Source organism: Caulobacter sp. 17J80-11, from assembly GCF_014349105.1.
Lineage (GTDB): Bacteria > Pseudomonadota > Alphaproteobacteria > Caulobacterales > Caulobacteraceae > 17J80-11.
In genome coordinates this window covers 54,735-112,405 of the sequence record NZ_JACSJI010000010.1, presented here as the reverse complement: position 1 = coordinate 112,405, position 57,671 = coordinate 54,735, and the positions used below count along the sequence as shown (strand labels likewise).

Genomic DNA, 57,671 nt, shown 5'->3' with positions numbered 1-57,671 from the left:
CGCCGCCCTGGGCGGCGTTGGCCAGCAGCGACCCGGCCATGGCGTAGGTGTCGGCCGGCGTCATCACCGCGTTGCGGTCCTCTACCGGCACGGCCATCTCGTCCAGCCGCTCGGGCGCCTTGAAGAAGTCGGCCGGGCTGTCGACCAGCAGGCCGGGCGTACCGACCCAGTTCGGGAATTCCAGCACCCGCGCCATCAGGTCGGCGTCGATCTGCGAGGCCAGCTGCCCCATCGCCGACTTCATCACCTTGGACTTGAGCAAGGCGTCGACCGACAGGGTGTCCTCCAGGGAGGTGAACTGCACGTCCACCCCCTTCTGCTTGTCGATGCTGACGGCGACCTCGCCCTCCAGCACGTCCTGCGGCGCGGCCGTGCGCCCGTCGCGGACGATGAACTCCGGCGGCCGCTTCACATAGACCGTGCCGCCCGGCTTGCCGCCGCCCGGGTCGGCGGCGAAGAACTTCTCGATCCCCTCGCTGTCGCACAGCTTGGCCACCACCAGGCTGTTCTTCAGGAAGTGCAGGCCCGCATTGGCGAACACCTTCGGCGCCGCAAAGGCGTGAGGCATGGGTAGGTCCTTTCAGGATTTCGCGCCCCCGCCCCGGGGGCGCACATGAATCCCTCTCCCCTTGCGGGGTGAGGAACGCCGGCCTGCTGCGCAGGCCGGTTGCGATCGACAACGATTTGTCGATCGCCGCGACGAACGAGGGGCCCGCCGGCCGAAGGCCGGTGGGAGGGTGAGGGGTTTCGCAACAGCGGCCGCCCCACCACCCGTCACCCTCGGGCTTGTCCCGAGGGCCCAGTCATCCGGTACGCGATCGTGTCAGGCTGAAGTGCGAGCTGAACGCTGGGCCCTCGGGACAAGCCCGAGGGTGACGACGTGGATAGGTCGCGTTCCGCTGGAGCCCCCCACGCCGCTTTCAGCGGCGCCTCCCCCCAGCGGGGGGAGATCTGGGGACGCCGCTCACCGCCCCCGCGCCGCCGCCAACCGCTCGAACGCCAGGAAGTCGTCCGTGTCCGGCGCCGTCTCGATCCGGCCCGCCGCGCCGCTCACTGTCGGCACCGGCGCGTACCTCTGCGCGGTGGCCAGCTGCTCGGCCGCCTGCGCCTGCCGCGCCCGCTCCGCCCCCGACCAGGCGGCGTGCAGCACCTTGATCTGCCGCGGGTCGGTGATCGCCCCCAGCTCCTCGTCCGAAAAGCCCATCGACCGCCCGAACGCGCTCAGCTTGCCGGCCAGCTCCGGCGACCAGTCCTTGATGTCCCGCGACACCGCCGCGTGCGCCTGCTGCAGGCGCTGCGCGTGCCCCCGCGCCAGTTCGCCGGCCATCCGGTCGCGCTGGTCGCGGGCGCGCATGTACGCCACCCACTCGGCCTGCGCCCGGCCCGGGTCCTCGGCGATCAGCTTGTCCCAGTCCCGCCCCTCGAACGCCGCCACCTGCGCGTCCAGCGCCCCGACCTCGCCGTGCTGGCGCGCCCGCGCCACCTCGTCCTGGGCCTGTCGAAGCCGCGCCCGCTCTCGTTCCACCTCGTCCTGAGCCTGTCGAAGGACCGCTCGTTCCGCCGCCAGCGGATCCTCCGCCTCCGCCGGTGGCGGGGGAGGGGCCTCCTCCACGCGCACGTCCTCGCCCGCGGCCAGCGCCGCGTCGTCCTCGTCCATCATCGTCTCCTGTCGAAAAGCGCGGGGTCCGCCCCCGCGAACCCTCTCCCCTTGCGGGAGAGGGAGGGGCCCGTCGCGAAGCGACGGGAGGGTGAGGGGTCGCGCTGCGCTCGACCGTCTCCTTCCCCCCTTGCGGGAGAAGGTGGCGCGCGGTGCGCGCCGGATGAGGGGTGCCGGGGCGAGGCGTCAGGACAGGGGGGCTTAGTTCAGCGCGCGGATAGCGCAGCGCGACCCCTCACCCTCCCACGCGAGCCTCGCTTCGCTCCGGCCCGCGCGGGCCCCTCCCTCTCCCGCAAGGGGAGAGGGATTTGAAGGCAGTTGCAGGTGGGCGCCCTCCGGCCGCGTTGGATCGCGGGTCCGTCGCGCATGGTTGTCCGGCGACATTCCTGGAAAGGGCGTTCGCCATGCCGAACATCAAGACAAAGGACGGAACTCGGATCTGGTACAAGGACTGGGGGGAAGGGCAGCCGATCGTCTTCAGCCATGGCTGGCCGCTGTGCTCAGACGCCTGGGCGTCGCAAATGATGTTCCTGGCCGACCAGGGCTATCGCTGCATCGCCCACGACCGGCGCGGTCACGGCCGCTCCGATCAGCCGTGGAACGGCAACGACATGACCACCTACGCCGCGGATCTGGCCGAGCTGACCGAGCAGCTCGACCTGAAGGACGCCATCCACGTCGGCCACTCGACGGGCGGCGGCGAAGTCGCCCGATACGTCGCCCGCGCGGGCCGCGGGCGCGTCGCCCGCGCCGTGTTGATCAGCGCCGTCCCGCCCCTCATGCTGAAGACGCCGGCCAATCCGGAAGGCACGCCGATGGAGGTGTTCGACGCCATCCGCGCCGGCGTCGCCGCCGACCAGTCGCAGTACTTCAAGGACCTGAGCGCGCCCTTCTTCGGGGCCAACCGGCCGGGCTCCAAAGTCAGCCAGGGCGTGCGCGACGACTTCTGGCGCCAAAGCATGCTGGCCAGCATCAGGGCGGCCTACGCCTGCGTCGAGGCGTTTTCGGAAACCGATCAGACCGAGGACCTGAAGAAGATCGACGTTCCGACCCTGCTCCTGCAGGGCGACGACGACCAGATCGTGCCGATCCAGGCGGCGGCGAAGAAGCAGGTCAAGCTGATCCGTAATTCGATCCTGAAGGTCTACCCCGGCGCCCCGCACGGCATGCCGGTCACCCACGCGGATCAGGTCAACCGCGACCTGCTCGACTTCATCGAGGCCTCGACCGCGGACCTGACCCGGCGGGCCGGCGCCGAAACCGGGGCGGCCGGGAGAGAGGCGCGCTAGCAGAAGCCGTCCTTGGGCCTCTCGGACCGGCGATCGGTCCGAGAGGCCGGCGCCTCAGACCTGGCCGAAGCCGCCGTCGACGTAGAGTTCTGAGCCGTGCACGAAACTGCTGTCGTCGGAGGCCAGGAACAGGGCGGCGGCGGCGACTTCTTCGGGCCGGCCCATCCGGCCCAGCGGCACGTCCGCGGCCAGCGCCGCTTCCAGCGCGACCTTGTCTTCGGCCAACCCGTGCAGGCCGGGCGTGGAAATGGGGCCGGGCGCCAGGACGTTGACGCGGACGCCGCGCCCGCGCAGGTCGTTGGTCCAGTGGCGGGCCAGGCTGCGGATCGCCGCCTTGGTGGCGCCGTAGACGCTGAACGCCGGCGTGCCGTCGTTCGCCGCGGTGGAGCCGGTCAGAATGATCGAGCCCCCTTCGCCCATCAGCGGCAGCGCCTTCTGAACGGTGAACAGCGTGCCCTTCACGTTGGTCGCGAAGGTCCTGTCGAAGTGCTCTTCGGTGATCTCCCCCAAGGGGGCGAACTCGCCGCCGCCGGCGTTGGCGAACAGCACGTCGATGCGGCCCGCTTCGGCCTTCACCGTCGCGAAAAGCCGGTCGAGATCGGCGAGGTTTGACACGTCGGCGCGCACGGCCGTCACGTTGCGGCCGATGCGGGCGGCCGCGGCGTCCAGCTCCGCCTGGCGCCGTCCGGTGACGAACACGCGGGCGCCTTCCGCGACGAACCGCTCGGCTGTCGCCAGACCGATGCCGCTGTTGCCGCCGGTGACCACGGCCACCTTGCCTTCGAGTCTGCCCATGTCGGTACTCCTCACGCATTTCCGATCTTGAACTCGTGCGCGGCTCGAACCGGGTGGGCCGAGCCGCGTCAGGCAGATGGGGGGTGGTTTCGGCCCGACCAGTACCTACCTTTTGGTAAGTGCCTGGAAATCGATGGGACGCCGGAATGGACCGTTCGTTCGGCTGCGGCCTGGAGGCCGCCCTCGCGGTGATCGGGGGCAAATGGAAGTTGCTGATCCTGTACCACCTGGGACCGGGGCCGCGCCGGTTTGGCGAGCTCCGCCGTCTGGTCGGCGGCGTCAGCGAAAAGGTGCTGATCCAGCAATTGCGCGAGATGGAGCGCGACGGTCTTGTCGAGCGTCGCGACTACCAGACGGTGCCCCCGAAGGTGGAATACGCCCTCACGGAATTTGGGCGCACCCTGGCGGTCGCGGCTGCGCCCCTGTGTGAGTGGGGAAGCGCCCATATGGCCCGCATCGAGGCGGCGACGTCGCTGGCCGAGGCGTGAGACCGAGGTGTGACGATGAGGCGGTGAGGTCCCTGGCGCCGGAACAGGCCCGGTTCCGACCCCGTTGAGCCGCCCAACGGACAACGACCGGGAGACGGCTATGACCTCAAAGCTCCGCGCGCTGCTGCTGGCCGCCGCTCTGGGCTGCGCCGGCGCCGGTCAGGCGTCAGCGCAGGCCGACAGCCCCGTCACGAAAATCAACGCCGAAGCCGCTAGGGCCGAGATTACGACGACGCCGCTGCGCGGAGGTCTGAGCATGCTCGAAGGCTCGGGCGGCAACATCACGGTGCTGGCCCGACCTGACGGCAAGTTCATGGTCGACGCCGGAATCGCCGTCTCACGTCCGCGCGTCGAGGCGGCGCTCAACCAATTGGGCGGCGGGCCAGTCAAATACCTGGCCAATACGCACTGGCACTGGGATCACACCGACGGCAATCCGTGGGTGCACGACCTTGGCGCAGTGATCGTCGCGACCCCGAACACGCTCAAATACGTCTCTCGAAGCGAGCGGGTCGAAGATTGGAATTTTACTTTCCAGCCACTGCCCCCGGCCGGGCGACCCACCGAAATTCTCGCGCGCGACCGGACGATGAAGTTCGGCGGGACCACGATCCTGATCAGGCCGTACGAGCCGTCCCACACCGACGGCGACCTCTCGGTGTACTTCGTCGAGCCGGACGTGCTGGCGACCGGCGACACTTTCTGGAACGGGGTCTATCCCTTCATCGACAACGCCCACGGCGGAGGCATCGACGGCATGATCCGAGCGGTGAACGTCGACCTCGGCCGCGTCACCGACAAGACGCTGATCGTGCCTGGCCACGGCCCCGTAGGAAACCGGGCTCAGCTCGCCGCTTTCCGCGACATGCTGGTCGGCGTTCGCGACAACGTGGCGGCCTTGAAAGCGCAAGGAAAATCGCTCGACGAGGTCCTCGCGGCGAAGCCGACGGCGGCGTACGACGCCAAGTGGGGGAATTTCGTCATCGATCCCGCCTTCTTCACCCGGCTCGTCTACCAGGGCCTCTGAACGCGAGATCCGCCGCCCGCCGGTGCGTGGTCCTCGTCCATCGTCTCTCTCCTGCTATTTCAAAGATCTCCCCCCGGCGGGGGGAGCAGGCGGCTGAAAGCCGCCGTGGGGGCCTCCAGCGGAGCGCCCGGTGTCAGCTTCCGAGACAGAAAAGATCTCCCCCCTTGGGGGGAGATCTACGCGCTCATCACCCCATCCACCCGCCCGGCCGGCGCACGCCCGCGCGCCCCTCCGGCCGCAGCCGCACCTGCGGCTCCTCGTACGCCACGCACATCAGCCCGAACGCGTCGGCCGCATGGCTCGCCCAGTCGTGCGCCGGCCCCAGCCCCACGCGCCGGGCCTCGTCGCGCCGCTCGTGATAGGCGCCCAGCGCCTCCACCCCGGCCTCGGTCTTCTCGGCGTCGAACCAGATGCGCGCAAACAGCCGCCGCGCCGCCTCGATCCGCTGCATGGCCGCGCCGCGGCCCTGGTTTCTGACCGTCGTCACCTCGAAGCCGGCCTGGCGCAGGTGGTCCTCGAACCGCACGGCGCTGACCGCGTCCCGCTCCGCCCCGTCGTGGGGCAGCACGCACAGCGCCTCGCCCCAGCCGCGCCGCCGCAGCCAGTCCACGTAGTAGGCCAGCGGCTGGCCCTGGCCCTCGCCATAGTCCAGCACCCGGATCTCGCGCCCGACGAACTGCGCCACCCAGATCGCCGTGGCGTCGCTGACGCCCAGATCCCAGAACGCCCGCACCCGCACCAGCGGGTCGGCCGCCACCGCGCCCACCCGCCCGGTCTTGCGCGCGTCGTTGAGCTGGGCGGCGAAATAGGCCCCCTCGGTCACCGCCAGGTAGTCGCCCTCCCACACGTGGGCGTAGCGCTCCGGCGCGCGCTCCTGGTCGAACTGCCGCTCGGCCTCCAGCTCGGCCGGAAACCACGGATTGTCCGACCACAGCGCCCGCACCACGGCGGCCCCCGGCGGCGGGACCTCGCCCCTCAGCAGCCGGTCGACCGGATCGGTCCGCCGTCGCGGGTTCCACGAGAACCACAGCTCCGAACCCGGCTTGCGCAGGGTCGGCCGCAGCAGGGTCAGGCTCCGCTCCGACAGGGTCTGGGCTTCCTCGACCCAGGCGATGTCGAAGCCCTCGAACGACTTCACCGACTCGGCGGTGTGGTCCTGCATGCCCTGGAACACGATCAGCCCGCCGCCCGGCGTACCGATCCGGTCGCGCCGCACCTCGAACGTCCCGGCCACCCCGTGCGCCGCGATCTTGTCCTCGATCAGCCGCTTCACCGACTGGGCCAGGCTGACCTGCACCTCGCGCACGCACAGCGCCCGCGTCGGCCCCTCCAGGCAGCGCTGGATCAGCAGCTCGGCGAAAAAGTGCGACTTCCCCGACCCCCGCCCGCCCCACGCCCCCTTGTACCGGGCCGGCCCCACCAGCGGCCGAAACACGCTCGGCCGTTCGAACCGAAGGGTCGACGTCATGCTCTCCTCCCCTGCGAAGCGGGGGAGGGGCGAACCGCCCCGCCGCCCTCGCCCTGATCATCGTCACCCGCGGGACAAGCCCGAGCGTCTGAGCGCGATCCCTCTCCCCTTGCGGGAGAGGGTGGGACCCACGCACCGGACCCCGGCGAACGCCGGGGGAAGGTCAGCGTGGGCGGGTGAGGGGTCTCGCGACCTGTCCGCTCGCCGACCGCCGCGCGCGAGGTCTGAAAGCGCAGTGCGACCCCTCACCCTCCCGTCGCTTCGCGCCGGGCCCCTCCCTCTCCCGCAAGGGGAGAGGGGAGCGCGGGCTTCGGCTCCACGAACACCGTCTCGATCCGCGTGGCCCTCTCCTCCCCCTTTGGGGGTGGGGGACCGCCGAAGGCGGTGGAAGGGGCCCGCTCCGCATCCCAGCGCTCCGGATCCAGCCGCTTCAGCGCGAAGATGACGGCCTGCACGCTGCCGGCCGCGGCCACCGCCTCCAGCCGGCTCTCCCACAGTCGCGCGCCCTTGATCCGCCCGCGCTCCACCGCCTCCGCGAACGCCCCGTGCCGCTCGATCCAGCTCGCCAGCGTCCTGCGGCTGACCCCCAGCTCGTCGGCCAGCACCGTCTGCGACCAGCCCTTGGCCAGGCACGCCGTCGCGATCTCGCAGAACTCCGGCCGATACCGAGTCCCGCCCGAAATGCCGCGCCGCCGGGCCTGCGCCGTCCCGCGCGCCCAGGCCTGGGCGAAGTCGGCGTGCGCCGCGCGCCAGTCCGCCAGGGTCGCCGGCGACACGCCCAGCTCCGCCGCCACCTCCCGCCCCGACAGGCCCTCCGCCAGCAGAGCCTCGACCCGCCCGGCGCACCCGTCCCGGTACTGCGCCCGCCGGCGCGCGCCCTCGGCCAGCCCCCGCGCCAGCGCCGCGCCGAAGGCCGGAAACGCCGCCGCCCACCGCCGCAGGGTGCGCGCCCCCACGCACAACCCCGCCGCCGCCTCGCTCAGGCTCGCCCCCTCCGCCAGCGCCGCCTCCGCCACCGCCCCGTAGTGCTCGCGGTAATCCGAAGGTCGCGGCATGGGGGAGCTCCAAGCTTTCAGAACCCTTCTCCCCTTGAGGGAGAAGGACGGAGCCCGCGCACCGGAGGCCCTTTCGGGCCGGAGGTCCGCGCGGGAGGATGAGGGGTCGCGCTGCGCTCTCCGAGCTCGCGCCAAGCCGCCGCTGGGCCGAGAGGTCGCGAAACCCCTCATTCTCCCGCGCAGGCCTGCGCTTCGCTCCGGCGCGCGGGTCCCTCCTTCTCCCTCAAGGGGAGAAGGTTCACGCGGTCGCAATGTCAGGAGAAATCCGGTCAGCCCGCGCCTCAGGCGCAGCCGTCCACCGTGTCGGGGGGATAGCCGACCGCCCCGGGCCGGTCAAGCAAAAAGAGAACATTAAGTGAACATTTTTCCCGCCGCCCCGGGAAATCCTGTTCGGACAAAACGCCAAAACCCCCGGAACCGCGCCCCCCGCGCGCCCGTTGCCGGCGCACTTCCCACACCGCCAGTCCCGGAGCGTCCCCCATGCACGTCCAGCAGATGATGACCCTGCATCCCCAGGCCCGCGGCGGGCCGGGGCAGGAGATCCTGACCCGCTGCGTGGAGGCGGCTTACGACTGCGCCCAGATCTGCATCGCCTGCGCCGACGCGTGCCTGGGCGAGGACGACGTGGTGCGCCTGCGCCAGTGCATCCGGCTGGACCTCGACTGCGCCGACATCTGCCTGGCGACCGGCTCGACCGCCACGCGCCGCACCGGGGCCAACACGCCGACCCTGATCCGCCTGCTGGAGACCTGCGCCACCGCCTGCGCCACCTGCGCCCAGGAGTGTTCGATGCACGCCGCCGACCACCCGCACTGCCGCCTGTGCGCCGACGCCTGCCACCGGTGCGAAGACCTCTGCCGCCAGGCCCTGACCATGCTGCAGGCGACGGTGCAGTAGGGGGCGAATAGATCTCCCTCCGCCGGGGGGAGGGAGCCGCGTAAGCGGCGATGGGGGGCTCCAGCGGAGCGCGCGAGCTCCGCTCCACCACCCGTCACCCTCGGGCTTGTCCGAGGGCCCAGTCATCCGGTGCGCGAACGTGTCGGGCCGTATTGCGCGCTGAACGCTGGGCCCTCGGGACAAGCCCGAGGGTGACGACGTGGATAGCTCGCACTCCGCTGGAGGCCCCACGCCCGCTGCGCGGGCGGCTCCCCCAAGGGGGGAGATCTGCCGCCGCGCTCAAACGATCGGCTGCGCCCGGTCGCGGATCCACTGCGACAGCAGCCACTTCTCGCCCCGCGTCGGCGGCGTCCCGGCGTGCAGGCTGGCCCGGTCCGGGCGCCCCTCGGCGTCGACGTTGCGGAAGATCAGCGCGTCGCCCTTGGCCCCGCGGAAGCTGCGGCCGGCGTCGGGGAAGGCGGTCTCGCCGCCCTCGAAGTCGTCGTTCAGATAGACCAGCAGGGTCGTGGTGCGCTGGCCGCGCAGGCGCAGGTCGTCGGCGAAGTGCGCCACCTCCGGATCGACGAAGTCGAAGTGCGGCTCGAAGGTCTGGCCGACCTCGTAGTGCAGCACGTTGGTCGGCTCCAGCACCGCGGCCGGCACGCCGGCGGCGGCGGCGGCGCGGGCGCGCACCAGGGCCAGGATCAGGTCGGTGTCCAGCAGGCCGAAGCCGGCTCCGGTGTTGGAGCGCATCTCGTGCTCGCGCCGCCCGCCGGCCTCGGCGTCATAGACCCGGGCCGGGGCCAGGCGCGGGCGCACCCGCTCGATCAGCCAGTCGCAGATGGCCGGATGCAGGAAGCCCGGCAGGCGGGCCACGTGCGGGGTCTCGCACAGCACTTCGGCCGGCGGCGGGGTCAGCCAGGCGTCCAGGCTGATCTGCGCGCGCGCCGTCGCCCACGGGTCGACCGCGCCCGGGATGGCCGGGCGGGACGACAGGGCGGCCAGCAGGGCCAGCTGGGTGCGCGCGCCGGCGTCGCCGCCCTGGGCGGCGCGGGCCAGCCAGTCCAGCGCCGCCGTCCAGTCCTGCGGCCGGCCGGCGCCGGTGGCGGCCAGCACCGAAAGCCGCACTTGCGCCTCGGCCGAGCCTCCCTGCGCCGCGCGCTCGACCAGGGCCGCGCCGGCGTCGGGCGCGAACGGGGCGGCCCGCCCGACCAAGAGGCGCGCGCCCAGCCAGCCGGCCGCGGCCGCATCGCCCGCGTCGGCCGCCCGCTGCAGCCAGGCCACCGCCTGGTCGTGGCGGCCCTCGCGGTCCAGTACGCGGGCCAGGGCGAACTGGGCGGCGGTGTCGCCGGCCAGGGCCCGCTGATACAGGGCCTCGACGGTGATGGGAGCGGAAGCGTTCATGCGCCGGAACAGACCAGAGCCGAGGCGGGGCGCCAAGGGCAACCTAAGATCTCCCCCCTCGGAGGAGCAGCCGCCGAAGGCGGCGTGGGGGCCTCCAGCGGAGCGCGACGATCCCACATCGTCACCCTCGGGCTTGTCCCGAGGGTGACGGGATGTGAGGCGGCTCACGCCGCGCTCCGCTGGAGCCCCCACGCCCGCTGCGCGGGCGGCTCCCCCCAGAGGGGGGAGATCTGGCGTTCCCGGAACATACCCCCCGCACCCGCTGTTCCGCTCCATCACCGCTCAGCTCGGGGCCTGGCGGACGGGGAGCTGACATGGCGTTCAAGGTCGAGACCCTGAGCTTTTCGCAGTGGGCCGCGGCCTGGGCCGAGCCGGCCGGCGGCGACCCCGGCGCGGCCTGCCTGTTCCAGTCGCCGGCCTATCTGTCGCTGTGGCTGGACACCATGGGCCAGGCCCGGCGCACCGAGCCGGTGTTCGTGCGGGTCGGCGCCGACGACGGCCGCCGCGTCATGCTGCTGCCGCTGGGGCTGGAGCGCCGCTACGGCCTCAAGACCCTCACCTTCCTGGACGGCGGCGTGGTCGACTACGCCGGCCCGGTGCGGCTCGGCCCGGCCGCGGGAGAGATCGACTGGGAGGGCGCCCAGGCGCTGTGGGCCGCCCTGCGCGCGGCCCTGCCGGCCTTCGACATCGCCGACCTCGACAAGATGCCGGCCGAGATCGAGGGCAAGCCGAACCCGCTGCGCTGGCTGTCTGGCTCGAGCTCGGAGTCCGGCTGGGCCCTGCCGCTCGACGGCGCCTACGACGACTACCAGCGCGGCCTGAACCCCTACGCCGTCGACAGCCGCCGCAAGCGCCGCCGCCTGCAGGACCTGGGGCCGGTGTCGTTCGAGATCGCCCGGGAGCCGCTGGTCGCGCGCCAGTTCTTCGACGCCATGGTCGAGCAGAAGACCCGGCGCTACCTGGAGACCGCCGGCAAGGACTACTTCCAGACGCCCGGCTGGAGCGCCTACTTCTCCCAGGTCGCCGCCCGCGAGGACTTCGGTCAGCAGGCCCACCTCTCGGCCCTGAAGGTCGGCGACCGGATCGTGGCGACGCACCTGGGCATGGTCTCCAGCGACACCTTCTACTGGCTGATGCCGACCTATGAGGCCGGGCCGGTGGCCAGGCTCTCCCCGGGGCGGCTTCTGATGGAGGAGCTGATCGGCTGGTGCTACGGCGCGGGCATCCGCAGCTTCGACTTCGGCCACGGCGACGAGGAGTACAAGGCCAGGATGGGCGGCCGCCAGCGCGCCCTGCTGCGCCTGGTCCGGGGGAACTCCCTGGCCGGCCGCGCCGCCCTGAAGGCGGTGCGCTCCAGGGCCTCGCGGATGGTGCAGGACTTCTACTGGAGCAAGCTCTACCGCCCACCCAAGCCGGCGAACGCGTGAAGATCCCGCGGCCTATCGCATTTAACGACCGTCATCCCGGAAAGCGCGCAGCGCTTATCCGGGACCCAGCAACTCGACCTGAACGCTGCGAGACGCGGGCTGCAACACGCGTCGCGCTTGCTGGGTCCCGGCTCTCCGCTGCGCTTCGCTCCGCTACGGCCGGGATGACGGATTAACGCGAACCCTCTCCCGCAAGGGGAGAGGGAGCAAACAAAAAAGGGGCGGCCGAAGCCGCCCCTCTCAGTCCTTCAGCGCTCGAACCCCTACGCCCCGGCCTTGGTCAGGTTGTCGTCCGAGTTGCGGTCGATGCGCTTGTTGTACGGGTCCACGCCCGCCCAGGTCGGCGCCTTGTCCACCGTGAAGGTGAAGGTCTGGCGGCCCGACTTCACCGGCCGGCGCTCGAACAGGATCACGTCGGACTTGTCGAAGTCCTTCTTGCCCGGCTCGGCGGTGAACAGGCCCAGGTCGAAGCTCTCGCCCAGGATCGGGGCGGCGGTCTCCGCCCCCTTGGCGTCGGCGTAGAGCTTTCGCGCCTCCACCGTCACCGTCACGTCCCACTTGCCGTCGGCCCGCTTCTTCGACTTCAGGTCCTTGGCCTTCAGGTCGTAGAGCGTGATCTTCTCGAACAGGTCGGTGATCAGCTGCTGGTGCTCGGGCCCGGCCTCGGCGCGCAGCGCCGCCACCAGGTCCTTCGAGGTCGGGTAGGGCGCGCCCTTGAAGGCGTGCTTCTGGAGCAGGTTGCGGAGCGCGCGGTTGACCGCCTCCTCGCCGATCTCGTCCTTCAGCAGGTACATGACCAGCGAGCCCTTGCGGTAGTGGACGTAGCCCTGGTTCTCCACCCGCATCAGCGGCATCTCGCCGATCACGTCGCCGCCGCGCGAGCGCAGATAGTTGTCCAGCTCGTACTTCAGGAACTTGCGGATCTTGTCCGGCCCGTAGGTCTTCTCCATCACCATCAGGGCCGAGTACTGGGCCAGGGTCTCCGACAGCGAGGTCGAGCCCTGCACGTCGGCGCCGATGATCTGGTGCGCCCACCACTGGTGGCCCAGCTCGTGGGCGGTCACGTAGGTGACGTAGTCGATCTTCTCCGGATCGCGGAAGTCGGCGACGAAGCCGATGCCCTCGGAGTACGGCATGGTGTTGGCGAAGGCCTGGGCGAAGTCGGCGTAGCCCGGGAACTCGATGATCCGCGCCTGGCGGAACTGATAGGGGCCGAACTCAGCCTGGTAGTAGTCCAGCCCCGACTTCAGCGACGAGATCATCCGGTCGACGTTCCAGGGATGCTGGCGGTCGTAGTAGACCGCGAGCTCGACGCCCTTGTAGGTCTCGCTCTTCACCTCGTACCGGGCGGACTGCACCGAGAAGAAGTGCAGGATCGGCGCCTCGGTGCGGAAGCGCGCGGTGCGCCGCTCGCCCTTGGTCACGTCGCTGATCTTGTAGCCCGGCGCGATCGGGGTCTGGTCGGCGTCGGTGGTCACGGTGATGTCGGCGTTGACCCAGTCGGCGCCGATGTAGTTGCGGCCGTAGGCGCTGGCGTCCTCCAGCTTGGCCGGACGCAGTTCGGGCGGCAGGCCGTACTTCCGGCGCTTGGCCCGGTCCTGCAGCATGCCGTTGCGGTTCATCCCGACCTGCGGCGCGAACTCGGCGTTGCTCACGAAGGTGCCGTTGTCGACCAGCCGGGTGGTGTTGCCGCGGTTCTTGAAGCCGCGCTGGGACAGCTCGGTCTCGAACACCAGGGTGCGGAACTCGCCCGGCTGCAGCGGCCGGTCGAACTTGAGGATCCGGTAGTTGAAGCGCTCGTACTTGGTCTTCTCTTCCCGCGCGCCGGCCATGGCCAGGCGCTTGATCTTCACGTCGCGGTCGAAGCGCAGGTGCACGGCGTCGAGCGGCTTGTCGGTGCGGTTCTCCAGCACGTAGCCGCCCAGCGCGTGCAGCCGCGGCTCGTGCGGGTGCAGGTCGAGGTCGAGCTTGACGCTGACCACGTTCGGCTGCGGCGTCTTCTCGAACGGCAGCAGGGCCTTCTCGTAGTCGGCGAGGTAGCGGTCCTCGTCCTTGTTGTTGCGGTACTCGTTCCAGACGTTGGTGTTGACGAAGATGTAGGCCCCGGTCCCGACGAAGACGAGCACCGCCAGGACGGCCAGCGCGCCGGCCGGGCCGCTGAGCCGCCGCGGCAGGCGGCGCAGTCGCGGCCACATGCGCGTCTCGGTCCCGCGCCGCCACAGGCCGTAGCTGATCACCAGCAACAGCAGGGCGAAGGCCGACCAGTAGGCCCGGAACCAGGCCGCGCCCTTCCAGAAGTCGCCCTGGCCGTTCATGTCGGACAGCGGCACGCGCGGCCCGCCGGCGTAGTTGTACAGGTTGTGGTCGAGGCCGAGGCTGCCCGAGGCGAAGCCCCAGATGATGAACAGGAGCATCAGGCCCCAGCCGACGAACTTGTGCGGCGCGACGGTCTGCATGAACACCGCCAGCACGGCCAGCAGGGTGAAGTCGATCGCCTGAGGCAGCACGTACCACAGCAGGTACTTGCCGAGTTCGAAGTTGGCGTAGCCCTTCATGGCCTGGACCAGCACGCCGGCCACGACGCTGATCAGAAGGGTCGAGGCCAGCACGAGCGCGATGGCCAGCGTCTTGGGGGCGACGAAGGCCCAGTCCGGCAAGGCGGTGGCGTCGATGATCTCATGGGTGCGCCGGTCGCGCTCCCGCCAGACCAGTTCCCCGGCGTAGTAGATCGCGATGATCATCGGGATCAGGCTGAAGGTGCCGTTCAGGGTCTGGATGACGGTCGAGGTCACCGGACGGATCTGCGAGCCGTACATCTCGTCGGCGAACCACAGGCCGCCGATCGAATTGAACAGGCCCAGCGCCAGCAGCACGAAGAAGGCCGGGCTCTTGAACACCTGGCCCATCTCCAGCTTCGTGCGAGTCCGCAGCTGCGCGAGGCCGGTCGCGGCGCCGAAGCGGGGCTTGGGCAGCGGGCCGGCCGCGGCGGGGGCCTCGGCCTTGGCCTCGGTCATCCGCTTCAGCTTCTCGGCCTTCTTGGCCTTGGCGCCCTTGGTCTCGAACCGGAACAGGACGTAGGCCAGGGCCAGCATGCTGAAGCCGATCCCGGTCCACAGCAGGCGGTTCCAGAGCAGGAATCCTTCCAGCGCGGGCGCGGCGGCGTTCTGCTCGGCGGCGGTCCAGTAGCGCGTCGCCTGTGCGAACGCCGCCTGGCCGAAGGGTTCGACGACCGCCATCGTGTCGCGGAACTCGGGCCGGTCCAGCGAGATCGCCGCCGTCGTCCAGGCGATGAGGAAGCCGACGACGCCGACATAGGTCCACATCATCGAGCGGGTGACGGTGGCCAGCGCGAAGAAGATGGCCGAGGTCAGGAACACGCCCGGCAGGCCCATGACGAAGTAGCCGTAGGCGTAGTCGGCCAGGTGATTGGCCCCCAGCGTCTCGGGATCGACCCAGGGCGCCAGGGAGCCGACGAAGGTCCCCAGCGGCACGCTCAGGAAGCAGACCGACGCCGCGAGGAAGGCCCCCAGGAACCGGCCGTACAGGTAGTCGAACTTGGTGATGCGGGTGGACTGGACGATCGGCCCGAAGCCCGTGTCGCTGTCGCGCGCCACCACGTTGGCCACGAAGGCGGTGGTGACGAACATGAAGAACATGGCGCCGACCATGTGCATCATGGCGACGGCGGTGGGCGCGTTCTTGTGGATGTTGCCGCCCGAGCTGAGATGGAACTGCTCGGCCGCCATCAGGGCGAAGAACAGCAGGAAGAACAGGATGCCCACCACCCAGAAGACGGGCTGGCGCAGCTGGTAGCGGAACTCGAAGCCCGCGATCTTTCCGAACATGGCGACAGGCCTCAGGCGGCCGCGCGGCGCGAGGCCGACAGCGTCGAGAAGTAGACGTCCTCAAGCCCGCCCTGGACCGGCTCGAAGCCGTCGCCCGGATCGGTGTCGGCCAGCACGTGGATCATCGTGCGCCCGGCGAACAGGCGGGTGGAGATCACCTCGTAGCGGGCCCGGCAGGCCTCCAGCTCGCTCTTGTCGATGCTCTTCTTCCAGACCCGGCCGGCCAGTCGCTGGGTCAGCTCCAGCGGCGCGCCCTCCAGTTGGATCTTGCCGCCGGCCAGCACCGCCATGCGCGGGCACAGGTCGGCCACGTCCTCGACGATGTGGGTCGACAGGATGATCACCACGTTCTCGCCGATCTCGGCCAGCAGGTTGAGGAAGCGGTTGCGCTCCTCCGGGTCGAGGCCGGCGGTCGGCTCGTCGACGATGATCAGCGACGGGCCGCCGATCAGGGCCTGGGCGATGCCGAAGCGCTGGCGCATGCCGCCGGAGAAGCCGGCCAGCGCCTTCTTGCGCACGCTCCACAGGTTGACCTGGTTCAGCAGCGCCTCGACCGTCTCCTTGCGCTCGCGGCCGCCCGCCACCCCCTTCAGGATCGCCATGTGGTCGAGCATGTCGTAGGCCGACACTCGCGGATAGACGCCGAAGTCTTGCGGCAGGTAGCCCAGCGTCCGGCGCAGCGCCTCCGGATCCGCGATCACGTCGATGTCGCCGAAGCGGATCGCGCCCGAGGTCGGGGTCTGCAGGGTGGCGATCGAACGCATGAGCGTCGACTTGCCGGCGCCGTTCGGCCCCAGCAGGCCGAACATGCCCTTGGCGATGCTCAGGTTCACCCCGTCCAGCGCGCGCGTGCCGTTGCTGTAGACGTGGGTGAGGTTCTCGACGGTCAGCATGAAAGTCCCCCGACTTTAATCGCGGCGACGCTGGCTCATCCTGAGATTGTGGGCAAGTGAACGATAGTTCACAGGTGCGGCACAGATCTCCCGCGCGTGAGCGCGAACCCTCTCCCGCAAGGGGGGCACATGGAAAAGGGGCGGCCGAAGCCGCCCCTCTCAGTCCTCGCCGCTACGGTCAGGCGAACAGCAGGTAGTCGCCGCCTCGGCCGCCCATCGGGTCGCCGAGCGGGTCGAAGCCGCCGGGACCGCCCAGCGGATCGCCCAGCACGTCGACGCCCGGCTCGCCGAACACGACGTCGTCGGCGGTGATCGAGCTCACGCCCGTCAGGGTGACCGGATCGAAGCCCGCCGCGCTGATCACCACGTCGCCGGCGGCGTTGTGGGTGATCACCAGGTCGGAGAAGTCGTCCACGCCGCCGACGCCTTCGAAGGACAGGTGGTCGACCCCGGTCTCGAAGTCGGTGACGGTGTCGCCGCCCGCGCCCAGGCCGAAGAACACGAAGGTGTCCGCGCCCTCGCCGCCGGTCAGCACGTCGAGCCCGTCCCCGCCTTCCAGCCGGTCGTCGCCGGCCCCGCCCAGCAGGAAGTCGTCGCCGCCGCGGCCGTTCAGCTCGTCGTTGCCGTCGAAGCCCCACAGGGTGTTCGCGTTCTCGTCGCCGGTCAGCCGGTCGTCGAGGTAGGAGCCGCCGACGTTCTCGACGTTCCAGACCGTGCCGGTGTCGCCGAAGCCGTCGTTCACGATCGAGCTGATCGACAGGTCGACCTCGACGCCGCTGGCGGCGTACTGGACCTCGCCGACGCCGTCGCCGTCGGCGTCGACCATGCGCGACTGGGTGAAGGAGGTGATGGTGTCGACGCCGGCCCCGCCGTCGATCAGGACGGCCGCGCCGTCGACCTGGAAGGTGTCGTTCCCGCCGAAGCCGTAGGCGGTGTCCTCGGTGCTGACCAGGATCATGTTGTCGTGGTCGTTTCCGTAGAAGGTGTCGGCGAAGCGGGTGCCCGCGCCCAGGCCCTCGATCGAGCTCATGGTTTCGGTGTTGCCGAAGCCGTCGTTGAGGATGGTCTGGGTGCGCAGGTCGGCGACCACCCCTTGCGTCGCGTTCGCCTCATAGAAGCTGACCCGGTCGAAGCCGTCGCCGCCGACGAAGGTGTCCACGCCCTCGCCGCCGCGCAGCAGGTCGTCGCCGGCGCCGCCGTCCAGCACGTCGTTCCCGGCGCCGCCGCGCAGGCTGTCGTTCCCGTCCAGGCCTCGCAGGACGTTGTCCCCGGCGTCGCCGACCAGAATGTCGCCGCCGGCGGACCCGCCGACGTTCTCGATGCCGGTGATCACGCCCGAGCCGCCGAAGCCGTCGTTGCGGATGCGCCCGGCCGCCAGGTCGACCCACACGCCGTCGGTGGTGGTCTCCACCTCGGCGATCCCGTCGCCATTCAGATCGACGAAGCGGGACTGGGTGAACATGCTGATGGTGTCGACGCCCGCGCCGCCGTCGATCAGGGCCGGCGCGTCGTCGACCTGGAAGGTGTCGTTCCCGCCGAAGCCGTAGGCGGTGTCGCCTCCGCCGACCAGGATCAGGTTGTGGGCCTCGTTTCCGTAGAACGTGTCGGCGAAGCGGGTGCCGGCGCCGAGGCCCTCGATCGAGCTCATGGTCTCGGTGTTGCCGAAGCCGTCGTTGAGGATGGCCTGGGTGCGCAGGTCGGCGACCACCCCTTGCGTCGCGTTCGCCTCGTAGAAGCTGACCCGGTCGAAGCCGTCGCCGCCGACGAAGGTGTCCACGCCCTCGCCGCCGCGCAGCAGGTCGTCGCCCGCCCCGCCGTCCAGCACGTCGTCGCCCGCTTCACCACGCAGGGCGTCGTCGCCCGCGCCGCCTTCGAGGAGGTCGTCGCCTGCACGCCCGAGCAGCAGGTCGGCGTCGCCGCCGCCGGTCAGATGGTCGTTGTCCGAGGTGCCGATAATCGTCGCCACTTTACGCTCCAGTCATTGTGCAAATTGTTCCAGAACAGCGCCTTAGCTGGGCGAAGCGGGGCGGCGCTTCCCCCGAACGGAGGAGGTCGACGAACTCGGCTGACGGCGCGACGAAACGATTGCTCGGGGACGCCGGCCTTGCCGGATCGGGTCCCGCGGCTCCATCCTGCGACCGACGCGCGGGGGCGCGACGAAGGGAAGGCCTGCAGAGGTGCACGCTCACCACCACCACGGTCACCACCACGACGATGGTCACGGTCACGGTCACGGCCACGGCCACCACCACCATCATCCCGCGCCGTCGCTCGAGGACCGCCGCTGGGTGATCGGCGTCGGGTTGAACCTGGCCTTCGTGGCGGCGGAGGGTGTCGCCGGATTCTGGGCCAACTCGACGGCCCTGCTGGCCGACGCGGGCCATAACCTGTCGGACGTGGCTGGCCTGCTGCTGGCCGGGACGGCGGTGTGGCTGTCCAAGCGCGCCGCCAGCCCGCGGCGCACCTACGGCTGGGGCAAGGCGACGGTTCTGGCCGCCCTGGTCAACGCGCTGGCCCTGGTGTTCGCCTGCGGGATGATCGCGCTGGAAGCCGTGCAGAGGCTGGGCCGGCCGGTCGAGACGATGCCGGGCGTGGTGATGGCGGTCGCCGCCGTGGGCGTGCTGGTCAACGGGGCCACGGCGCTGCTGTTCATGCGCGGGCGCAAGACCGACGCAAACGTGCGCGGGGCCTTCCTGCACATGGCCGCCGACGCGGGCATCTCGGCCGGCGTGATCGTGGCCGCGGCCCTGATCGCGGTGACCGGCGCGGCCTGGATCGATCCGCTGGTCGCCCTGCTTGTCGTGGTGCTGATTCTGGCCGGGACCTGGGGCCTGCTGAAAGAGGCTTTCGACCTGATCGTCGACGCCGCGCCGCGCAATGTCGACCTCGACGCCGTGCGCGCCTTCCTGCTGGCCCGGCCGGGCGTTTGCGAACTGCACGACCTGCACGTCTGGCCGATCAGCACCAGCGAGACGGCCCTGACCGTCCACCTGGTCCGTCCGGAAGGCGGCGACGCCGCGTTCCTGCGCGAGACGGCCGAAGGCCTGCGGCGGAAGTTCGGGGTCGGGCACGCCACCGTCCAGCTCGAGACCGAGAGCCTGGCCGATTGCAGTCGCCTGCACTGAACGGCGGTTTTCGGAAGCGTTGCCGTTAGAATCTACCCCGTGTTATCCGAGGGCTGAAGGTCGGAGCCGCGTCGGGCGGGATTGATCCTCCGGGCCTTCGCCGGGGGGCGGGTCATGGCCGAGCGTCGGTCGTCGCACATCCGCGGGCGGCGTGCGCCGGGCCGGACCCCGAATCACGCCTGGCGGGAGCGCGTCCTCGGCTGTTCGCTGGCCCTGACGACTGTGGTGGCGGCGACCGAAGCGGTTGCGGCGGACGCCTGTCCGCACGCGGAGTTCGCCCCTAATCCCTGGTTCACCTGCCTCGGGGACAGCCGGCCCGCAGCCCCCGTCGTCGCCCCGGAGGACGAGGGCGTCGCCGTCGCCGACGACGGGACCGTCACCATCGACGCCGCCGGCCACGTCGTGGGCGTGTTCTCGGAAAGTCCCGGCGGCCGGGTGACGACGGACGGCGCGGGCGACGTCGAAATCCGGACCGGCGGCGAAGGCGCGGTCGGCGTCGCCATGGTCGGCGGACCCAGCGTGGCCGGGCTGGGCGCCCACACAGTGGTCGCCGGGCCGGTCGCAGGTCCCGCTTCCGTCTGGTTCGAAACGCCTGAAGCCGCCGACGACCGGGGGCGGCTGTTCGTCTTCGGCGCCGACGGGGCCCTGAGGCTGTCGCCGAAGCCGCCGGCATCCGGCGGCGCGGCCGTTCTGGGCCTGGGCGCGGTGTCGACCGCCGAGGGCCTCACGACGGAGAGCGTCTACTTCGGTCCGGACGCTGACCCGGACGACGACGCCGGCCGGTCAATATCGGTGCATGGCGCGCAGGGGGTGGGCGTCGAGCTGTCGACGCCGGGCGCCGCCGATCCGACTTCCGGCGGCTGGAGCCGCGGCGCCGGCTCGTACGGCTTTGAAGACTTCGCCCGGTCGTGGGACGCGGGCTCGAACCGCCACGTGACCGGCGCGACGCCGCCGCGTGGCCGCGACGCGCCCCCGCCGGCGGCCGAGCCGCCGCCGAAAATCCTGATCGGCGGCCCGAGCGCGGACGCCGCCGATTCCCCCGGGGCGCCGTCGTCCGCTGGCGCGGACTTCGTCGCGGCTCCGAGCGCGGCCGTCGCGCCCGAGGCGTACGCCGCGCTCTCCGTCGCCGGCGCGGCGCAGACCTTCTGGGCTCAGTCCGCCGACGCCTGGTCGGCGCGCGCCCGGACCTTGCGCGACCGGCCGGGCGGCGAGGGCGTGCAGGCGTGGGTTCAGGCGCACGGCGGGGCCGAGACCCTGGACCGCGCGGCGGTGAAGCTGGAGGCCAGCTGGCGCGGGGTTCAGGCCGGCATCGATCGGCGCTCGACGCAAGGGGCGCGAACGCTCTGGTGGGGGGCGACCGTCGGCTTCACCGACTATGACGCGGACGCCGGTCCCGACGCCTTCGAACTGCGCGGAGCGAACCTGGGCGCCTACGCCGGCGGTCAGTGGGGCGGCTTCTACGCGGGGGCCCTGGTCAAGGCGGACGCGGTCGACGCCGAGGCCGTGTTCGCCGCGCCGTCGCGCCGGACGTTCGAGGGCGTGAGCTGGGGCGCGCGGGGCGAGGTCGGGTACCGCTTCGGCTCGGCGCGCCTGTTCCTGGAGCCGAGCGCAGCCCTGGCCTGGGTCGAGACCGACCTGGACGGCTTCTCGGACGGCGGGACCGGCTTCGACTACGACGACGCGACCAGCCTGCGCGGCCGGACCGGCGTGCGGGTGGGCGGCGAGGCGACGATCGGGAACGCGGTCTTCGTCCCCTACGTGGGCGTGCATGCGGCCGCCGAGCTCGACGGCGAGAACCGGATGCGGGTCACCGACGGCGGGACCTACCAGCTCGTCGACGAGGGCCGTGGAAGCTGGGGCGAGGCGGAGGTCGGCGTGTCCGGGGCGACCTGGTTCGGCCTCGAAGCCTTCGCTGAGGCGAAGGCGCTGTCGGGCGGCGACGTACGAGGCTGGAGCGCGCGGCTGGGCGCACGCTGGCGCTGGTGACGCGCTCGGCGCGTGGTGTTACTTGGCGCTCGCGTCGCGGGAACGCCGCGCCTGAGACCTGACGCCGCGCTCGGTTCCGGGCGCGGGCGGCCTGCGCTAAGCTCGCAGTTCGCGCCGCGGGGGGCGGCGACTAGTGACGACGGTTATGACAGTCCGGCCTGAAAAGCCGCTCCTTTCGGGGCACCTGAAGCGCCTCGAAGCGGAGTCGATCGAGATCCTCCGCGAGGTGGCGGCCGAGTTCGCCAACCCGGTCATGCTGTACTCGATCGGCAAGGACTCGGGCGTGATGCTGCACCTCGCGGCCAAGGCCTTCTATCCGTCCAAGCCGCCGTTCCCGCTGCTGCACGTCGACACCCGCTGGAAGTTCGCCGACATGATCCGTCACCGCGACGCGGTGGTGGAGCGCTACGGCGTGCGCCTGATCGTGCACGTGAACCCGGACGGCGTCGCGCGCGGCATCGACCCGATCCGCTCGGGCTCCTCGCTGCACACCCAGGTGATGAAGACCGAGGCGCTGAAGCAGGCCCTGGATCTGCACGGTTTCGACGCGGCCTTCGGCGGCGCGCGCCGCGACGAGGAGAAGAGCCGCGCCAAGGAGCGGGTGTTCTCCTTCCGCTCGGCCGGCCACGTCTGGGATCCGCGCAACCAGCGTCCCGAGCTCTGGAGGCTCTACAACACGCGCATCGCCAAGGGCGAGACCATCCGGGTCTTCCCCCTGTCCAACTGGACCGAGCTGGACATCTGGGAATACACGCGCGCCGAGAACATCCCGATCGTGCCCCTGTACCTGGCCGCGCCGCGGCCGGTGGTCGAGCGCGAGGGCCTGCTGATCGTGCGCGACGACGAGCGCCTGCCGCTCAAGCCCGGCGAGGTCGAGCAGATCCGCACTGTCCGCTTCCGCTCGCTGGGCTGCTATCCGCTCAGCGCCGCCGTGCCGTCCCAGGCGGCGACCCTGGACGCCCTGATCGACGAGCTGCGGGTCGCCCGCACCTCCGAGCGTCAGGGCCGGCTGATCGACTCCGACGAGGCCGCTTCGATGGAGAAGAAGAAGCGCGAGGGGTACTTCTGATGCGCACCGACGCCATGCCGGCCGAAGGCGGCGCCGCGTCCCTGGCGCCGGCGAAGAGCCTGTTGCGGTTCCTGACCTGCGGCTCGGTCGACGACGGCAAGTCGACCCTGATCGGCCGCCTGCTGCACGAAGCCGGGCAGATCCCGGAGGACCAGCTGGCCGCCCTGGAGCGCGATTCCCGCCGCCACGGCACCACCGGCGAGGAGATCGACCTGGCGCTGCTGGTCGACGGCCTGGAGGCCGAGCGCCAGCAGGGCATCACCATCGACGTCGCCTACCGCTACTTCTCCACCCCGCGGCGCGGCTTCATCGTCGCCGACACGCCCGGGCACGAGCAGTACACCCGCAACATGGCCACCGGCGCGTCGAACTCCGAGCTGGCGGTCATCCTGGTCGACGTGCGCAAGGGCGTCCTGCCCCAGACCCGCCGGCACAGCCACATCGCCGCCCTGTTCGGCGTCCGCCACGTGATCCTGGCGGTCAACAAGATGGACATGGTCGGCTTCGACGAGGCGACCTTCCGCGCCGTGGTCGCCGACTACGAAGCCTTCGCAGAGCGGCTCGGCTTCGCCAGCCTGGTCGCCGTGCCGCTGTCCGCCCGCTACGGCGACAACGTCACGGCCCGCTCGGCGCGTACGCCGTGGTGGGACGGCCCGACCCTCGTCGAGCGACTGGAGACGGTGGACGTGGACGCCGCGCCGGCGGAACGGCCGCTGCGCTTCCCGGTGCAGTGGGTGAACCGGCCCGACCAGAGCTTCCGGGGATTCTCCGGCACGCTCGCCTCGGGCCGCGTGCGGGTGGGCGATCCGATCGTGGTCGCCGCCTCGGGCCGCGAGAGCCGGGTGGCGCGGATCGTGACCTATGACGGCGACCTCGCCGCCGCCCAGGCCGGCGACGCGGTGACCCTGGTGCTGGCCGACGAGGTCGACGTCGCGCGCGGCGACGTGCTCGCCTCGCCGCAAGGCCGCCCGGAGGTGATCGACCAGTTCGCCGCGCGGGTGCTGTGGATGGCCGAAGCCCCGATGCTGCCCGGCCGGCCCTACCTGATGAAGATCGGCGCGCGCTACGTGCCCTGCCAGGTCACCGAGCTGAAGCACCGGCTGGACGTGAACAGCTTCGAGCGGCTGGCCGGCAAGACCCTGGCGCTGAACGACATCGGCGAGTGCAACCTGGCCACCGCCGCCCCGATCCCGATCGACGCCTTCGCCGACGATCCGGTCGGCGGCGCCTTCGTGCTGATCGACCGCTATTCCAACGCCACGGTCGGGGCGGGGACCGTGCTGCACGGCCTGCGCCGCGCCACCAACGTTCATCAGCAGGCCCTGCTGGTCGATCGGCCGGCGCGCGAGCGGCTGAAGGGCCACCGCAGCGGCGTGCTGTGGTTCACCGGCCTGTCGGGCTCGGGCAAGTCGACGGTGGCCAACCTGGTGGAGCGCGAGCTGCATGCGCGAGGCGTGCACACCTTCATCCTCGACGGCGACAACCTGCGCCACGGGCTGAACCGCGATCTCGGTTTCACGGTCGAGGATCGGGTCGAGAACATCCGTCGGGTCGGCGAGGTCGCCAAGCTGTTCCTCGAAGCGGGCGTTCTGGTGCTGTGCTCGTTCATCTCGCCGTTCCGGGCCGAACGGCGGATGGTGCGCGAGCTGTTCGCCGACGGCGAGTTCCTGGAGATCTTCATGGACGCGCCGATCGAGACCTGCATCGCGCGCGACCCGAAGGGGCTCTACGCCAAGGCGCTGGGCGGCGAGATCAAGAACTTCACTGGCGTGGACAGCCCCTATGAGCCGCCCCAGGCGCCGGAGCTGGCCTTCGACACCGCCCAGGCGACGCCGGAGGCTGCGGCCGCGGCCGTGATCGCCGAACTGGAGGCCCGCGGCCTGATCTGAGGCTCGGGACGACGCCTGAGGGATGCAACCCCGGCGGGGGTATCGGGTTTGCTGCTCGTGGCCTCGCCGAGAGGAACCCATGGCTTCGACCGGCCTCGACGTCTGGGACAAGACGATCCAGACCACCAACGCCTGGCTCATGGACGTGATGGAGGAGACCGGCGCGGACCGCCGGCTGGCCTGGCACGCGCTGGGGGCGGTGCTGCGCACCATGCGCGATCGCATTCCCGCGGAGCTGGCCGCCCACCTCGGGGCCCAGTTGCCGCTGCTGGTGCGCGGGGCCTTCTACGACCAGCACCGGCCGTCGCGCCGGCCGGAGGACTACCGTTCGCTCGGCGAATTCCAGGAGCGCGTGGCCGCTCAGATGCGCGACGCCAAGCCGGTCGACACCCGCCTGGCCATACTGGGCGTGTTCCAGACCCTGGAGCGCCACGTCGAGCCGGGGCAACTGGACAAGGTGGTCGACGCCCTGCCGTTCGAGGTGCGCGCGCTGTGGCCGCACCGGCCCGACGGCGGCCGGGAAGCCTCGCGTGAGGCGGGTCGCGGCGTCTGAGATGGATCTGCTGCGAAGCCAACGAAAACAGGAACTTGCGTTGGAACCGGGCCGGGGCGCCGGGGATTGGGCGTAGGCGTCGGCGAGATCCGGCGAACTCGGAGTGAAAGTCATGCCTAATCAGAATCAGCGCGGCGGCGGCGGGCAGCGTCAGGGCGGCGGCAAGGACCGCACCACCAGCCAGCAGGGCCAGCAGCAGCAAGGTCGTCAGGAAGGCCAGCGCGACGAGCGCCAGCGTCAGGAAGACCGTCAGCGCATGCAGGATCGTCAGCGTCCGGAAGGCTGACCGCGCCATCAAGGCATGAAGGCGGCGCGGCGAGGGATCGCCGCGCCGCCTTTTTGATTCAGCGCTTGCCTTCCGCCGGCGGCGGCGCCGTCCGGTCGGCGTCGGCCTTCTCGCCGGCGTTCTCGATCGCGTTCCCCGCGCGGTCGGCCGCGCGCTCGGCGGCCGCGCCGGCCTTCTCCGCGGCGTTTTCAACCTTTTCGCTGGCGGCTTCGACGGACTTTCCGATCGCGGCGGCGTCGCCATGCCGGCTCAGGTCGGCGCGGTTGCTCTGTGAGAACAGGTAGACCAAGGCCACCATCGCGACGATCGCGATCAGGCCGACGATCACCCAGACGGTTCGGTCGGAGTCGCGTTCGACGCCCATCGGACTTTCTCCGTGCCCGCGACCGGACGGCTCCGGCCAGCTTCGCCCTGACAACGAAACGGTGACGCTGGGAGTTCCCCTGCGACGGTTGGATGACGCCGGTTTGAGAGGTGTCACGCGGGCGCCATATGTTCGGGGTCTGATGAAAGGACACGCGATTCGCGTGTGAAGCCCCCGCGTGTGGATGCCCTTCAGCCAGCCGCCGTCGCCTCTCGCTCCATCCCTGGTCCGGATGCGCCGGCCCTGGGGCGTTCCGCTCACCGGCGCCGTGGCCGTCGGCCTGCTGCTGGCGCTGGGGATGAGCGAGGCGCCCGAGGCGGAGTACGCCCGGTTCGCGGCCTTCGTCGCCGCGGTGATGACCCTGGTGTTGAGCGTGCAGGCCTTCAGGTTCGCGCGCCTCGCCGACCCGATCCCGACCGCGGTCTCGCAGGCCATCCCCGACGAGCTCGGGCCGCCGCTGCAGGAGGCGCTGGAGGCGCTGCCGGACCCGGTCATGGTGATCGGCGCGCACGAGCCCGACGACATCGTCGGCCGGCGGATCGCCTTCGCCAACACCGCCGCCCGCGAGCTCTTCCGCATTCAAAGGGACGGCGCCCTGTTGGTCACCGCCGTGCGCGACCCCGAGGTGCTGGAGGCGACGGATGAGGCCCTGTTCGGCGGCGTCGACCGCTCCGCGGCCTACGAGACCGGCGGCGCCCAGGACCGGTTCTGGCGCGCCTGGGCCCGGCCGCTGCCGCCGGCCCCGGACGGCGGACGGCAGGCGCTGCTGTATCTGCGCGACGAGACCGATTCTCGGCGCATGGAGCGCATGCGGGCCGACTTCCTGGCCAACGCCAGTCACGAGCTGCGCACGCCGCTGGCGTCGCTGGCCGGCTTCATCGAGACCCTGCGCGGCCACGCCCGCGACGACGCCAGGGCGCGCGACCGGTTCCTCGGCATCATGGCCGCCCAGGCCGACCGAATGGGCCGGCTGATCGCCGACCTGCTGTCGCTGAGCCGCATCGAGCTGAACGAGCACGTGCCGCCCTCCGGCGCCGTCGACCTCGCCCTGGCGGCCACCGACGTGGCCGACGCGCTGTGCCCGATCGCCCAGGAGAAGGGCGCGCGGATCGACCTGCGGCTGCCTGACGGCGAGCGGGCCCCGGTGATCGGCGACCGCGACCAGATCATCCAGGTGATCCAGAACCTGGTCGACAACGCGCTCAAATACTCGCCGGCCGGCGCGGCCGTGGAGGTGGAGGTGCTGGCCGACGTGGGCCTCGACCAGGCCCAGGCGCCGCGCGAAAAGGGTGCGCCGCGCATGACCCTGCTGTCTCCGGACCGGACCGAAGACGTCCGCTACGCCCTGGTGCGGGTGCGCGACCACGGCCCGGGCGTCCCGCGCCAGGCCCTGCCGCGGCTGACCGAGCGGTTCTACCGGGTGGAGGGCCAGAAGAGCGGCGAACGCTCCGGCACCGGCCTGGGGCTGGCCATCGTCAAGCATGTGATGAACCGCCACCGCGGCGGCCTGCTGGTCGAGAGCGCGGCCGGGCACGGCGCGGCCTTCACCGCCTACTTCCCGCGGGCGGAAGTCGCCGTGGAAGCGGTTGCGCCGGAGACCTCCGCGCGGCCGGACGCCGCGCCGCGGACGCTCGACGGGCCCCGTAACAAAACCGTCACGCAAGCGTCGTAAACGCTGCTCCCGTCGGCGGCGCTCGTCGCCGACGCGACGCGCGTCCCGGCGCGCGGCGTCCTCAGTCTCCTTACGCCGAGCGCCCGCCGCCCATGGTCTGGATCGTCTTCCTCGGACTGCTCCTGTTCTCCTTCGGCACCTACGTGCTCGCCCGCCGCAAGGCGGTGGCTGGGGCTAAAGGGAGCCAAGGCCGCCCGCACTCGCTGGCCGGCTATCACGGCGCCTACGCGGCGCTGTGGTCGGCCGTCCCGGCCCTGGTGCTGCTGTTCCTGCTGGTCGCCTTCGGGGGCCGGCTGGAGACCGCGCTGCTGTCGGCCGACCTGCCGGCCGCGGTTCAGCAGATGCCGGCCCAGAACCGCGAGCTGTTCATCAACGACGTGCAGGCGGTGGCGCGCGGCGACCGGCCCAGCGACACGGTCTACGCGCCGGCCCTGCAGCAGGCGCTCAAGGACAAGGCCGCCGAGTCCGCGCGCCTCAGCCAGATGATCACCTGGAGCGGCTGGGCGCTGGCCGGCGTTCTGGCGGTGCTGGGCGCGGTGCTGGCCCTCCCGCGGATCGCGCCGCAGTTCCGCGCGCGCAACCGGGTCGAGGGCTGGATCAGCGGCCTTCTGGTGCTGTGCTCGACCGTCGCGGTCCTGACCACGCTCGGCATCGTCGCCTCGCTGCTCTACGAGAGCCTGCGCTTCTTCGCCGAAGTCTCGCCGGTGGAGTTCCTGTTCGGGACCCACTGGAGCCCGCAGATCGCCATGCGCGCCGACCAGGTCGGCTCGTCCGGCGGGTTCGGCGCGGTGCCGCTGTTCGTCGGCACCTTCCTGATCATGATCATCGCCATGCTGGTGGCGGCGCCGGTCGGCCTGTTCTCGGCCATCTACCTGTCGGAGTACGCCAACCGCTTCACCCGCGCCTGGGTGAAGCCGGTGCTGGAGATCCTGGCCGGCGTGCCGACCGTGGTCTACGGCTTCTTCGCCGCCCTGACCGTGGGCCCGGCCTTCCGCGCCTTCTTCAACATGATCGGCCAGGGCCTGGTCGGCGGTCCGCTGGACGGGCTGGGCTATTACCTGCTGGGCGTGCAGAACCAGATGGCCCTGGTGGCCGGCGTGGTGATGGGGATCATGCTGATCCCGTTCGTCTCGTCCCTGTCGGACGACATCCTGAACTCGGTCCCCCAGTCGCTGCGCGACGGCTCCTACGCCATGGGCGCGACCAAGTCCGAGACCGTGAAAAAGGTGCTGCTGCCGGCCGCCCTGCCGGGCATCGCCGCGGCCATGCTGCTGGCGATCTCGCGGGCCATCGGCGAGACCATGATCGTGACCATGGCCGCCGGCCTTCAGGCCAAGATCACCGCCAACCCGCTGGACACGGTGACCACCGTGACCGTCCAGATCGTCACCCTGCTGACCGGCGACCAGGAGTTCGACAGCGCCAAGACCCTGTCGGCCTTCGGCCTGGGCCTGACCCTGTTCGTGGTCACCCTGCTGCTCAACATCATCGCCCTGCGCATCGTCCAAGCTTATCGGGAACAGTATGACTGACGCCGCCCTGACCGCCTCCGCCGCGGCCGCCGGCGCGCCGCAAGGCATCCGCGCCGCCGTCGAGCGGCGGCTGAAGAAGCGCCACGCCGCGGAGCGCCGCTTCCGCGCCTACGGCCTGATCGCCATCGCCGTCGCCATCGCCTTCCTGGGCGTGCTGCTGACCCGCATCGTCGTGCAGGGCCACGGGGCCTTCATGACCAACACGATGGAGATGCAGGTCCGGCTGGATCCGGCCCGCATCGACGCGACCGACATCCAGGGCGCCAACTACGACCTGATCATCGCCGACCAGATGGTCGCCAGGCTCGGCATCGCTGATCCGACCGGCGACAAGGGCATGGAGATGAAGGACCTGCTGTCGACGGACCTGGGCTTCCAGGTGCTCGACCAGCTGCGCGCGAACCCCAAGCTGATGGGCTCGACCCTGACGCTCGCCGCCCCGCTCGGCGCGGACGCGGACCTGTACTTCAAGGGCGAGATGCGCCGCTCGACGCCCGAAGGCGAGCGCACCCTGAACGACTCCCAGCTCGACATGCTCGACAAGATGAAGGCTGCGGGCATGATCCAGCAGCACTTCAACTGGGGTCTGTTCACCCGCGGGGACTCGACCCACCCCGAGCAGGCCGGCCTGCTGGGCGCCGTGGTCGGCTCGGCCATGATGCTGCTGGTCACCGCCCTGCTGGCCGTGCCGATCGGCGTGCTGGCCGCGGTCTACCTGGAAGAGTTCGCGCCGAAGAACCCGCTGACGAGCTTCATCGAGGTCAACATCAACAACCTGGCCGCCGTGCCGTCGATCGTCTACGGCCTGCTGGGCCTGGCGGTGTTCATCCACTGGATGGGCCTGCCGCGCGGCTCGCCGCTAGTGGGCGGCCTGGTGCTGGCCCTGATGGCCCTGCCGACCGTGATCATCGCCACGCGCTCGTCGCTGAAGGCGGTGCCGCCGTCGATCCGCGAAGCCGCGCTGGGCGTCGGCGCCTCGCGCACCCAGGCCGTCTTCGGCCACGTGCTGCCGCTGGCCATGCCCGGCGTGATGACCGGCGCCATCCTGGCCCTGGCCCACGCGCTCGGCGAGACCGCCCCGCTGCTGATGATCGGCATGATCGCCTTCGTGCAGGGCGCGCCGGACAGCTTCCTGTCCTCGGCCTCGACCCTGCCGACCCAGATCTTCATCTGGGAGAACGCGTCGGAGCGGGCGTTCCACCCGCTGACCGCCGCCGCCATCATCGTCCTTCTCGTCTTCATGATCGTCATGAACGCCGCCGCCATCGTGCTGCGCCGCGCGTTCGAACGCCGCTGGTGATCCCTATGCTGTTCAAGACCTTCCGACACCGCGACGACGCCCAGGGGGCCGCCGTCCAGCCCCCGCAGGTCGCCCACGCGGGCCCCGTGGGCGACGCCAAGATCGCCGTGCGCGACGTCAGCGTGTTCTACGGCGACAAGCAGGCCCTGTTCGACGTGAGCATGGACATCCCGGACAAGGCGGTCACCGCCTTCATCGGGCCGTCGGGCTGCGGCAAGTCCACCTTCCTGCGCTGCATCAACCGCATGAACGACACTATCCCGACGGCCAAGGTGACCGGCCGCATCGAGATGGACGGCGAGGACGTCAACGACCGCTCGATCGACCCGGTCGTGCTTCGCGCCCGCGTGGGCATGGTGTTCCAGAAGCCGAACCCGTTCCCGAAGTCGATCTTCGAGAACGTCGCCTACGGCCCCAAGATTCACGGCCTGGCCTCGTCCAAGTCGGAGCTGGAAGGCGTGGTCGAGGTCGCGCTGAAGAAGGCCGGCCTGTGGGACGAGGTGGCTGACCGCCTCAACGCCCCGGGCACCAGCCTGTCCGGCGGCCAGCAGCAGCGCCTGGTGATCGCCCGCGCCATCGCGGTCAGCCCCGAGGTGATCCTGATGGACGAGCCCTGCTCGGCCCTCGATCCGATCGCCACCGCCAAGATCGAGGAGCTGATCGACGAACTGCGCGAGCAGTACTGCATCGTCATCGTCACCCACTCGATGGCCCAGGCCGCGCGGGTGTCGCAGAAGACCGCCTTCTTCCACCTCGGCAAGCTGGTCGAATTCGGCCCGACCGAGGAGATCTTCACCAACCCGCGCGAAAGCCGGACCCTGGACTACATCACCGGCCGCTTCGGCTGACGCATTTCGGGCAACATCCATGACTCCGCATACGGTCAAGGCTTTCGGCGACGAACTGAACCAACTGAAGGCCGAGGTCGCCCGCCTCGGCGGCCTGGCCGAAGCCCAGGTCGTCGACGCGGTCGCCGCGGTCGCGCGCCGCGACGTGGCGCTGGCCCAGGCGGTCATCGAGCGCGACAAGCGCCTCGACGAGCTGCAGAAGGACATCGAGCGCAAGGCCATCAGGCTGATCGCGCTGCGTCAGCCGGTGGCGCTGGACCTGCGCCGCGCGGTCGGCGCGCTGAAGATCTCCATGTCGCTGGAGCGCACCGGCGACCTGGCGAAGAACATCTGCAAGCGCGCCCTGGTGCTGGCCGAGGCCGAGCCGGTCACCCCGATCACCCGCTCGATGGAGCGCATGGGCAAGCTGGTCACCGTTCGCCTGAAAGAGGTGCTGGACGCCTACACCGCCAGCGAGCTGACCGGCGCGATGAACGTGTGGTCGCACGACGACGAGGTCGACGAGCACTACAACAGCCTGTTCCGCGAGCTGCTCACCTACATGATGAGCGATCCGCGCACGATCAATTCGGGCGCGCACCTGCTGTTCATGGCCAAGAACCTGGAGCGGATCGGCGACCACGCCACCAACATCGCCGAGATCGTCCACTACGAGCTCACCGGCGAGGAGCTGGCCGACAACCGGCCCCGCGTCGAGGCCTGAGCGGAGATCCGGCGGTGACCGTTCCCAGCATCCTGGTGGTCGAGGACGAGGACGCCCTCGCCACCTTGCTTCAGTACAATCTCGAGAAGGAAGGCTACCAGGTCGCCGTCGCCCAGGACGGGGAGGAGGCGCTGGTGCAGGTCGACGAGCGCCAGCCGGATCTGATCGTGCTGGACTGGATGCTGCCAAAGGTCTCCGGCATCGAGGTCTGCCGGCGGCTGCGCGGCCGGGTCGAGACGCGCAACCTCCCGATCATCATGCTCACCGCCCGCGGCGAGGAGACCGATCGGATCCGCGGGCTGGACACCGGGGCGGACGACTACCTGACCAAGCCGTTCTCGACGGTGGAGCTGGCGGCGCGCATCCGCGCCGTGCTGCGGCGCATCCGACCGGGCCTGGCCGAGGACGTGCTGCGCCGGGGCGACCTGACCATCGACCGCGTCGCCCACCGGGTGAAGCGCAACGGCCGCGAGATCCACCTCGGCCCGACCGAGTTCCGCCTGCTGTCTCACCTGATGCAGCACCCGGGCCGGGTGTTCAGCCGCGAGCAGCTGCTGGACGCGGTCTGGGGCTCCGACGTGTACGTCGAAGCCCGCACCGTGGACGTGCACGTCGGGCGGCTGCGCAAGGCGCTGATGAAGGACGGCGAGACCGACCCCATCCGCACCGTGCGCTCGGCCGGCTATTCGCTGGACGTCGAGAGCTGAGCCTGCCGGCCGGGATCACCCGGCCGCCAGCACCCAAGTCCCGACCGCCGCGAAGCTGGCCGCCGCGCCGCGGCGGATCCACTTGAGCGGCAGTCTGGTGGCCGCCGCCTCGCCGATCAGCACGGCCGGGGCGTTGGCGATCATCATGCCCAGCGTCGTGCCCAGCACCACCGGCATGACGTGCTGGAAGCGCGCGCCGAGGGCGGCGGTGGCCACCTGGGTCTTGTCGCCCATCTCCACGAAGAAGAAGGCGACGGCGGTGGCGACGAACACGCTCCAGGCGGTCTTCTTGGCCGCGTCCGGCGGGCAGTCGTCGAACTTGTCGGGAATCAGCGCCCAGGCCGCGAAGCCCAGGAAAGCCAGGCCCAGCACCCACTTCATCCAGGGGCCCTGCAGGAAGTGGCCCGCGACGGCGCCCAGCGCGCCGGCCAGCGCGTGGTTCAGGACGGTGGCGACCAGGATGCCCAGCAGGATGGGGACGGGGCGGCGCCAGGTGGCGGCCAGGCAGAGCGCCAGCAGCTGGGTCTTGTCGCCGATCTCGGCGATGGCGACCAGGCCGGTCGAAACGAGGAAGGCTTCCATTCAGAACGTGTCCGGGGGGCCGGGCGATCAGACGACCAATGACGAGCCGCACGCGCCGGCCCCACCGGTCGCGCGGATCGTCAAAGGTCTCGCCGTGCGGTGCTTCCGCAGGACGCGCCGGGGCGCAAGGCCCAGTATGTCGACGCGCCCACCCTCTGATACGCGAGGGCGGCTACTCCCCAATGACGGGGCGGCTGATACCGCCTGAGGGCTCCCGACGCAACCGCGTCAGGTGGTCTCGATCTTCCGGGCGGCGCGGCGCTCGAGCAGATAGGCGGCCAGCCAGCAGAGCATGGCCCACGCCGCCCCCAGGCTCCAGCCGGCCAGCACGTCGGTGGCCCAGTGGACGCCCAGGTAGATTCGGCTGAAGCCGATCAGCAGGGTCAGCAGGATGGCCCAGCCCAGCACGTAGGCCTTCAGCCGCTTCTTGCCGAGCACTCGGGCCATGACGGCGCCGAGCGTGAGATAGAACACCGCGGACAGCATGGCGTGGCCGCTGGGGAAGCTGGGATTGAGGGCCTCCACCGCCCGATAGGTCAGGGCTGGCCGGTCGCGGCCGAAGGCGGCCTTCAGGCCTTGGCTAAGCACCACGCCGCCGCCCAGCGACACGATGATCAGGGCGGCGGCGGCGGGGCGCCGCTGAATCAGCACGAAGCCGACGGCCATCACGGCGAAGAGCGTCAGGACCCCGGGGCCGCCGAGCGCGGTCACGTCGGTCAGGGCCGATTCGAGCCAGTGCGGCCCGATCGGATGGGACGGGTCGGCCGTGGGGCGCAGGGCCGCCAGAACCGCCTGGTCGAAGGCGTGGGTCTCGCCCTCCGCCATCTCTTCGGCCACCGAAGCGAACCCCCACAGGCCCAGGGCGGCCACGGCGACGGCGGCGAGGGCGCCGATCTCGGTGCGGGCCAGGCGCAGGGCCCGGGGGAGCAGGTCGGACCAGGGGGGCGGGGACCGCATGCGCATGCCGGCGCAACGGCGCCGCCTGGACCCGGTTCCCCGGGAACGGCTGTCACGGAACCGTGATCGGAGAGCCCTGTTCGTTAAGCGGGTATGAACGTGGAGCGAGTTGTCCCGCGTTCATGCACAGGTTGTTTACGAAAAACTTCAGCGTGAGCCGCTTCACCCCGTTGACCAGATTCAGGCCGTGTGGCCCCATATATCGGGCTGAGGGGCGCGACCGACACAAGATGTTGGCGGCGCTTCCCCGGGAAGGAGAATCGCTCCGCTCCCGGACAAGTTTCAGGATTCGTGGGTGGTGTGGCGCTATGGCTGTCGGTGAAGCGGCGAAAAAAGAACTCCTGGGTCGCGCCTCGCAGGCGCCCAAGGCCGTCGAGCGTCCGGAGTTGAAGCTGGTGCGCAAGGTCGTGGTCGACCGCACCCGCGACGCTCTGCTGACCGATTTCGGCAAGACCACTCTTGAAGACCGCTATCTGCTGCCCGGCGAGTCCTACCAGGACATGTTCGCCCGCGTGGCCACCGCCTACGCGGACGACGCCGATCACGCCCAGCGCATCTACGACTACGTCTCGCGCCTGTGGTTCATGCCGGCCACCCCGGTCCTGTCGAACGGCGGCGCCGACCGCGGCCTGCCGATCTCCTGCTTCCTGAACGCGGTGCCGGACAGCCTGGAAGGCATCACCGACACCTGGAACGAGAACGTCGCCCTGGCCTCCAACGGCGGCGGCATCGGCACCTACTGGGGCCGCGTCCGTTCGATCGGCGAGAAGGTGAAGGGCGCCGGCCAGACCTCCGGCATCATCCCGTTCATCCGCGTGATGGATTCGCTGACCCTGGCCATCAGCCAGGGCTCGCTGCGCCGCGGTTCGGCCGCCGTCTATCTCGACGTGCACCACCCGGAGATCGAGGAGTTCCTCGAAATCCGTAAGCCGGCCGGCGACTTCAACCGCAAGTCGCTGAACCTGCACCACGGCATCAACATCACCGACGAGTTCATGGAAGCGGTGCGCGACGGCGAGAAGTTCGCCCTGCGCTCGCCCAAGAACAACGAGCCGCTGCGCTACGTCGACGCCCGCGCCCTGTGGCAGAAGATCCTCGAGATCCGCCTGCAGACCGGCGAGCCGTACCTGATCTTCTCCGACACCGTGAACCGCGCGGTGCCGCAGCACCAGCGCGACCTGGGCCTGAAGGTGACCCAGTCGAACCTGTGCTCGGAAATCATGCTGCACACCGGCCCGGACCACCTGGGCGTGGACCGCACCGCGGTGTGCTGCCTGTCGTCGGTGAACGCCGAGACCTATCTCGAGTGGCGCGACCACCCGACCTTCATCGAGGACGTCATGCGCTTCCTCGACAACGTGCTCGAGGACTTCATCGTCCGCGCGCCGGACGCCATGACCGCCGCGGTCTATTCGGCCAAGCGCGAGCGCTCGGTGGGCCTGGGCCTGATGGGCTTCCACACCTTCCTGCAGGCGCAGAACGTCCCGTTCGAAAGCGCCCTGGCCAAGTCGTGGAACATGCGCATCTTCAAGCACCTGCGCCGTGAGGCCGACAAGGCGTCGCGCGTGCTGGCCGAAGAGCGCGGGCCCTGCCAGGACGCCGCCGACCGCGGCGTGATGGAGCGCTTCTCGCACAAGCTGGCGATCGCCCCGACCGCCTCGATCTCGATCATCTGCGGCGGCACCTCCGCCGGCATCGAGCCGATCCCGGCCAACATCTACACCCACAAGACCCTGTCGGGCTCGTTCGCGGTGAAGAACCCCTACCTGGAGCGCCTGCTCGAGACGAAGGGCGAGAACACCGAGGCCGTGTGGTCGTCGATCCTGGAGAACGAGGGCTCGGTCGCGCACCTGGACTGCCTGTCCCAGGACGAGAAGGACATCTTCAAGACCGCCTTCGAGATCGACCAGCGCTGGGTGATCGAGCTGGCCGCCGACCGCACGCCGGAGATCTGCCAGTCCCAGTCGCTCAACGTCTTCCTGCCGGGCGACGTCGACAAATGGGACCTGCACATGCTGCACTGGACCGCCTGGGAGCGGGGCTGCAAGAGCCTCTACTACCTGCGCTCCAAGTCGGTGCAGCGGGCCGCCTTCGCCGGCGCCGACAGCAAGCTGGAACAGGCCGTCCAGGCCGCGGCCAAGACCGACTACGAAGAGTGCCTCGCCTGCCAGTGAGGCCCTCGGACCCGCTCAAGCTCTTGTAACGCCTCGGTTCCCGCGCCTCAGGCGCGGAACTTGCAAACCGCTGGAGTCGTTACCGACCCAGTAGGAGCAGGCCGCCACGCTTCGGCTCGTGCGGTCGCGGGAGGGCTTGGCGGTGCGTGGTCTGTCTGCGTTCGCGTTCTCTGTACTCGTGTCGGCGGCGGCTTCGACGGCGGTCGCGCAACAAACGGGCGCTTCGTCCGCGGCGGGCTTCTCGCCCGCTCCGGCCTTCTTTCCCCGAACCAGCGGCGAGCCGGCCCCGGTCACCGAGGCCGAGGCGCCGCTCTACGGCGGCCTCACGCTGGCGCCGATCGACAGCGCCGGCCGCGCCGGCCACCTGGTGTCCCGCGGCCTGGCCAACTACCAGGACCGCGAGGTCTGGGTGCCGGAGTCCCACGGGGCGGTCGGGCGTTTCCGTTACGCCACAGGCGCGCAGGTGCGCGGCGCCGATCCGCTGACCATCCTGCGCCCGGACGCCTACGGCGAGCCGGACGCCTACGACATCAGCTACACCCGCGGCTGGCCCGGCGCGGTGCGCTTCAACGCCGGCGAGTACGCGCTGGACGTCACGCCGCACGCCGGCGTCGGCGTGACCGACCAGGGCGGGGCGGCCGAGGCCGGGGCCACCGTGCGCCTGGGCGCCGACCTCGACGACGCGCTGGAGAACATCGTCAAGGACGGCAAGAGCTTCGGCGACAAGCCGCGCTGGTACCTGTTCGCCGCCGCCTCGGGGCGCGCCGTCGGCTACAACTTCCTGAACGACGGCTCGGGCCTGACCCCTTCGGGCATGTCCACCGACGAGGGCTCGTTCATCGGCGACGCCCAGGCCGGGCTGGCCTGGCGGCGCGGCGACATCCAGGCCTCGTTCGGCTACGTCCACCGCGAGATCAAGGCCTACGACGAGAAGGCCGAGGAAGGCGTGGTCGCCTTCCAGCTGTCGATCAAACCGGACTGGTGATCGCCTAAGCGGCCTCCGTCTCGGCCGTTTCCGCCGGCCGGGCGCCGCGCAGGCGCTTGGCGGCCTTGCGCAGGCCGGCCCACAGAATCCGGCCGATCAGCCCGCGCGGTTCGGGGTTCACCCACCAGAACGGATTGAGCAGATAGGCGCGCGCCGCCAGGCCGGCGGCTTCGCGCCAGTCGTGCGCCTGCAGGGCGCGCGGCAGCATCCAGGTCATCATCAGCGTGCGCGCGTGCCAGTAGGTCCACGGCGCCAGGCGCGGCCCGTGGCGGCGCACGTGGTCGATCACCATCAGCGCGCCGCGCCGCATGACCGGCACCGCGTGGGACATGCTGTCCCGGCAGATGCGGTAGTGCACGGTCGGGGCCGGCACGTGCACCACCTGACCGCGCGCGGCGAGGGTGAGGATCAGCTTCCAGTCCTCGGCCCCCTGGCCGCCGGCGGCGCGCAGGCCCTCGTCGTAGCCGCCGGCCTCGATCAGCCGGTCGCGGCGGAACACCGCGGCGCTGCCGTTGGCGACGGAGTTACGCAGCAAGAGCCCGCGGAAGTCGACCTGCGGCGGCTTGGGCGGATCGGACGGCATGGGCACGCCGTCGGGATCGACGTAGACCGTGCGCGCGAACGACAGGAAAGCGTCAGGACCGGCCTCCTCGAGGGCGGCGACCTGGCGTTCGAGATTGTCCGGGGCCCACAGGTCGTCGGAATCGATCGGCGCCACATAGGTCCCGCGCGCTTCCCGCACGCCCAGGTTCCGGGCCGAGGCGACGCCGCCGTTGGGCTTGCGCAGCAGGCGCACGCGCGGGTCGGCCTGCGTCCAGGCGCCGACCGCCTCGGCGGTCGCGTCGGTCGAGCCGTCGTCGACCACCAGCACTTCGAAGTTCGGATAGGTCTGAGCGCAGACCGACGCCAGCGTCTGATCGATCGACCAGGCGGCGTTGTAAGCGGGCACCACCACCGAGACCAGCGGGCGCGCGGTCGCCGGCGCGACCGCTTCAGCGGCGGGCTTCCTCAAGCGTGTTTGAGCCATTCGTGTCCTGAGCTCGCCTGAAAAGGCATGGGCGAGCGTCCCCTCCGCGCGTCCAACCGTTCAGCCCGGGACAAGGTTTCACCGGACGGTCGCAACAAATTGAGCCCGGAGTGAGTTGTCCGTCCCAGCCGAGCTTATGTACGGGGGATGGACTGAGAATGCGCTTTTCGGAGCTCGCGCGCCGACTCACCGCGGAGCTGCGGCCCATGCCTTGGGCCGCGCCTGTCATCATCCTGCTGGGGCTGATCTGCGCCGCGCTGGAGGGCCTGGGCCTCTATATGTTCATCCCGCTGGTCCAGAGCATGGGCGGCTCGGACAGCGGCGGCGTCGCGCACTTCTTCCACCGGCTCACCGATTGGCTGCCGGAACATCGGCGTCTGCCGGCCCTGGTCGGGGCGCTGTGCCTGGCCATCCTGCTCAAGAACGTGGTCGGCTTCATCGCTTTCTGGGTGGCGCGCGTGGTCGACGGCCGCGTCGCCCACCGCATGCGCCTGCGCATCTTCGAGCGGACGCTCTGGTCCGGCGCGGACTACGCTGCCGGCCTGAACAAGACCGACATCATCAACACCCTCACCGGGGAGTCCTGGCGCGTGGGGTCGGCGCTCGGCATCGGCATGCGGGTGGCCGTGGTCATCTGCACCTGCGGAGTGTTTCTCACCCTGCTGCTGCTGCTCTCGGTGAAACTGACCGCCGTGGCCGTTCTGTTCCTGCTGGTCGGCGCCCTGATCACCCAAGCCGCCACCCGCAAGGCGGAGGCGTACGGCGCCGACGTAGTGGAGGCCAACCGCAAGTTCGGCCTGCGCATGTGGGAGAGCGTCGACGCGCTCAGACTGATCCGCAGCTTCACGCGCGAGCCCTACGAGCGCGCCCGGTTCGAGGACCGGTCCGAGGACATCCGCCGTCGGCTGCTGCGCCTGGACATGCTGTGGGCCATTCCCGCGCCGATCGGCGAGACCTTCGGTGTCATGCTGATCGGCGCGCTGATCCTCGCCGCCGGAAAGGTCGCGGGCACCGGCGTGGCCTCGCTGGCGGCCTTCCTGGCGGTGCTCTACCGCCTGCAGGGTCCCGCCCGCGAACTGGTCGGCTGCAAGGTGGCGTTCGACGGCATCAAGAGTTCGCTGATGGACGTGTTCGGCTACCTCGACCTCACCGAGACCCCGGCCGTGAAGGACGGCAGCCGGCGCTTCTCCAGCCTGCAGGACGAGGTCTTGTTCGAGAACGTGTCGTTCAACTATCCGAAGGCTGATCGCCCCGCCGTGCGCGACGTCTCCTTCGCCCTGCGCAAGGGCACCACCACCGCCATCGTGGGCCGCTCGGGGGCCGGCAAGTCGACCCTGATCGACCTGCTGTTCCGTTTCCGCGACCCGAACGCCGGCCGCATTCTGGTGGACGGCGAGCCGCTGGACCGCTTCCGCCTGGACAGCTGGCGCGGCCGTCTGTCGGTGATGTCCCAGGACGTCCACCTGTTCAACGAGACCGCGCGCGCCAATATCGCCTACGGCAAGCTGGGCGCGAGCGACGCCGAAATCGAGGAGGCGGCCCGCATCGCCGGCGCGCACGATTTCATCGCCGCCCTGCCGCGCGGCTACGACACGCCGCTGGGCGACCGTGGCGTGCGGCTGTCCGGCGGCCAGCGCCAGCGCATCGCGCTGGCCCGCACCATCCTGCGCGACCCTGACGTCCTGCTGCTCGACGAGGCCACCAACGCCCTCGACAGCTTCGCCGAGCGCGCCTTCCAGACCGCGCTGGAGCGCTGGTCCAAGGACCGGACCGTGGTGGTGATCGCCCACCGGCTGTCGACCATCGAGCGGGCCGACCAGGTCATCGTCATGGAGGAGGGCGAGATCGTCGAGCGCGGCACGCCTCAGGAACTGTTGTCCATCAAGGGTTTGTTCGCCGACATGCACGCCATCCAGACCGGCCGCGTGGCCGCCGCCGCCGGAGCAGAGTGAATGTCGTACCGCCTTATCGAACTCGAGCTGACGCGTCCGCTCGAACCGGTGACGCTCGGGCCCGAGGAGGACGGGGCGGGACTGATCGGCCGGTTTCGGGACCGGCTGGTCGGCTTCGCCCTTCTGCCGGCCGCGCCTGGCGCGACCCTGTCGGTCGAGGAGCTCACGGCCGCCCTCGACGCCAGGTTCGGCCTAAACGCCTTGACTGAATGCCTCGCCGGCGAGCTGCGCCGTGGGCAGCTCGCACCGTCGATTCCCGCCCCGAGCCTGACCGTCGCGATCTGCACCAAGGACCGGGCTGCGCGCTTGGAGCGGCTGCTGGGCACGCTCGCGCCGCTGCTGGCCGCCTCCAGCGGCTTCGCCGCGGTCGAGGGCCTGGTGATCGACAACGCACCATCGGACGAGAGCACCCGCGAAGCGGTCGCGCGCGCGCCCGGCTTCCGCTACGTGCGCGAGCCGCGCGCCGGGCTCGACTTCGCCCGCAACGCCGCGCTCGCGGCGGCGAATGGCGACCTGATCGCCTACCTCGACGACGATGTGGTCGTTGATCGCGGCTGGCTGGCGGGCCTGTACGAGGCCTGGAGCAAACATCCCGAGGCCGGCGCCTGGACGGGCCTGGTGCTGCCGTTCGAGCTGCGCACTGAGGCCCAGATTCAGTTTGAGCGGCGCGGCGGCTTCGGCCGCGGTTTCACCCCGCGGGTCTATCGCGCCGACCGGCTCGACAGCCGCCTCTACCCGGTCGACGCCGGTACGTTCGGAGCCGGCTGCAACATGGCCTTCGACCGCAAGTGGCTGCTCGGCCTCGGCGGTTTTGACGAGGCGCTGGACACCGGCGCGCCCCTGCCGGGGGGCGGCGACCTCGACGCCTTCTACCGGATGGTGCGCTCCGGCCGGGCGCTCGTCTACGAACCGGCCTACGCGGTCTACCACCAGCACCGCGAGACCATTCCGCAGCTGCGCCGGCAGTACTGGACCTGGGGGCTGGGCTTCATGGCCTTCCTCGCCAAGGCCCAGCGCCACGACCCGCCGCTGAAGGCGCGGCACGCGGGCATGCTGCGCTGGTGGTTCGCCACCGCCGCCACCGAACTGCTCAGCGCGCTCAGGCGCGGGCGAGGACGAGAAACCGCCTTCGCCGCGGCCGAGCTGTGGGGCGGCGTGCTGGGCGTCGCCGGTGAATACGACCGTTCGCTGCGGCGCGTGCGGCGCATCCGGGAGGGCGTGTCTTGAACGCGAACCGCGCCGAAGCGCCCTGGGCGATCCGCCACGTGGACCTCTCCAAGCGTCCGCAGTCCCTGGCCGCGCCGCCGGACGGGCGCCCGGTCTACGCCGTGTTCTGGTGGCGCGAACTGATCCTGGGCGTGCGCACCTTCGCTGGCGGCGAACTGCCGGCGAACCAGGCGGACCTGGACGCGACCGGGGCCGCGCTCGCGGCCCAGGTTCTGGCGACCCGGGTCGACGCCTTGGGCGGGCCGGCCTTGCCCGCCCCCGACGGCGCCCCGGTGCCGCAGACCCGGATCGCCGCGGTCGCGGCCCTGGAGGACCCCTGGGGCTTGCTGGATTCGCTGACGGGTCGGCCGACCTGTCCGGCTCACGACCTGTCGGTGATCGTCTGCACGCGCTCTCGCCCGCAGGCGCTCGCCGCCTGCCTGGCGAGCTTGGCGGTGCAGGACTCGCCGCCGGGCGAGATCATCGTGGTCGACAACGCCCCGGAGGATCCGGCCACCCGCGACGTGGTCCGGCGTTTCCCGCAGGTGCGCTGGGAGCCGGAGCCCCGTCCGGGCCTGAGCCGCGCGCGAAACGCCGGAATTCGGGCCGCCACCGGCCGCCTGATCGCCTTCACCGACGACGACGTCGAGGTGCGCTCGGACTGGACCTCGGAGGTGGCCCGCGCCTTTGAAGGGCGCGACGGGGTCGAGGCGGTCACCGGCCTGGTCCTGCCTGCGTCGCTGGAGACGCTGTCCCAGAAGGTGTTCCAGATCGATCTCGGCGGCTTCGGCGAGAACTGGACGCCGGTGCTGTTCGACGGCCGGTTCTACGACAGCGCGCGGCGGGTCGGCGTGCCGGTCTGGCGCGTCGGCGCCGGGGCCAACATGGCCTTCCGCCGCGAGGCGTTCGAGCGCCGGGGCCTGTTCGACGAACGGCTGGGGGCCGGCGCCTCGGGCTGCTCGGAGGATTCCGAGTTCTGGCACCGGATCCTGGCGGGCGGCGGTTCCTGCTTCTACGAGCCGAGGCTGGTGGTGTTCCACACCCATCGGGCGGAGTGGGGCGCGCTGGAGCGGCAGGTGCGCGCCTACATGCGCGGCCACGCCGCCGCCCTGTTCGCCCAGCACGACCGCGACGGCCCCGCCGGCGACCTGCGCCGGGTGTTCGTCGAAATGCCCAAGTACTTCGTGCGCACGGCGCTGAAGGGCTGGAAGGACGGGCCCACGGCCCGCCACCGCCTGCTGCGGCACGAGATCTCCGGGTGGCTGTCGGGCCTCCAATACCTGTGGCGCGAGCGCCGCGTCCCCGCGCCGCGGCTAGAGGAGGCGTGACCATGCGAAAGGCCGCATTAGGCTCGTTCCTCGCCCGCAATCCGTTTCCGAAAGGGCTGACCGACGGCCTGTTCTACCGGGAGAAGATGCGCGCGGTCCATCGGATCGCCCCGGAGCACGGCCTCAAGCGCGTGCTCGAGATCGGCGGCGGCCGCAGCGGCCTGGCGGCCATGCTCTACCCTGACGCCGAGGTGATTACGGTCGACATCGACCCGGGCCTCGCCGGCCAGTCCGAAGCCACGACCCGGTTCGTTTGCGGCGACGCCCGGCGCCTGCCGTTCCCCGCCGGCTCCTTCGACGCCGTGACCCTGCTGGACGTGCTCGAGCACGTGCCGGAGGACCATCAGGCGGCGGCCGAGGCGCTTCGGGTGGTCCGTCCGGGGGGCGCCATCCTGGTGTCCACCCCGAACCACACCTGGCGGTTTCCTTATTACGGCTTCATGCGCGGGGTCTGTCGGACCGAGGGCGAGCTGATGGCCGAGTGGGGCCATGTCCGGCGCGGGTATGCGCGCGAGGACCTCGAAGGCCTGTTCGGCGGTCCGCCGGCGGCGTCGGCCAGCTTCATCAATCCGGTCACCGCCTTCTTCCACGACCTCGCGTTCTCACGCCTGCCCTGGAAGCTCCGCCGGCTGCTTTACCTGCTCACGGCGCCGTTGACCTTCCTGGGCTACGTCTTCCACCAGCCGTCCACCCCGGGAACCGAGACCGCCTATCTGTGGAAGCGGGCATGACCGCGGATACGCGCCCAGGCGTCGCCATCTTTCCCTGGGGCGACCCGATCGAGGAGTTCCTAGCCCCGATCGGCCTCGTCCTGGACGACTTCGCCGAGAAGATGACCGGCGGCTGGCTGTTCGGCTACGTCGCGGGCCTGCAGCAGGCCGGCTGGCGGCCGATCATCGTCTGCGTGTCCGGCGCGGTGTCGGAGCCGACCCGCCTGGTCCACGCCGGCACCGGCGCGCCGATCTGGGCGGTGCCGCCCGTCCGGCCGGGCGAGGCCGCCGCGCCCGCGCCGAACCGGGAGAGCCTTCGCCGCTGGAAGGGCACGCCTTGGCGGGCCTGGGCGCGCATCCTCCAAGAGGAGCGTTGCCGCGCCATCCTCGTGCAGGAATACGAGTACGCACGCTTCGATGCCCTCGTCGCCCTGGGCCTGCGGCTGGGCGTGCCCACCTACGCGACCTTCCAGGGGGGCGACCTCACGGCCTCGCCGGTGGAGGGGGTGGTGCGTCCCTGGACCCTGCGCCTGGCCGCCGGCCTGATCGTGCCTTCGGCGCGCGAACGCGAGCGGCTGAAGGCCCGCTACGGTCTGAACGGCGACAAGGTCGTCGCGGTGCCGAACCCACTGGATCTCGACGAGTGGCGGGCGGGCGACCGGTCGGTGGCCCGCGCCGAGCTGGGCCTGCCGCATGACGCCTTCGTGGTCGTCAACCACGGCCGCATCGACGTGCACCGCAAGGGCCTGGACATCTTGATGGAGGCGTGGCGACGGCTGGTCGCGTCGCGCCCCGACATGGACGCGCGCTTGGTCCTGATCGGGTCCGGACAGGGGGACGCCGACCTGGCCGACCTGATCGCGGGCTACGCGGTTCCGCACCTGACCTGGATCCGCGAGTATGTCACCGACCGCGTCTTCGTCCGGCGCTGGCTGTCGGCGGCCAGTGCTTTCGCGATCGCGTCGCGGACCGAAGGCCTGCCGGTCGCGCCGCTGGAGGCCATGGCTTGCGGCTTGCCGGTGGTGGCCAGCGACGCCCACGGCCTGCCCGACATCTTTGAGCATGGGCGCACGTCCGGCGGGCTGGTCGTCCCTCGCGAGGATCCAGGCGCCATGGCCGAAGCGCTGGCGCGGCTGGCCGACGATCCGCACCTTCGCGTCGATCTCGGGCGGGCCGGGCGCATGCGCGCCGAGCGCTACGGGATCCCGATGGTGGGCGAAGCCCTGGCCCGCGTGCTCGGGCGAAAGGCGCGCGGCGCGGCGGCGGGCGGCGACGCGCCCTCGGACCTGGCCCTCCGGCGCGTCTGACCCCGAAGTCGACAACCGGATCGTACGACGCCGGGGGCACGGGCTCGTGCCTGGCCTTGGCCCCGGACGAGCGGAGACGCGTCGGTCGGTCTCCGCGCGTGATCAGATCCCGGACGTCAAGGTTGCGACGAAGGCGTCCAGACCGAGGTCGCCGCGCACTTCAAACCGCTTCAGCCGCCGCGGCTGGTCGCCCAGGCGCACGAAGCCGGGCTCGGTGGTGTAGACGATCGTGCTCCCGGCCAGGGTCAGGGTGTGGGAGATGCGCTCGTCCCAGGCCCCATGAGGCGTGGCGATGGAGCGGATTGGACGGCCGAGCTCGGCCTCGAGCGTGACGCGCGCGCGCGTCGCCTCTCGCAACAAGGCTTCTGACGACAGGCCGTCGGGGCTGGTGTGGGTCGCCAGATGGCTGCCGAAGATCACTCCGTCGTCGGCCAGAGCCTTGATCTTAGGCCAATCCATCAACGGCGCCGGTGGCCCGTAGCTGGCGTCCCAGTCGGACATCCCGCCCACCTTGTCGACCGGGACGAACACCTCCGCCATGACGCCGTAGCGCTTGAGCAGGGGCCAAGCCGCCTCGCCGAAATCGCAGTAGGCGTCGTCGAAGGTGAGGACGACGGCCTTCTCTGGGAAGCCGGTCCAGCGCTCGAGCCCCTGCGCCAGGTCCTCCGATCCGATCACCCGCCAGCCGTTGTCGCGGAGCCAACGCAGCTGGGCCTCGAACTTCGCCGGGCTTATCCGATACCGCGCCAGGTCTGCCGGCCCGTCCTCGGCGACGCGGTGATACATCAGCACCGGAAGATGCTCGACCAGCACGGCGGCCTTGGCCGACGGGCGCGGCCACGGCCGCAGAGGCGCGGTCGGGGCGAGAGCGCGGGCCTCTTCCGCCACGATCTCGGCCGCCCGGGTGAGGCTGGTCGGCCCGCCTGGTCCGGCCGGGCCCGCCGCGGCGTGGCCTGCAGCCTTGAGCGCGTCGCTCAGTCGCCGTTTCAGTCCGGCCGGCGTGGGCAGGCCGCCGACCAGCGCGAGCGGAACCCGCAGGGCGGCGCTGGCCCAGAAGGTCGGCCGCGAGAGCGTGCGGTTGATCTCGAAATAGTATTTGCGGTGGAAGAACCGGGTGAGGACGTCGGCCAGGTCTCGTGCCGGCAGCGGACCGAACAACGGCAGGCGCAGGAGGCCGATCTGCTCAGGCCCGGACGACATGCGCAGCAGCACGTTGTCCACCCCGGGCGGGGCGGGAATATCAGGCAGGGTTTCGAACAGGTCTAGGGGGACCGAGAGGGTAGAGCCGACCTGCAGCGGCTCGCCCTCGTCGTGCTCGCGTGCGGCGCGTTCTTCCAGGGCGTAGCGCAGGATCTGCGCCAGGCCCAGGCGCCCGGCGTCGTGCTGAAGCCGCGCCAGCAGGGGCTCCAGGGCGGGGCCGAGCCGGCCCCATTCGCGCGCGACCTGGGTCTTGCTCACGCGGCCGCCGGTCCGGACGGCATCGAACATACATTCGACCGCGCCGTCCAGGTGGGCGTAAACGTCGATGAGGCGAAGGTCGACGTCCTTGAACGCGCCTAGCGGATCGCGGCCCGCTCCGGCCTCAAGCGCCGCGCACCAGATCGCATAAAGCGTCAGCCGGAAGTCGTCGTTCTCCCACATGTCGTCCGCGTGGGCGGGCGAGGGCGGGGGATTGCGCGCGAGCACGGCCATGGCGTCCCGCAGCATCTGGACACCATCCATCGAGGCCGAGCCCGCGCGCATGCGGTAGTAGGAGATCGCCTCGGGCACGCGCAGGAAGGCGGCGCCGGAGAAGGCGATCTTGCGCTGCAGGTCCCAGTCTTCACTGGTTTTCAGCTGCGTATCGAAGCCGCCCAGTTCGCGCACGAGCCGTCGCGAGGCCAGCACGTGGATGGCGACCTGGTTCTGGTGGCGGAGCATGCCGGGCGGGTCGGCGGCGAGCTTCTCGGGGCAGTGGAACGGGTCGCAGACCCCGTCCGGGGCCACGCGGGTGACAGAGCCGTAGGCCAGCCCAATCTCAGGACGGGCGTCGACGGCCGAGACCAGGTGTTCGAGCGCCTGCGGGTGAAGCCAGTCGTCCGCGTCGAGGAAGAACAGCCAGGGGCCCTGCGCCTGCTCGATGCCGGCGTTGCGCGCCGCAGAGACGCCGCCGTTCGCTTGGCGCACCAGCCGCACCCGCTTGTCGCGCGCCACCCAGGTCCCGGCGACCTCGGCGGTGGCGTCGGTGGAGCCGTCGTCGATCACCACCGCCTCCCAGTCCGACAGCGTCTGGGTGGCGAGGCTTTCCAGGGTCTCGTCCAGTGTGGTGGCGGCGTTGTAGGCGGGAATGATCACCGAAACGCGCGGCGGCCGGGCGAGCGCCGACGCCGGCGCCTCAATCCTCGGAGCGTCGACCAGCGTGTCCACGGCGGCGCTCCCGGCCGTGCCCGCCCCTGCGGTGATCCGGACCATCCCCTGCTCCCGCTTGCTGTCCCGCTTGGACAACTCCGACTCGCTCCGGCGGGTTCCGCTCAGGTAGGAATCACGGCGCCCAGCAGGCCCAGACGGGGGTTCGGTCCTGGCGCAGCAGGGCGCGCACGGGCGCCTCGGCCGGGTCGCCGCCGGCCAGGGCGCGCCGGTAGGCCTGCAGCTTCTCCTCGCCCCGGAACCACAGCACGATAAGGCGCGAGGCCAGCAGGGCCGGCAGGGTCAGGGACAGCCGCTCCGGCCGGCCCGCGGCGCTGGGCGCGTTGACGGCGCAGACCAGGCCCGTCGTGTCGAGCCCGCCGGCCAGGCCCTCGGCCCCCGGCACCAGCGAGGCGACGTGGCCGTCCACGCCCATGCCCAGCAGGCAGACGTCGAAGGGGCGGGGCAGGGCCGCGAGCGCGGCTTCTCGATCGTCGCAGGCGGCCTCGGGGGTCCCGTGGGCGGTCTTCAGCGGGGTCAGGACGGCGGCCGCGGCCGCGCCGACCAGCAGGCGCTCGCGCACCAGCCGCTCGTTGCTGGCGGGGTCGGTGGGTTCGACCCAGCGGTCGTCGGAGAGCGCGACACTGACGCGGCGCCAGGGCGCGGCCCGGCGGCTGAGCGCGTCGTAGAGGCCGCCCGGCGTCGTCCCGCCGGTGGCCACGAAGCTGGCGGCGCCGCGCGCGGCCACGCCGGCGGTCAGCCGTTCGGCGATCTCGTCCGCGAGCACCGCGGCCGCGCCGTCCGCATGGGCGAAGAAGCGTTCGGTGATCATTCGTACCAGCTGTGCCCGTTGCGTTCGGTCAGGGCGAAGGCGGCCGACGGCCCCCACGCGCCGGCGGGATAGGGACTGGGCGGCGGGCCGAACTGGGCCCAGCCGTCGACCACCGCGTCGATCCACCCCCAGGCGGCCTCCGCCTCGTCGCGGCGGACGAACAGGGTCGGGTTGTCGTTCAGCGCTTCCAGGAACAGGCGCTCGTAGGCGATGCGCCGGCGGGTCTGGCCGCGGAAGGCTTCCGACAGGCTGAGGTTCAGGGCCAGCGGCTTCAGCTTCACGCCCGCCTGGTCGAGGCTGGGCGTCTTGTTCATCAGCAGCAGCGAGATCTCCTCCTCCGGCTGCAGGCGGATGGTCAGGCGGTTGTCGAGCAGGTCCCCGGACGGGAAGATCGAGTGCGGCACCTGGCGGAACTGGATGACGATCTGCGAGCTGCGGGTCGGCAGCCGCTTGCCGGTGCGCAGGTAGAAGGGCACGCCCGCCCAGCGCCAGTTGTCCACGTGCGCGCACAGGGCCACGAAGGTGTCCGTGCCGCTGGGCCGGCCGGCCTCCTCGGCGTAGCCGGGCACCGCCGCGCCTTCGACCACGCCGCGGCCGTACTGGCCGCGCACCGTCTTGCGCTCGACGTCGCGCCCGGCGATCGGGCGCAGCGAGCGCAGCACCTTCACCTTCTCGTTGCGCACCGAGTCCGGATCGAGGTCGGACGGCGGCTCCATGGCGACCAGGCACAAGAGCTGGAGCAGGTGGTTCTGCACCATGTCGCGCACGGCGCCGTAGTCGTCGTAGTAGGCGGAGCGGCCCTCGACCCCGACCGTCTCCGAGACGGTGATCTGCACGTGGTCGATCGAGACCTTGTTCCAGAGCGGCTCGAACAGGGCGTTGGCGAAGCGCAGCGCCAGCAGGTTCTGCACGGCTTCCTTGCCGAGGTAGTGGTCGACCCGGAAGATCCGGTCCTCGCTGAAGGCCGAGGCCAGGGCGTCGTTGGTCTCGCGGCAGGAGGCCAGGTCGCGGCCCAGCGGCTTCTCGACCACGATGCGGCTGCGCCCGCCGGTCAGGCCGGCGCGGGCCAGGTTGCGCGCGATCGGGCCGTAGAGGCTGGGCGAGGTCGACAGGTAGAAGATCCGCTCGCGCGTGCCGTCCAGGCGTGCGGCGAGGCGGATGTACATCTCCGGCCCGGTGGCGTCGCCGGCGCAGTAACCCAGCCGCCGGCGCAGGCGGTCCCACGCCTCCTCAGAGAACCGGCCGTCCGCCCGCTGGCGCACGGCCGCCTCGACCTGGGCGGCGAAGGCGGCTTCCGACAGCTCGGGCTTGGAGCAGGCCAGCACGCTCAGATCGTCCGGCAGCAGGCCGTCCGCCTCGAGATTGTAGAGCGAGGGAAACAGCATGCGCAGGGCGAGATCGCCCGTGGCGCCGAACAGGACGACGGCGCGGCTCATGAACGGACGCGGGCCGCCTCTGCAGGGGCGGTGTCGGACGCCGCGCGGCCGCCGATCCAGGTGTCGATCACCTCGAGCTCCGGGTTCAGCAGCACCAGGTCGGCGCGGCGGCCCGATGCGATCTCGCCCAGGTCGCGCTCCAGCCCCAGGAAGGCGGCCGGCGTGCGCGCGGCCATGCGCAGCGCGTCCTCCAGCGGCAGCCCCAGCATGGCTGTGGCGTTGCGCACGGCCGAGGCCATGTCCAGGTCCGACCCTGACAGCACGCCGGCCTGATCGACGCACACCCCGTCGCGCACACGGATGGTGCGGCCCTGCAGCTGGAAGGTCTTCGGCCCGCCGACGCTGGGCATGGCGTCGGTGACCAGCATGAAGCGGTCGTGGCGCTTGGCCTTCAGGGCCACGCGCAGGGTGGCGGCGGCGACGTGGCGGCCGTCCACGATGATCCCGCAGAAGCTGTCCTCGTCGTCCAGCGCCGCCCCGACCACGCCGGGTTCGCGGCTGCCCAGCTGGGACATTGCGTTGAACAGGTGGGTGAAGCCGCGCGCGCCGGCGTCGAGCGCCGCCCGGGCCTGGACGTAGCGGGCGTCGGTGTGGCCGAGCGCGACGATCACGCCCGCGTCGGCGAGCCGGCGGATCAGGGCCGCGGGGGCGGCTTCCGGCGCGAGCGTGATCATCACCTTGCCGCGGCGGGGGGCGGCGATCAGCGCGCAGGCCGCCTCGTCCAGCACGCGGAACTTGCTGTCGTCGTGGGTCCCCCGGCGCCGGGCGCTGAGGAACGGACCCTCCAGGTGAACGCCCAGGACGCCGGGCACGCCGGCCTCGATGGCGGCGTCGACCGCGTCCAGCGCCTGGGCGACCTTGTCGAGGTCGTCGGAGATCAGGGTCGGCAGGAAGCCGGTGGCGCCGAACCGGCGGTGGGCCGCGCCGATGGTGCGGATGGTGTCGACCGTGGGCGCGTCGTTGAACAGCGCCCCGCCGCCGCCGTTGACCTGAACGTCGATGAAGCCGGGGGCCAGCAGGGCGCCGCGCAGGTCCCGACGCGGCGCGGAGGCCGGCAGGTCGGCGGTCGGCACGACGCCGCTGATCCGCTCGCCCTCCAGCACCACGGCGCAGCCGTCGACCAGGCCCTGGGGCGTCAGCACGCGCGCGTTGACGAGGGCTGAGGCCATCAGAAGGTCTCGGTCACCTTGGCCAGGTGCGGCGGCCGGTCGGGATCGAAGCCGCGCGCCACCGAAAGCGCGTTGGCCATGCGGTAGAAGCTCTGCACGCGCAGCAGGGGCTCCAGCGCCGGGTGGCCGGCGACGGTCGGCAGCACCAGCGCGCCGGGCGCCTCGACGCCGGCGGCGATCACCTCGGCCCCGCGCGCGGCGAACTCGGCGGCCAGCGCCGCGACGCCCTCGCGGGTCTCGTCGTCCTGGGCCAGGGCCAGCACCGGGAAGCCCGGCTGCACCAGCGCCATGGGCCCGTGCTTGACCTCGGCGGCGCTGAACGCCTCGGCGTGCAGGCCGCAGGTCTCCTTGAACTTCAGCGCCGCTTCCTGAGCCACGCCGAAGCCGAGCCCGCGCCCGACCACGTAGAGGTCGCGCGCGTCCACCAGGCGGCCCACGGCCGGGCTCCAGTCCAGCGCCCAGGCCCGGGCCAGCGCGTCGGGCAGTCCGGTCAGGGCGTGTTCCAGCGCTTCGTCGCCGGCCCAGGCGGCGACCACGCCGGCGATGGCGGACAGGGAAGCGATGTAGGACTTGGTGGCCGCGACGCTCAGCTCCGGCCCGGCCTTCAGCGGCACGACCGCGTCGGCCAGCTCGGCCAGGGGCGAATCCTCGACATTGACCAGGGCGGCGACGAAGGCGCCGGCCTTCTTGGCCTGCTCGGCCCCGGCCAGCAGGTCGGGGCTCTTGCCCGATTGCGAGATGGCCAGGAACAGCGCCCCGTCCAGCTTGGGCTCGGCGGCGTAGACCGAGGCGATCGACGGGGCGGCCGAGGCGGTCGGCACGCCGGTGCGGGTCTCGATCAGGTACTTGGCGTAGGTGGCCGCGTGGTCGGACGATCCGCGCGCGCAGGTGACCACCACGCGGGGCTGCAGCTCGCGCAGGCGCGCGCCCAGCCGGGCGGCCGCGCCGTCGGCCAGCTGGCCGGCGACCACGCGCGACGCCTCGGCCGCTTCCGCGAACATGCGGGTCGCTTCGGGCTTCAGCGTGGGGGCCATGGCGTTCATTCCGCGCCTCAGGACAGGTCGTTCAGTTCGGCGACGAAGTCGTAGGTGTCCCCGCGGTAGTAGGATTGCGAGAACTCCACGGTGCGGCCGTCCTTGAGATAGCCGCGGCGCTCGACCAGCAGGCCGGCGTCGTTCGGGCGTGCGCCCAGCAGATCGGCCTGTTCCGAGGTGAACAGAACGGCGCGCAGGCGCTGCAGGGCGCGCCGCGGCCTATGACCGGTGCGCTCCAGCGCCTGGTAGAGCGAGGTGTCGACCGCCTCGAGCGAGGGCAGGGCGAAGGCCGGGATGGTGGCGTACTCCAGCGACATCGGCGCGCCGTCGGCGTAGCGGATGCGGTTGAAGCGGTAGACCGGCGCGCCGGGCGACAGGCCCAGCGTCAGGGACTCTTCCGGCGTGACCGTGCCTTCCGAGCGGCGCAGCCACACGCTGTGCGGCGTGCGCCCGCGCTGGGCCATGTCCTCCGAGAAGGAGGTGATCTTGGCGAAGTTCTTCTCGACCCGGGCGTTGACGAAGGTGCCGGCCCCCTGGCGGCGCGTCAGCAGGCCCTCGTCGACCAGGCCGTCCAGCGCCTTGCGCACGGTGATGCGCGACACAGCGAAGTCCTCGGCCAGGTCCCGCTCGGCCGGCAGGGCGTCCTCGGGACCGATCATCCGCTGATCGATCGCGTCGCGCAGCGCCCGCTGCAGCTGCTGGTACAGCGGCAGGCGGCTTTCGCTGTCGAGCGGGCCGATGAGGGCGGAAAGCGTGGCCACAAGCGGACTCCCTGGTCGCGGAACGGCGATTCGCGAGCTTAACCGTTAAGGCGGCGGCGCGGCGCAGTACCAATGCCATACCAATTTGCTTGTGGTCTGGCGTCAAGCCTTTTCGCCACACCCATGTGGAAATTGTGACGGAAGCTTGACAGCGCGAATGGCTAAGGCAATTGGTATTGCATTGGCCTTGAATTGGTTCGCTATCGGTTCGGGCTGAGGGGAGAGACGCGGCGAGACCGCGATCCGGAAAAACGAGAGGCGGCGAACGCCGCCGCAGGGGAGGGGTTCATGGGTATCCGCAGGTCCATGTGGATCGCTTCGGCGAGCGCGCTGACGCTCGCCTTCGCCGCGCCCGCGTTCGCGCAGGAGCAGGCCAGCGATGTCGACGAGGTGGTCGTCACCGGCATTCGCGCGTCGCTGCAGCAGTCGATCCAGTCCAAGCGCAACGCCGACGCCGTGGTCGAGGTGATCACCGCTGAGGATGTGGGCAAGTTCCCGGACAAGAACGTCGCCGAATCGCTGCAGCGCGTGACCGGCGTCTCGATCACGCGCGACTTCGGCGAAGGCGAGCGCGTGTCGATCCGCGGCACCGCCTCTAACCTGAACCTGACCCTGCTGAACGGCCACGGCGTGGCCACGGCCGACTGGTTCATCCTGGACCAGCTGAACGCAAGCCGCAGCTTCAACTACCTGATGCTGCCGTCGGAAATCGTCGGCCGCGTCGAGGTGTTCAAGAGCCCGCAGGCCAGCCTGGAAGAAGGCGGCGTCGGCGGCACGGTGGACGTGCGCACCCGCAAGCCGCTGGACCTGGATCCGCTGACCGTCTCCGCCTCGGCCCAGATGGCCTACAGCGAAAAAGCCGACGAATGGGACCCGCAGCTCTCCGGCATGCTGAGCTGGTCCAACGAGGCCGACACCTTCGGCGTGATGATCGGCCTGATTTCGCAGAAGCGTCACCTGCGCCGCGACGGCGTCGAGGTGCTGGGCTACGGCAACGCCAACTTCGGCGGCGCGATCGGCCAAGTCGACTATCCGTCGCTGATCGGCTCCTCGTTCTTCCAGCAGGAGCGTGACCGCAAGGGCGTGAACTTCGCGGTCCAGTTCCGGCCGAACGACCAGGTCGACGTCAACCTGACCGGCCTCTACAGCCACATGGACGCCGACAACTTCAACCAGAACTACATGGCCTGGATCTCGAACAAGGTCGGGGCCGGCGCGGTGCTCACGGGCGCCCAGGTTGAAGACGACACCCTGGTGAAGGGCACCTTCGCCACCGCGGGCGGCTACGGCGCGGTGTTCGACGCCATCGACCGTCAGGCGTCCACCGAGACGCGCTCGATCGACCTCGACGGCAAGTTCCGGCCGAACGAGCTTTGGACCCTGCACGGCCAGATCGGCTTCACCGACGCCGAGGGCGCGACCGAAGCTCAGTCGTTCTGGGAGACCATCGCCCAGACCGGCGTCAGCTTCGACCTGACCCAAGGCGTTCCGCGGGTCAGCTTCGCCGACATCGACCCGACCGACCCGGCGGCTCTGAACGAGCTGGGCTGGGCCGCCTTCGACAACATCGTCAACAACGACTCCGAGTTCTACGCCCGCGGCGACGTGGAGCGTAAGGTCGACTTCGGGCCGTTCGTCGCCGTCAAGGCGGGCCTGAAGTACACCAACCACGAGCGCGAGACCTCGCACATCGTCGGGCGCTATCCGACCCTCTACCCGTGGGCCGGCGGTTCGTGCGGCACCCCGCCCCACGCCTGCGGCCTGGCCGACGTGGCCGGCAGCCAGACGCCCAGCGACTACCTCGACGGCATCGCCGGACCGGGCGTGCTGTCGGCCTACGCTCAGGTGAATCCGGCCGCCCTGCGCGCCTTGATCCTGGGCAAGCCGCTGACTCCGTGGTCGCCGAGCCTGCCGGCCGGCACGGACTTCTCGGAAATGTATCCGAACGACAGCTACACCATCACCGAAAAGGCCTTTGGCGGCTTCGTGATGGGCGAGTTCGAGGGCGACGGCTACCGCGGCAACGTGGGCGTGCGCATCGTCCAGACCGACCAGACCGCGCAGGGCTGGGCGGTGGGCGCCGGCGGCGGCGCCGACAACGCCTTCGGCGACATCACCCGCGTGGAGTTCGACAACTCCTACCTGGACATCCTGCCCAGCCTGAACATCGCGTTCGACCTGACCGACGACCTGGTGCTGCGCTTCGCCGCGGCCAAGGTGATGGCGCGTCCGGACTACGCCAAGATCGCCCCGCAGGTGTCGCTGACCCCGTCGATCTACACCGGCACAGGCGGCAACCCGGAGCTGGATCCGTACCGCGCCTCGCAGTTCGATGCGTCGCTGGAGTGGTACTACGGCAAGGAGTCCCTGCTGGCCGTGTCGGCCTTCTACAAGGACATCCAGTCGTACCTGATCAACGAGACCACCGACGAGATCCAGCGCGTGGAGACCAACACGCCGGACATGTCGCGCTGTACGCTGATCAGCGGCAACCAGTACAACTGCCACTTCGACATCACCCGGCCGCGCAACGGCTCGGGCGGTCGTAACCAGGGCATCGAGATCAGCTGGCAGCAGCCGGTCTGGAACGGCTTCGGGGTGCAGGCCAACTACACCTACTCCGACGCCGAGGCCCTGAACGGCGACCCGATCCCGGGCAACTCGGATCACTCGCTGAACCTGACCGGCTACTACGAGAACGAGCGCGTCAGCGCCCGTCTGGCCTACAACTACCGTTCGGCGTTCTTCGTGGACATCGACCGGGCGGCGCCGCTGAACAGCGAAGCCACTCAGTCGCTGGACGCGTCGGCCAGCCTCAACCTCACCGAAAACATCGCCCTGACGTTCGACGCTCAGAACCTGACGGACGAGACGCTGGAGTTCTACTCCCGCACCAAGGCTCGCCCGCGGGCCTTCTACAAGAACGGCCGGGTGTTCTACGTCGGCGCCCGCGTCAACTTCTAAGCGTACCGCCGGGCCCGTGCGCGAGCGCGGGCCCGGCTTTCGTTTCTTCCCTCTGGGCAATCCTCGGCGGAGCGCCAGTCGCTCCGCTTCTTCTTCCGCGCCGGCCCGGGAATCGCCGAGGATCGTCGCGGCAAAGCCGTCCAGGATCCTGCGATGCGTCAGACCTCTTCCTCGTCCGCCCGCGCCGTGGCGGCCCTCGCGAGCGTCGTCGCCCTCCTCGCCGGTTGCGCCCACGCCCCGCTGGCCCAAGCGGGCCCCGCGTCCGCGCCGGCCGGCCCTGAAGCGGCCTCGGCGTCCGCCATCCTGCCCGCGCCGCTGTCGGTGACCCCGGCCGCCGGCGCCTTCACCGTCCGCGACGGCACGGTCCTGGTCGTCCCGACCGGCGACGCCGGCGCCCGCGCGACGGCCGACTACCTGAAGGATCTGCTGGCCCGCACGCGCGGCCTGGACCTGACGGTCCGCGAGGGCCGTGCGCCCGGCGCGGGCGCCATCGTGCTTCGCCGCAGCGCCCAGGGCGCGCGCGAGGGCTACGACCTCGCCATTTCGCCGAAGGGCGTGGAGATTTCCGCCGCCGACGACGCGGGCCTGTTCTACGGCGCGGTCAGCCTGTGGGAGCTGCTGACCCAGACCGAAGGCCGCGCCGACGCCGTCACCCTGCAGGCCGCCAGCATCCACGACGCGCCGCGCTTCGCCTGGCGCGGCCTGATGCTGGACTCGGCGCGCCACTACCAGTCGCCGGAGTTCGTGAAGCGCTTCATCGACACGATGGCGCTGCACAAGCTCAACACGTTGCACTGGCACCTGGTCGACGACCAGGCCTGGCGGCTCGAGATCAAGAGGTATCCGAAGCTGACCGAGGTCGGCGCCTGGCGCGTGCCGGCGGGTCAGGGCCCCGCGAACGACATCGACCCGGCCACCGGTCGGCCGCGCCTGTACGGCGGCTTCTACACCGAGGACCAGGTCCGCGAGATCGTCGCCTACGCGGCCGCGCGGCACGTCACCATCGTGCCCGAGATCGAGATGCCGGGCCACGCCACCGCGCCGATCACCGCCTATCCGGCGCTGGGCGTGGACGGCAAGGCGCCGACCACGGGCATGAGCGACTGGGGCGTCTATCCGAACCTCTACAACGTCGACGACGCCACCTTCGCGTTCCTGGAGGACGTGCTCAGCGAGGTGATCGACCTGTTCCCCGGCGAGTACGTCCACGTCGGCGGCGACGAGGCGGTGAAGGACCAGTGGAAGGCCTCGCCCCGCGTCCAGGCGCAGATGAAGGCGCTCGGGATCAGCGACGAGCACGCCCTGCAGTCCTGGTTCGTCCAGCGCGTCGGCAAGTACCTCGACGCCCACGGCAAGCGCCTGATCGGCTGGGACGAGATCCTGGAAGGCGGCGTCGCGCCGAACGCGACCATCATGTCCTGGCGCGGGATCGACGGCGCGATCACCGCCGCCAAGGCCGGCCACGACGCGGTGCTGGCGCCGGCCCCGACGCTGTATTTCGACAACCGCCAGAGCGACTCCGGCGACGAGCCGCCCGGCCGCGGCAATCTGATCGATCTGAAGACCGTCTACGACTTCGATCCGGCCCCGGCCGCCCTGACCCCGGACCAGCAGGGCCACATCCTGGGCCTCCAGGCCAACCTGTGGACCGAGCACGTCCGCACCGAGGACCGCGCCGCCTACATGTTCTTCCCGCGCGCCGCCGCGGTGGCCGAGCTGGGCTGGTCGGGCGCGGACAAGCGCGACTGGAACGGCTTCCTCGACCGCCTGGTCCCCCAGATGGGCCGGTACGAGGCGCTGGGGATCAACGCCGCCGACGCGGCCTGGGAAGTCCGCTTCACCGACGCCTTCGACCGGACCGCCGGGCGCACGAAGGTGAGCCTGGCCAACCAGGTCGGCCGCGGCGAGATCCGCTACACCCTCGACGGGTCCGAGCCGACCGAGGCCTCGGCCCTTTACGCCGGCCCGCTGGACCTGGCGCTGGGCGCGCGGGTGCGCGCGGCCACCTTCGAGGACGGCCGCCAGCTGTCCAGGCCGGTGGAGAAGACCTTCGACGCCCTGTCGGTCCGCCGCCGCCAGGACGACGAGCTGAAGACCTGCTCGGCCAAGCTGGTGCTGTCGCTGGACGACGACGGTCCCGTGACCGGCCCGCGCGAGCCGCTGGTGATCGACATCATCGAGCCGTGCTGGAAATGGGAAGGCGCGGACCTCTCCGACATCAAGGCGATCTCCGCCGCGGTCAGCTCGCTGCCGTTCAACTTCCAGATCGGCAAGGACCGCGACGCCATCAGGTTCCGCCCGCCCGCCACCCCCGAGGGCGAGCTGGAGGTGCGGCTGGACAGCTGCGAGGGCGAGCGCATCGCCGTCCTTCCGCTGAAGCCGGCCACAGCCAACGCCGGCGTGACCGAGCTGCCGTCCGCGCCGATCACGCCGCGTGCGGGACGCCACGACCTGTGCATAACCTACACGGCGAAGAGCGTGGACCCGCTATGGGCGATCGGCTGGATCCAGCTCGTGCCCGCCACGCGCTGACCGCTCCGGAGTGAACCACGTGTCCAGCCTGATCCTCTCCGCTCCGCTTAAAGGTTGGGTCGCGCCGCTCTC

General features: G+C 71.0%; 45 protein-coding genes, 1 pseudogene and 1 riboswitch (2 of these 47 cut by a window edge). Of the genes and pseudogenes, 27 read left to right on the top strand and 19 right to left on the bottom strand.

The annotated features are described in order from the left end of the window. A protein-coding gene (locus tag H8B08_RS12025) for a P22 phage major capsid protein family protein (protein WP_187450438.1) crosses the window boundary here: on the bottom strand, positions 1–568 show its beginning. Its footprint begins 674 nt before the window's first position; 568 of the gene's 1,242 nt are visible here — the first part of the coding sequence; its start codon is at positions 566–568; its stop codon lies off the left edge, out of view. A 396-nt stretch (positions 569–964) separates the two neighbouring features. Further along, entirely contained in the window at positions 965–1,657 is a 693-nt protein-coding gene (locus H8B08_RS12020; RefSeq protein ID WP_187450437.1) for a hypothetical protein, read from the bottom strand. Between the two features lie 404 nt (positions 1,658–2,061). On the opposite strand from H8B08_RS12020, the gene H8B08_RS12015 reads away from it, so the two are divergent. After that, complete coding sequence (locus H8B08_RS12015; RefSeq protein ID WP_187450436.1) at positions 2,062–2,946, top strand: alpha/beta fold hydrolase; 885 nt, start codon at positions 2,062–2,064, stop codon at positions 2,944–2,946. Positions 2,947–3,000: 54 nt separating this feature from the next. Here the strand turns inward: H8B08_RS12015 and H8B08_RS12010 are convergent, their stop codons facing one another. Further along, a complete protein-coding gene (locus H8B08_RS12010) occupies positions 3,001–3,741 on the bottom strand; it encodes a glucose 1-dehydrogenase (protein WP_187450435.1) in 741 nt (246 codons plus the stop codon). Between the two features lie 146 nt (positions 3,742–3,887). On the opposite strand from H8B08_RS12010, the gene H8B08_RS12005 reads away from it, so the two are divergent. Both H8B08_RS12005 and H8B08_RS12000 read left to right on the top strand, forming a co-directional pair. After that, entirely contained in the window at positions 3,888–4,229 is a 342-nt protein-coding gene (locus H8B08_RS12005; protein ID WP_187450434.1) for a helix-turn-helix domain-containing protein, read from the top strand. A 100-nt stretch (positions 4,230–4,329) separates the two neighbouring features. Beyond that, positions 4,330–5,256, top strand: a complete 927-nt coding sequence (locus tag H8B08_RS12000; protein WP_187450433.1) for an MBL fold metallo-hydrolase — start codon at positions 4,330–4,332, stop codon at positions 5,254–5,256. Between the two features lie 187 nt (positions 5,257–5,443). On the opposite strand, the gene H8B08_RS11995 is transcribed toward H8B08_RS12000, so the two are convergent. Both H8B08_RS11995 and H8B08_RS11990 read right to left on the bottom strand, forming a co-directional pair. Next, positions 5,444–6,724, bottom strand: a complete 1,281-nt coding sequence (locus H8B08_RS11995; protein WP_187450432.1) for a PBSX family phage terminase large subunit — start codon at positions 6,722–6,724, stop codon at positions 5,444–5,446. A gap of 245 nt (positions 6,725–6,969) precedes the next feature. After that, positions 6,970–7,779 carry a helix-turn-helix domain-containing protein gene (locus H8B08_RS11990; protein ID WP_187450431.1) on the bottom strand — a complete coding sequence of 270 codons (810 nt, stop codon included), beginning with the start codon at positions 7,777–7,779 and terminating at the stop codon, positions 6,970–6,972. Positions 7,780–8,259: 480 nt separating this feature from the next. Between H8B08_RS11990 and H8B08_RS11985 the strand changes: the two genes are divergently transcribed. Further along, positions 8,260–8,676, top strand: coding sequence for a four-helix bundle copper-binding protein (locus tag H8B08_RS11985; protein WP_187450430.1), 417 nt, complete (start codon positions 8,260–8,262; stop codon positions 8,674–8,676). A gap of 279 nt (positions 8,677–8,955) precedes the next feature. Here the strand turns inward: H8B08_RS11985 and H8B08_RS11980 are convergent, their stop codons facing one another. Next, positions 8,956–10,059 carry a 2OG-Fe(II) oxygenase gene (locus tag H8B08_RS11980; RefSeq protein WP_187450429.1) on the bottom strand — a complete coding sequence of 368 codons (1,104 nt, stop codon included), beginning with the start codon at positions 10,057–10,059 and terminating at the stop codon, positions 8,956–8,958. Positions 10,060–10,373: 314 nt separating this feature from the next. Between H8B08_RS11980 and H8B08_RS11975 the strand changes: the two genes are divergently transcribed. Further along, on the top strand, positions 10,374–11,486 hold the full coding sequence (locus H8B08_RS11975; RefSeq protein WP_187450428.1) for a GNAT family N-acetyltransferase: 1,113 nt from the start codon (positions 10,374–10,376) through the stop codon (positions 11,484–11,486). Between the two features lie 263 nt (positions 11,487–11,749). Here H8B08_RS11975 and H8B08_RS11970 read toward each other — a convergent pair whose 3' ends face one another. The 3 genes from H8B08_RS11970 to H8B08_RS19470 all read right to left on the bottom strand — a co-directional run bounded on the left by H8B08_RS11970 (position 11,750) and on the right by H8B08_RS19470 (position 18,190). After that, positions 11,750–15,331, bottom strand: a complete 3,582-nt coding sequence (locus H8B08_RS11970; RefSeq protein WP_187450427.1) for a M1 family aminopeptidase — start codon at positions 15,329–15,331, stop codon at positions 11,750–11,752. A gap of 11 nt (positions 15,332–15,342) precedes the next feature. Beyond that, positions 15,343–16,224 (bottom strand): ABC transporter ATP-binding protein, encoded by an 882-nt coding sequence (locus tag H8B08_RS11965; RefSeq protein ID WP_187450426.1) that lies wholly within the window; start codon positions 16,222–16,224, stop codon positions 15,343–15,345. Positions 16,225–16,402: 178 nt separating this feature from the next. Then, positions 16,403–18,190: a calcium-binding protein gene (locus tag H8B08_RS19470; RefSeq protein ID WP_187450425.1), complete on the bottom strand. Its 1,788-nt coding sequence runs from the start codon at positions 18,188–18,190 to the stop codon at positions 16,403–16,405. A 211-nt stretch (positions 18,191–18,401) separates the two neighbouring features. Between H8B08_RS19470 and H8B08_RS11955 the strand changes: the two genes are divergently transcribed. The 6 genes from H8B08_RS11955 (at position 18,402) to H8B08_RS11930 (ending at position 25,132) form a co-directional block, all read left to right on the top strand. Then, positions 18,402–19,349 carry a cation diffusion facilitator family transporter gene (locus H8B08_RS11955; protein ID WP_187450424.1) on the top strand — a complete coding sequence of 316 codons (948 nt, stop codon included), beginning with the start codon at positions 18,402–18,404 and terminating at the stop codon, positions 19,347–19,349. A gap of 114 nt (positions 19,350–19,463) precedes the next feature. After that, positions 19,464–21,335, top strand: coding sequence for an autotransporter outer membrane beta-barrel domain-containing protein (locus H8B08_RS11950; protein WP_187450423.1), 1,872 nt, complete (start codon positions 19,464–19,466; stop codon positions 21,333–21,335). 145 nt (positions 21,336–21,480) lie between these two features. Continuing rightward, positions 21,481–22,404 (top strand): sulfate adenylyltransferase subunit CysD, encoded by a 924-nt coding sequence (gene cysD / locus H8B08_RS11945; protein ID WP_187450422.1) that lies wholly within the window; start codon positions 21,481–21,483, stop codon positions 22,402–22,404. Next, entirely contained in the window at positions 22,404–24,293 is a 1,890-nt protein-coding gene (gene cysN, locus H8B08_RS11940; protein ID WP_222934444.1) for a sulfate adenylyltransferase subunit CysN, read from the top strand. The genes cysD and cysN overlap by 1 nt, the downstream gene beginning before the upstream one ends. 79 nt (positions 24,294–24,372) lie before the next feature. After that, a complete protein-coding gene (locus H8B08_RS11935) occupies positions 24,373–24,846 on the top strand; it encodes a DUF2267 domain-containing protein (protein ID WP_187450421.1) in 474 nt (157 codons plus the stop codon). A 112-nt stretch (positions 24,847–24,958) separates the two neighbouring features. Beyond that, the gene (locus tag H8B08_RS11930) at positions 24,959–25,132 is read left to right on the top strand and encodes a hypothetical protein (protein ID WP_187450420.1); all 174 of its coding nucleotides are present in this window, start codon (positions 24,959–24,961) and stop codon (positions 25,130–25,132) included. Positions 25,133–25,190: 58 nt separating this feature from the next. Here the strand turns inward: H8B08_RS11930 and H8B08_RS11925 are convergent, their stop codons facing one another. Further along, entirely contained in the window at positions 25,191–25,460 is a 270-nt protein-coding gene (locus H8B08_RS11925; protein WP_187450419.1) for a hypothetical protein, read from the bottom strand. A 220-nt stretch (positions 25,461–25,680) separates the two neighbouring features. Between H8B08_RS11925 and H8B08_RS11920 the strand changes: the two genes are divergently transcribed. The 6 genes from H8B08_RS11920 (at position 25,681) to phoB (ending at position 32,258) form a co-directional block, all read left to right on the top strand. Next, on the top strand, positions 25,681–27,168 hold the full coding sequence (locus H8B08_RS11920; protein WP_187450486.1) for a cell wall metabolism sensor histidine kinase WalK: 1,488 nt from the start codon (positions 25,681–25,683) through the stop codon (positions 27,166–27,168). A gap of 92 nt (positions 27,169–27,260) precedes the next feature. Continuing rightward, a complete protein-coding gene (pstC, locus tag H8B08_RS11915; RefSeq protein WP_187450418.1) occupies positions 27,261–28,700 on the top strand; it encodes a phosphate ABC transporter permease subunit PstC in 1,440 nt (479 codons plus the stop codon). Further along, entirely contained in the window at positions 28,693–30,000 is a 1,308-nt protein-coding gene (pstA, locus tag H8B08_RS11910) for a phosphate ABC transporter permease PstA (RefSeq protein ID WP_187450417.1), read from the top strand. The genes pstC and pstA overlap by 8 nt, the downstream gene beginning before the upstream one ends. Before the next feature lie 5 nt (positions 30,001–30,005). Beyond that, a complete protein-coding gene (gene pstB, locus H8B08_RS11905) occupies positions 30,006–30,848 on the top strand; it encodes a phosphate ABC transporter ATP-binding protein PstB (protein ID WP_187450485.1) in 843 nt (280 codons plus the stop codon). A 19-nt stretch (positions 30,849–30,867) separates the two neighbouring features. Continuing rightward, on the top strand, positions 30,868–31,551 hold the full coding sequence (gene phoU, locus H8B08_RS11900; protein WP_187450416.1) for a phosphate signaling complex protein PhoU: 684 nt from the start codon (positions 30,868–30,870) through the stop codon (positions 31,549–31,551). A 14-nt stretch (positions 31,552–31,565) separates the two neighbouring features. After that, positions 31,566–32,258 carry a phosphate regulon transcriptional regulator PhoB gene (gene phoB, locus H8B08_RS11895; RefSeq protein WP_187450415.1) on the top strand — a complete coding sequence of 231 codons (693 nt, stop codon included), beginning with the start codon at positions 31,566–31,568 and terminating at the stop codon, positions 32,256–32,258. A 15-nt stretch (positions 32,259–32,273) separates the two neighbouring features. Here the strand turns inward: phoB and H8B08_RS11890 are convergent, their stop codons facing one another. Then, a complete protein-coding gene (locus tag H8B08_RS11890; RefSeq protein WP_187450414.1) occupies positions 32,274–32,840 on the bottom strand; it encodes a TMEM165/GDT1 family protein in 567 nt (188 codons plus the stop codon). 26 nt (positions 32,841–32,866) lie between these two features. Continuing rightward, positions 32,867–33,033: riboswitch (yybP-ykoY riboswitch) on the bottom strand. Between the two features lie 35 nt (positions 33,034–33,068). Beyond that, positions 33,069–33,803 carry a phosphatase PAP2 family protein gene (locus H8B08_RS11885; RefSeq protein WP_370545461.1) on the bottom strand — a complete coding sequence of 245 codons (735 nt, stop codon included), beginning with the start codon at positions 33,801–33,803 and terminating at the stop codon, positions 33,069–33,071. A gap of 302 nt (positions 33,804–34,105) precedes the next feature. Here H8B08_RS11885 and H8B08_RS11880 point away from each other — a divergent pair, with 302 nt between their 5' ends. Together H8B08_RS11880 and H8B08_RS11875 are read left to right on the top strand one after the other, a co-directional pair. Next, positions 34,106–35,971, top strand: a complete 1,866-nt coding sequence (locus H8B08_RS11880; protein WP_187450413.1) for a ribonucleoside-diphosphate reductase subunit alpha — start codon at positions 34,106–34,108, stop codon at positions 35,969–35,971. A gap of 142 nt (positions 35,972–36,113) precedes the next feature. After that, entirely contained in the window at positions 36,114–36,956 is an 843-nt protein-coding gene (locus tag H8B08_RS11875; protein WP_187450412.1) for a lipid A-modifier LpxR family protein, read from the top strand. A gap of 4 nt (positions 36,957–36,960) precedes the next feature. On the opposite strand, the gene H8B08_RS11870 is transcribed toward H8B08_RS11875, so the two are convergent. Beyond that, positions 36,961–37,968 carry a glycosyltransferase gene (locus H8B08_RS11870; RefSeq protein ID WP_187450411.1) on the bottom strand — a complete coding sequence of 336 codons (1,008 nt, stop codon included), beginning with the start codon at positions 37,966–37,968 and terminating at the stop codon, positions 36,961–36,963. A gap of 221 nt (positions 37,969–38,189) precedes the next feature. On the opposite strand from H8B08_RS11870, the gene H8B08_RS11865 reads away from it, so the two are divergent. Genes H8B08_RS11865 through H8B08_RS11845 form a run of 5 tightly spaced genes read left to right on the top strand, consistent with a single transcriptional unit; the run spans position 38,190 to position 44,486 of the window. After that, positions 38,190–39,935, top strand: a complete 1,746-nt coding sequence (locus H8B08_RS11865; protein WP_222934443.1) for an ABC transporter ATP-binding protein — start codon at positions 38,190–38,192, stop codon at positions 39,933–39,935. Beyond that, positions 39,936–41,162, top strand: a complete 1,227-nt coding sequence (locus H8B08_RS11860; protein ID WP_187450409.1) for a glycosyltransferase family 2 protein — start codon at positions 39,936–39,938, stop codon at positions 41,160–41,162. It abuts the gene before it with no gap. After that, entirely contained in the window at positions 41,159–42,469 is a 1,311-nt protein-coding gene (locus tag H8B08_RS11855) for a glycosyltransferase family 2 protein (RefSeq protein WP_187450408.1), read from the top strand. Before H8B08_RS11860 ends, H8B08_RS11855 begins: the two co-directional genes overlap by 4 nt. A gap of 2 nt (positions 42,470–42,471) precedes the next feature. Beyond that, complete coding sequence (locus tag H8B08_RS11850) at positions 42,472–43,200, top strand: class I SAM-dependent methyltransferase (protein ID WP_187450407.1); 729 nt, start codon at positions 42,472–42,474, stop codon at positions 43,198–43,200. Then, a complete protein-coding gene (locus tag H8B08_RS11845; protein ID WP_187450406.1) occupies positions 43,197–44,486 on the top strand; it encodes a glycosyltransferase family 4 protein in 1,290 nt (429 codons plus the stop codon). The genes H8B08_RS11850 and H8B08_RS11845 overlap by 4 nt, the downstream gene beginning before the upstream one ends. Positions 44,487–44,588: 102 nt before the next feature. On the opposite strand, the gene H8B08_RS11840 is transcribed toward H8B08_RS11845, so the two are convergent. The 6 genes from H8B08_RS11840 to H8B08_RS11815 all read right to left on the bottom strand — a co-directional run bounded on the left by H8B08_RS11840 (position 44,589) and on the right by H8B08_RS11815 (position 52,103). Next, on the bottom strand, positions 44,589–46,937 hold the full coding sequence (locus H8B08_RS11840) for a glycosyltransferase (RefSeq protein WP_187450405.1): 2,349 nt from the start codon (positions 46,935–46,937) through the stop codon (positions 44,589–44,591). Positions 46,938–47,007: 70 nt separating this feature from the next. Then, the gene (gene pgl / locus H8B08_RS11835) at positions 47,008–47,703 is read right to left on the bottom strand and encodes a 6-phosphogluconolactonase (RefSeq protein ID WP_187450404.1); all 696 of its coding nucleotides are present in this window, start codon (positions 47,701–47,703) and stop codon (positions 47,008–47,010) included. Next, on the bottom strand, positions 47,700–49,139 hold the full coding sequence (gene zwf / locus H8B08_RS11830) for a glucose-6-phosphate dehydrogenase (protein ID WP_187450403.1): 1,440 nt from the start codon (positions 49,137–49,139) through the stop codon (positions 47,700–47,702). The genes pgl and zwf overlap by 4 nt, the downstream gene beginning before the upstream one ends. Then, positions 49,136–50,308 (bottom strand): N-acetylglucosamine-6-phosphate deacetylase, encoded by a 1,173-nt coding sequence (gene nagA / locus H8B08_RS11825; protein WP_187450402.1) that lies wholly within the window; start codon positions 50,306–50,308, stop codon positions 49,136–49,138. The genes zwf and nagA overlap by 4 nt, the downstream gene beginning before the upstream one ends. Then, entirely contained in the window at positions 50,308–51,351 is a 1,044-nt protein-coding gene (locus H8B08_RS11820) for an SIS domain-containing protein (RefSeq protein ID WP_255500800.1), read from the bottom strand. Before H8B08_RS11820 ends, nagA begins: the two co-directional genes overlap by 1 nt. A gap of 8 nt (positions 51,352–51,359) precedes the next feature. Next, positions 51,360–52,103, bottom strand: coding sequence for a GntR family transcriptional regulator (locus H8B08_RS11815; RefSeq protein WP_370545460.1), 744 nt, complete (start codon positions 52,101–52,103; stop codon positions 51,360–51,362). Between the two features lie 288 nt (positions 52,104–52,391). On the opposite strand from H8B08_RS11815, the gene H8B08_RS11810 reads away from it, so the two are divergent. From H8B08_RS11810 to H8B08_RS19590, 3 genes and pseudogenes are all read left to right on the top strand, one after another. Next, on the top strand, positions 52,392–55,067 hold the full coding sequence (locus H8B08_RS11810) for a TonB-dependent receptor (RefSeq protein ID WP_187450401.1): 2,676 nt from the start codon (positions 52,392–52,394) through the stop codon (positions 55,065–55,067). Positions 55,068–55,220: 153 nt separating this feature from the next. Then, positions 55,221–57,599 carry a family 20 glycosylhydrolase gene (locus H8B08_RS11805; protein WP_187450400.1) on the top strand — a complete coding sequence of 793 codons (2,379 nt, stop codon included), beginning with the start codon at positions 55,221–55,223 and terminating at the stop codon, positions 57,597–57,599. 10 nt (positions 57,600–57,609) lie between these two features. Then, positions 57,610–57,671: pseudogene (locus H8B08_RS19590) on the top strand (PTS glucose transporter subunit IIA); its annotated part runs 325 nt beyond the window's last position; the annotation flags it as partial.

Coding starts and splice junctions, on each gene's coding strand:
- H8B08_RS12020 (WP_187450437.1), bottom strand. CDS start 1,657: ATGGACGAGGACGACGCGGCGCTGGCCGCGGGCGAGGACGTGCGCGTG.
- H8B08_RS12015 (WP_187450436.1), top strand. CDS start 2,062: ATGCCGAACATCAAGACAAAGGACGGAACTCGGATCTGGTACAAGGAC.
- H8B08_RS12010 (WP_187450435.1), bottom strand. CDS start 3,741: ATGGGCAGACTCGAAGGCAAGGTGGCCGTGGTCACCGGCGGCAACAGC.
- H8B08_RS12005 (WP_187450434.1), top strand. CDS start 3,888: ATGGACCGTTCGTTCGGCTGCGGCCTGGAGGCCGCCCTCGCGGTGATC.
- H8B08_RS12000 (WP_187450433.1), top strand. CDS start 4,330: ATGACCTCAAAGCTCCGCGCGCTGCTGCTGGCCGCCGCTCTGGGCTGC.
- H8B08_RS11995 (WP_187450432.1), bottom strand. CDS start 6,724: ATGACGTCGACCCTTCGGTTCGAACGGCCGAGCGTGTTTCGGCCGCTG.
- H8B08_RS11990 (WP_187450431.1), bottom strand. CDS start 7,779: ATGCCGCGACCTTCGGATTACCGCGAGCACTACGGGGCGGTGGCGGAG.
- H8B08_RS11985 (WP_187450430.1), top strand. CDS start 8,260: ATGCACGTCCAGCAGATGATGACCCTGCATCCCCAGGCCCGCGGCGGG.
- H8B08_RS11980 (WP_187450429.1), bottom strand. CDS start 10,059: ATGAACGCTTCCGCTCCCATCACCGTCGAGGCCCTGTATCAGCGGGCC.
- H8B08_RS11975 (WP_187450428.1), top strand. CDS start 10,374: ATGGCGTTCAAGGTCGAGACCCTGAGCTTTTCGCAGTGGGCCGCGGCC.
- H8B08_RS11970 (WP_187450427.1), bottom strand. CDS start 15,331: ATGTTCGGAAAGATCGCGGGCTTCGAGTTCCGCTACCAGCTGCGCCAG.
- H8B08_RS11965 (WP_187450426.1), bottom strand. CDS start 16,224: ATGCTGACCGTCGAGAACCTCACCCACGTCTACAGCAACGGCACGCGC.
- H8B08_RS11950 (WP_187450423.1), top strand. CDS start 19,464: ATGGCCGAGCGTCGGTCGTCGCACATCCGCGGGCGGCGTGCGCCGGGC.
- cysD (WP_187450422.1), top strand. CDS start 21,481: ATGACAGTCCGGCCTGAAAAGCCGCTCCTTTCGGGGCACCTGAAGCGC.
- cysN (WP_222934444.1), top strand. CDS start 22,404: ATGCGCACCGACGCCATGCCGGCCGAAGGCGGCGCCGCGTCCCTGGCG.
- H8B08_RS11935 (WP_187450421.1), top strand. CDS start 24,373: ATGGCTTCGACCGGCCTCGACGTCTGGGACAAGACGATCCAGACCACC.
- H8B08_RS11930 (WP_187450420.1), top strand. CDS start 24,959: ATGCCTAATCAGAATCAGCGCGGCGGCGGCGGGCAGCGTCAGGGCGGC.
- H8B08_RS11920 (WP_187450486.1), top strand. CDS start 25,681: ATGCCCTTCAGCCAGCCGCCGTCGCCTCTCGCTCCATCCCTGGTCCGG.
- pstC (WP_187450418.1), top strand. CDS start 27,261: ATGGTCTGGATCGTCTTCCTCGGACTGCTCCTGTTCTCCTTCGGCACC.
- pstA (WP_187450417.1), top strand. CDS start 28,693: ATGACTGACGCCGCCCTGACCGCCTCCGCCGCGGCCGCCGGCGCGCCG.
- pstB (WP_187450485.1), top strand. CDS start 30,006: ATGCTGTTCAAGACCTTCCGACACCGCGACGACGCCCAGGGGGCCGCC.
- phoU (WP_187450416.1), top strand. CDS start 30,868: ATGACTCCGCATACGGTCAAGGCTTTCGGCGACGAACTGAACCAACTG.
- H8B08_RS11890 (WP_187450414.1), bottom strand. CDS start 32,840: ATGGAAGCCTTCCTCGTTTCGACCGGCCTGGTCGCCATCGCCGAGATC.
- H8B08_RS11885 (WP_370545461.1), bottom strand. CDS start 33,803: ATGCGCATGCGGTCCCCGCCCCCCTGGTCCGACCTGCTCCCCCGGGCC.
- H8B08_RS11880 (WP_187450413.1), top strand. CDS start 34,106: ATGGCTGTCGGTGAAGCGGCGAAAAAAGAACTCCTGGGTCGCGCCTCG.
- H8B08_RS11865 (WP_222934443.1), top strand. CDS start 38,190: ATGCCTTGGGCCGCGCCTGTCATCATCCTGCTGGGGCTGATCTGCGCC.
- H8B08_RS11860 (WP_187450409.1), top strand. CDS start 39,936: ATGTCGTACCGCCTTATCGAACTCGAGCTGACGCGTCCGCTCGAACCG.
- H8B08_RS11850 (WP_187450407.1), top strand. CDS start 42,472: ATGCGAAAGGCCGCATTAGGCTCGTTCCTCGCCCGCAATCCGTTTCCG.
- H8B08_RS11845 (WP_187450406.1), top strand. CDS start 43,197: ATGACCGCGGATACGCGCCCAGGCGTCGCCATCTTTCCCTGGGGCGAC.
- H8B08_RS11840 (WP_187450405.1), bottom strand. CDS start 46,937: ATGGTCCGGATCACCGCAGGGGCGGGCACGGCCGGGAGCGCCGCCGTG.
- pgl (WP_187450404.1), bottom strand. CDS start 47,703: ATGATCACCGAACGCTTCTTCGCCCATGCGGACGGCGCGGCCGCGGTG.
- zwf (WP_187450403.1), bottom strand. CDS start 49,139: ATGAGCCGCGCCGTCGTCCTGTTCGGCGCCACGGGCGATCTCGCCCTG.
- nagA (WP_187450402.1), bottom strand. CDS start 50,308: ATGGCCTCAGCCCTCGTCAACGCGCGCGTGCTGACGCCCCAGGGCCTG.
- H8B08_RS11820 (WP_255500800.1), bottom strand. CDS start 51,351: ATGAACGCCATGGCCCCCACGCTGAAGCCCGAAGCGACCCGCATGTTC.
- H8B08_RS11810 (WP_187450401.1), top strand. CDS start 52,392: ATGGGTATCCGCAGGTCCATGTGGATCGCTTCGGCGAGCGCGCTGACG.
- H8B08_RS11805 (WP_187450400.1), top strand. CDS start 55,221: ATGCGTCAGACCTCTTCCTCGTCCGCCCGCGCCGTGGCGGCCCTCGCG.